This is a genomic window from Paenibacillus lycopersici (assembly GCF_010119935.1).
Classification (GTDB): domain Bacteria; phylum Bacillota; class Bacilli; order Paenibacillales; family Paenibacillaceae; genus Paenibacillus_Z; species Paenibacillus_Z lycopersici.
Genome location: NZ_CP048209.1, coordinates 5,800,344 through 5,858,014, shown reverse-complemented (window position 1 = coordinate 5,858,014; position 57,671 = coordinate 5,800,344). Strand labels below are relative to the sequence as shown.

The 57,671-nt window shown below is 58.3% G+C and carries 45 protein-coding genes (2 of these 45 cut by a window edge); 41 read left to right on the top strand and 4 right to left on the bottom strand.

Annotated elements, in window-relative coordinates; genetic code table 11:
* The 11 genes from tsaE to GXP70_RS25690 all read left to right on the top strand — a co-directional run.
* On the top strand, positions 1–264 hold the 3' portion of the coding sequence (gene tsaE, locus GXP70_RS25740; RefSeq protein ID WP_192043394.1) for a tRNA (adenosine(37)-N6)-threonylcarbamoyltransferase complex ATPase subunit type 1 TsaE. It extends 219 nt beyond the left edge of the window; the window shows 264 of its 483 coding nt (coding positions 220–483); its start codon lies beyond the left edge, outside the window; its stop codon occupies positions 262–264.
* A gap of 3 nt (positions 265–267) precedes the next feature.
* Entirely contained in the window at positions 268–1,185 is a 918-nt protein-coding gene (gene tsaB / locus GXP70_RS25735) for a tRNA (adenosine(37)-N6)-threonylcarbamoyltransferase complex dimerization subunit type 1 TsaB (RefSeq protein ID WP_162359452.1), read from the top strand.
* Positions 1,172–1,669: a ribosomal protein S18-alanine N-acetyltransferase gene (rimI, locus tag GXP70_RS25730; protein ID WP_162359451.1), complete on the top strand. Its 498-nt coding sequence runs from the start codon at positions 1,172–1,174 to the stop codon at positions 1,667–1,669. The genes tsaB and rimI overlap by 14 nt, the downstream gene beginning before the upstream one ends.
* Positions 1,659–2,690 (top strand): tRNA (adenosine(37)-N6)-threonylcarbamoyltransferase complex transferase subunit TsaD, encoded by a 1,032-nt coding sequence (gene tsaD / locus GXP70_RS25725; RefSeq protein ID WP_162359450.1) that lies wholly within the window; start codon positions 1,659–1,661, stop codon positions 2,688–2,690. Before rimI ends, tsaD begins: the two co-directional genes overlap by 11 nt.
* A 360-nt stretch (positions 2,691–3,050) precedes the next feature.
* Positions 3,051–4,169, top strand: coding sequence for a galactonate dehydratase (gene dgoD / locus GXP70_RS25720; RefSeq protein ID WP_162359449.1), 1,119 nt, complete (start codon positions 3,051–3,053; stop codon positions 4,167–4,169).
* A gap of 26 nt (positions 4,170–4,195) precedes the next feature.
* Positions 4,196–4,978, top strand: coding sequence for an SDR family NAD(P)-dependent oxidoreductase (locus tag GXP70_RS25715; RefSeq protein WP_162359448.1), 783 nt, complete (start codon positions 4,196–4,198; stop codon positions 4,976–4,978).
* A gap of 29 nt (positions 4,979–5,007) precedes the next feature.
* Positions 5,008–5,787, top strand: a complete 780-nt coding sequence (locus GXP70_RS25710) for an MBL fold metallo-hydrolase (protein ID WP_162359447.1) — start codon at positions 5,008–5,010, stop codon at positions 5,785–5,787.
* A 1,364-nt stretch (positions 5,788–7,151) separates the two neighbouring features.
* On the top strand, positions 7,152–7,994 hold the full coding sequence (locus GXP70_RS25705) for a serine/threonine-protein kinase (RefSeq protein ID WP_225442551.1): 843 nt from the start codon (positions 7,152–7,154) through the stop codon (positions 7,992–7,994).
* Between the two features lie 942 nt (positions 7,995–8,936).
* Positions 8,937–10,541, top strand: a complete 1,605-nt coding sequence (locus GXP70_RS25700; protein ID WP_404822293.1) for a 2-isopropylmalate synthase — start codon at positions 8,937–8,939, stop codon at positions 10,539–10,541.
* Positions 10,542–10,593: 52 nt separating this feature from the next.
* Positions 10,594–11,142 (top strand): HIT family protein, encoded by a 549-nt coding sequence (locus GXP70_RS25695; protein ID WP_162359446.1) that lies wholly within the window; start codon positions 10,594–10,596, stop codon positions 11,140–11,142.
* 537 nt (positions 11,143–11,679) lie between these two features.
* Positions 11,680–12,129, top strand: a complete 450-nt coding sequence (locus GXP70_RS25690) for a MarR family winged helix-turn-helix transcriptional regulator (RefSeq protein WP_162359445.1) — start codon at positions 11,680–11,682, stop codon at positions 12,127–12,129.
* Between the two features lie 465 nt (positions 12,130–12,594).
* On the opposite strand, the gene GXP70_RS29945 is transcribed toward GXP70_RS25690, so the two are convergent.
* From GXP70_RS29945 to GXP70_RS25675, 3 genes are all read right to left on the bottom strand, one after another.
* Positions 12,595–13,092, bottom strand: coding sequence for a GyrI-like domain-containing protein (locus tag GXP70_RS29945; protein WP_225442550.1), 498 nt, complete (start codon positions 13,090–13,092; stop codon positions 12,595–12,597).
* Positions 13,093–13,516: 424 nt separating this feature from the next.
* Positions 13,517–14,428 carry an AraC family transcriptional regulator gene (locus GXP70_RS25680; RefSeq protein ID WP_162359444.1) on the bottom strand — a complete coding sequence of 304 codons (912 nt, stop codon included), beginning with the start codon at positions 14,426–14,428 and terminating at the stop codon, positions 13,517–13,519.
* Between the two features lie 215 nt (positions 14,429–14,643).
* A complete protein-coding gene (locus tag GXP70_RS25675) occupies positions 14,644–16,584 on the bottom strand; it encodes an ABC-F family ATP-binding cassette domain-containing protein (protein WP_162359443.1) in 1,941 nt (646 codons plus the stop codon).
* Positions 16,585–16,789: 205 nt separating this feature from the next.
* On the opposite strand from GXP70_RS25675, the gene GXP70_RS25670 reads away from it, so the two are divergent.
* The 6 genes from GXP70_RS25670 (at position 16,790) to tatC (ending at position 20,706) form a co-directional block, all read left to right on the top strand.
* Complete coding sequence (locus tag GXP70_RS25670; RefSeq protein ID WP_162359442.1) at positions 16,790–17,434, top strand: 5-formyltetrahydrofolate cyclo-ligase; 645 nt, start codon at positions 16,790–16,792, stop codon at positions 17,432–17,434.
* A complete protein-coding gene (moaC, locus tag GXP70_RS25665) occupies positions 17,415–17,891 on the top strand; it encodes a cyclic pyranopterin monophosphate synthase MoaC (protein ID WP_162359441.1) in 477 nt (158 codons plus the stop codon). Before GXP70_RS25670 ends, moaC begins: the two co-directional genes overlap by 20 nt.
* A gap of 62 nt (positions 17,892–17,953) precedes the next feature.
* Positions 17,954–18,448, top strand: coding sequence for a MogA/MoaB family molybdenum cofactor biosynthesis protein (locus GXP70_RS25660; RefSeq protein ID WP_162359440.1), 495 nt, complete (start codon positions 17,954–17,956; stop codon positions 18,446–18,448).
* Positions 18,445–19,476: a molybdopterin-binding protein gene (locus tag GXP70_RS25655; RefSeq protein ID WP_162359439.1), complete on the top strand. Its 1,032-nt coding sequence runs from the start codon at positions 18,445–18,447 to the stop codon at positions 19,474–19,476. Before GXP70_RS25660 ends, GXP70_RS25655 begins: the two co-directional genes overlap by 4 nt.
* A 94-nt stretch (positions 19,477–19,570) precedes the next feature.
* A complete protein-coding gene (locus GXP70_RS25650) occupies positions 19,571–19,801 on the top strand; it encodes a twin-arginine translocase TatA/TatE family subunit (protein ID WP_162359438.1) in 231 nt (76 codons plus the stop codon).
* A 167-nt stretch (positions 19,802–19,968) separates the two neighbouring features.
* Positions 19,969–20,706 carry a twin-arginine translocase subunit TatC gene (gene tatC, locus GXP70_RS25645; RefSeq protein ID WP_162360677.1) on the top strand — a complete coding sequence of 246 codons (738 nt, stop codon included), beginning with the start codon at positions 19,969–19,971 and terminating at the stop codon, positions 20,704–20,706.
* Positions 20,707–21,267: 561 nt separating this feature from the next.
* Here the strand turns inward: tatC and GXP70_RS25640 are convergent.
* Entirely contained in the window at positions 21,268–22,302 is a 1,035-nt protein-coding gene (locus GXP70_RS25640) for an ABC transporter substrate-binding protein (RefSeq protein WP_162359437.1), read from the bottom strand.
* 206 nt (positions 22,303–22,508) lie between these two features.
* On the opposite strand from GXP70_RS25640, the gene GXP70_RS25635 reads away from it, so the two are divergent.
* From GXP70_RS25635 to GXP70_RS25520, 24 genes are all read left to right on the top strand, one after another.
* Positions 22,509–23,516 (top strand): FecCD family ABC transporter permease, encoded by a 1,008-nt coding sequence (locus GXP70_RS25635; RefSeq protein ID WP_162359436.1) that lies wholly within the window; start codon positions 22,509–22,511, stop codon positions 23,514–23,516.
* 1 nt (position 23,517) lies between these two features.
* The gene (locus tag GXP70_RS25630) at positions 23,518–24,561 is read left to right on the top strand and encodes a FecCD family ABC transporter permease (RefSeq protein WP_162359435.1); all 1,044 of its coding nucleotides are present in this window, start codon (positions 23,518–23,520) and stop codon (positions 24,559–24,561) included.
* Between the two features lie 13 nt (positions 24,562–24,574).
* Entirely contained in the window at positions 24,575–25,369 is a 795-nt protein-coding gene (locus GXP70_RS25625) for an ABC transporter ATP-binding protein (RefSeq protein ID WP_162359434.1), read from the top strand.
* Positions 25,370–25,733: 364 nt separating this feature from the next.
* The gene (groES, locus tag GXP70_RS25620) at positions 25,734–26,015 is read left to right on the top strand and encodes a co-chaperone GroES (protein ID WP_162359433.1); all 282 of its coding nucleotides are present in this window, start codon (positions 25,734–25,736) and stop codon (positions 26,013–26,015) included.
* A gap of 76 nt (positions 26,016–26,091) precedes the next feature.
* The gene (gene groL / locus GXP70_RS25615) at positions 26,092–27,729 is read left to right on the top strand and encodes a chaperonin GroEL (protein WP_162359432.1); all 1,638 of its coding nucleotides are present in this window, start codon (positions 26,092–26,094) and stop codon (positions 27,727–27,729) included.
* Between the two features lie 543 nt (positions 27,730–28,272).
* Positions 28,273–28,869, top strand: a complete 597-nt coding sequence (locus GXP70_RS25610; RefSeq protein ID WP_162359431.1) for a TetR/AcrR family transcriptional regulator — start codon at positions 28,273–28,275, stop codon at positions 28,867–28,869.
* A gap of 236 nt (positions 28,870–29,105) precedes the next feature.
* Positions 29,106–34,814 carry a X2-like carbohydrate binding domain-containing protein gene (locus GXP70_RS25605; RefSeq protein ID WP_162359430.1) on the top strand — a complete coding sequence of 1,903 codons (5,709 nt, stop codon included), beginning with the start codon at positions 29,106–29,108 and terminating at the stop codon, positions 34,812–34,814.
* Between the two features lie 1,486 nt (positions 34,815–36,300).
* Entirely contained in the window at positions 36,301–36,591 is a 291-nt protein-coding gene (locus GXP70_RS25600) for a hypothetical protein (protein ID WP_162359429.1), read from the top strand.
* Positions 36,592–38,421 carry a transglycosylase domain-containing protein gene (locus tag GXP70_RS25595; protein WP_162359428.1) on the top strand — a complete coding sequence of 610 codons (1,830 nt, stop codon included), beginning with the start codon at positions 36,592–36,594 and terminating at the stop codon, positions 38,419–38,421.
* Between the two features lie 39 nt (positions 38,422–38,460).
* On the top strand, positions 38,461–39,159 hold the full coding sequence (locus tag GXP70_RS25590; protein WP_162359427.1) for a response regulator transcription factor: 699 nt from the start codon (positions 38,461–38,463) through the stop codon (positions 39,157–39,159).
* Between the two features lie 30 nt (positions 39,160–39,189).
* On the top strand, positions 39,190–40,296 hold the full coding sequence (locus GXP70_RS25585; RefSeq protein ID WP_162359426.1) for a sensor histidine kinase: 1,107 nt from the start codon (positions 39,190–39,192) through the stop codon (positions 40,294–40,296).
* A gap of 284 nt (positions 40,297–40,580) precedes the next feature.
* Positions 40,581–42,392: a cache domain-containing sensor histidine kinase gene (locus GXP70_RS25580; protein ID WP_162359425.1), complete on the top strand. Its 1,812-nt coding sequence runs from the start codon at positions 40,581–40,583 to the stop codon at positions 42,390–42,392.
* Positions 42,367–43,986: a response regulator gene (locus tag GXP70_RS25575; protein ID WP_162359424.1), complete on the top strand. Its 1,620-nt coding sequence runs from the start codon at positions 42,367–42,369 to the stop codon at positions 43,984–43,986. Before GXP70_RS25580 ends, GXP70_RS25575 begins: the two co-directional genes overlap by 26 nt.
* 525 nt (positions 43,987–44,511) lie before the next feature.
* Positions 44,512–45,420 carry an ABC transporter permease gene (locus tag GXP70_RS25570; RefSeq protein ID WP_162359423.1) on the top strand — a complete coding sequence of 303 codons (909 nt, stop codon included), beginning with the start codon at positions 44,512–44,514 and terminating at the stop codon, positions 45,418–45,420.
* A gap of 19 nt (positions 45,421–45,439) precedes the next feature.
* Positions 45,440–46,342 (top strand): carbohydrate ABC transporter permease, encoded by a 903-nt coding sequence (locus GXP70_RS25565; protein WP_162359422.1) that lies wholly within the window; start codon positions 45,440–45,442, stop codon positions 46,340–46,342.
* Between the two features lie 189 nt (positions 46,343–46,531).
* Positions 46,532–48,325: a type 2 periplasmic-binding domain-containing protein gene (locus tag GXP70_RS25560; RefSeq protein WP_162359421.1), complete on the top strand. Its 1,794-nt coding sequence runs from the start codon at positions 46,532–46,534 to the stop codon at positions 48,323–48,325.
* Positions 48,326–48,344: 19 nt separating this feature from the next.
* A complete protein-coding gene (locus GXP70_RS25555) occupies positions 48,345–49,940 on the top strand; it encodes a hypothetical protein (RefSeq protein WP_192043393.1) in 1,596 nt (531 codons plus the stop codon).
* A gap of 305 nt (positions 49,941–50,245) precedes the next feature.
* Complete coding sequence (locus GXP70_RS25550) at positions 50,246–51,175, top strand: ArsR/SmtB family transcription factor (protein WP_162359420.1); 930 nt, start codon at positions 50,246–50,248, stop codon at positions 51,173–51,175.
* A gap of 229 nt (positions 51,176–51,404) precedes the next feature.
* The gene (locus GXP70_RS25545) at positions 51,405–52,778 is read left to right on the top strand and encodes an ABC transporter substrate-binding protein (RefSeq protein ID WP_162359419.1); all 1,374 of its coding nucleotides are present in this window, start codon (positions 51,405–51,407) and stop codon (positions 52,776–52,778) included.
* A gap of 94 nt (positions 52,779–52,872) precedes the next feature.
* Positions 52,873–53,757 carry a carbohydrate ABC transporter permease gene (locus GXP70_RS25540; protein WP_318652392.1) on the top strand — a complete coding sequence of 295 codons (885 nt, stop codon included), beginning with the start codon at positions 52,873–52,875 and terminating at the stop codon, positions 53,755–53,757.
* Positions 53,757–54,563: a carbohydrate ABC transporter permease gene (locus GXP70_RS25535; protein ID WP_162359417.1), complete on the top strand. Its 807-nt coding sequence runs from the start codon at positions 53,757–53,759 to the stop codon at positions 54,561–54,563. The genes GXP70_RS25540 and GXP70_RS25535 overlap by 1 nt, the downstream gene beginning before the upstream one ends.
* Positions 54,560–55,573, top strand: a complete 1,014-nt coding sequence (locus tag GXP70_RS25530; protein WP_162359416.1) for an acyltransferase — start codon at positions 54,560–54,562, stop codon at positions 55,571–55,573. Before GXP70_RS25535 ends, GXP70_RS25530 begins: the two co-directional genes overlap by 4 nt.
* 64 nt (positions 55,574–55,637) lie before the next feature.
* The gene (locus GXP70_RS25525; protein WP_162359415.1) at positions 55,638–57,398 is read left to right on the top strand and encodes a glycoside hydrolase family 2 protein; all 1,761 of its coding nucleotides are present in this window, start codon (positions 55,638–55,640) and stop codon (positions 57,396–57,398) included.
* Between the two features lie 26 nt (positions 57,399–57,424).
* Positions 57,425–57,671 carry the 5' portion of a family 43 glycosylhydrolase gene (locus tag GXP70_RS25520; RefSeq protein WP_162359414.1) on the top strand. The gene runs 2,207 nt beyond the window's last position, so 247 of the gene's 2,454 nt are visible here — the first part of the coding sequence; its start codon is at positions 57,425–57,427; the stop codon falls past the right edge of the window.

The window sequence follows — 57,671 nt, the reverse complement described above, 5'->3', positions numbered from 1 at the left end:
GGCGCGCAATTGCCGCTCTATCATATGGACGTCTACCGGCTGTCGGAAGCGGAGGCGGACGAACTGGGACTCGACGATTATTTCTTCGGCGACGGCGTGACCATCGTGGAATGGGCAAGCTTGATCGAAGCGCTGCTGCCGCCGGACAGGCTGGACATGTACATCGCCCACTTGGGCGGCGAAGCGCGCCGGATCACGATTACCGGCATCGGCTCGCCCTATGCGGCATGGTGTCGGCAACTACAGGGAATGGGAGCTAGGTAGCACATGGAGGAACAGAGAACGCAGGGGAGCGGAGACGGGCTGCTCGTGCTCGCCGTCGATACGTCGACGGCCGCGCTGGCGGCCGCGCTCGCGCGCGGCGGCGAGGTGCTGAAGGACGTGCAATCGCTCGCGGAACGCAATCATTCCGTCCATACGGTATCGGCCGTACAGGCCATGCTCGAGGAATGCGGCATCAAGCCGGAGCAGCTGGACGGAATCGCCATCGGCCGCGGACCCGGCTCGTATACGGGCATGCGCATCGCCGTGTCGCTCGGCAAGACGCTGGCCTGGGCGTGGAACAAGCCGCTCGTCGGCGTCTCCAGCCTGGAGGCGCTGGCGTACGGCGCATGGCAGGATGCGGCTGGCGGCGCCGAAGGCGCAGCGGCCGCAGGCGCGGCCAGCGCGGAATGCGCCGCCAACGGCACCGAGCAATCCCCCATCTGGCTCGTCCCGATCATGGACGCCAGAAGGGGGCAAGTTTATACCGCTTCTTTCGAAGCGCGGGCGCAAGCGCGCCTTGGCGCGGAGCCGCCTGCCGAGGGGACGTGGCGCAGGCTGTCGAAGGACGGCATCCGCCTGATGCATGAATGGGTCGACGAGCTGGCTGCAGCCATCGCGGCGGCGGAACCGCCGCGGCGGCCGTCGGCCGTCTGGATCGCCGGCGAGCTGGCGCTTCATGAAGCGGAAGCCGACCGGCTGCAGTCGGTCTGCCCGGATATACAGGTGCGCAAGCTGCCGGTCTGGCTGGAAGGGCGGGCCGTCGCCGCGCTCGGGGCGGCGAGGCTTGCCGCGGGCGAGAGCGACGACGCGCACGCGTTTGCCCCGAATTACACGCAGCTGACGGAAGCGGAAGTAAAGCTGCAGGAACGAACGGCCAAGCAAGCCGCGGCGGAAGGAGCTGTACCCGATGAAGGTCATTGACCGGAACCGCCTCGTATTTCGCTCGATGACGCTGGACGACGTGGCGACGATCGTCGCCATCGAGCAGGAGAGCTTCGCGACGCCATGGACCGAGGAAGCGTTCGTGAACGAGCTGACGAACAATCATTTTGCCCGTTACATGGTCATGGACTACGAGAACGACGTGATCGGCTACGCCGGCATGTGGACGATCATGGACGAAGCGCATGTGACGAACGTGGCCGTGCGCGAGGGCTATCGCGGGCAGGGGCTCGGCGAACGTCTCATGACGGAGCTGCAGCGCACGGCGCTGCTGTTCGGCGCGCGCCGCATGACGCTGGAGGTCCGCGTGAGCAACGAGGTCGCGAAGCGGCTGTATGCCAAGCTGGGCTTCGAGCCGTCGGGCATCCGCCCCGGCTACTATTCGGACAATATGGAGGATGCCCTCATCATGTGGGCGGAGCTGCCGGAGTCCATGGAAGTGGAGCATAGGTATGACGAATAACGCAGCGAATGAACTTATCCTCGCCGTCGAAACGAGCTGCGACGAAACGTCGGCAGCGGTCGTCCGCGGCGGCAAAGAAATTTTATCCAATATCGTATCGAGCCAGATCGACACGCACCGGAGATTCGGGGGCGTCGTGCCGGAGATCGCCTCGCGCAAGCATGTGGAATCCATCACGCGCATCATGAAACAGGCCTTGGCGGAGGCGGGCGCGACGTTCCGCGACCTGTCCGCGATCGCCGTCACGCAGGGGCCGGGTCTCGTCGGCGCGCTGCTCGTCGGCATCGTCGCCGCGAAGAGCCTGGCGATGGCGCTGAACCTTCCGCTCATCGGCACCCACCACATTGCCGGCCATATCTATGCCAACGAACTCGTGCACGAGATGGTCTATCCGTGTCTGGCGCTCGTCGCCTCCGGCGGCCATACGGAGCTGGTGCTGCTGGAAAGCGAGGGCCGGTTCCGCATCATCGGGCGCACCCGCGACGACGCCGTCGGCGAAGCGTACGACAAAGTGGCGCGGACGCTGCAGTTCCCGTATCCCGGCGGCCCGCATATCGACCGGCTGGCGCATGAGGCGGATGAAGAAATCCAGCTGCCGCGCGCGTGGCTGGAGCCGGATTCGTACGATTTCAGCTTCAGCGGCTTGAAATCCGCCGTGCTCGCGAGCATCAACACGGCGGCGATGAAAGGCGAGGCGATCCGCCAGGCGGCGCTGGCCCGCGGATTCCAGGCTTCCGTCATCGACGTGCTGGTAACCAAGGCGCTGCGGGCGGTTCGCGAATTCGGGGCCAAGCAGCTGCTGCTCTGCGGCGGCGTCGCCGCCAACGGCGGTTTGCGCGCCGAGCTGACCGCGCGCTGCGCGGCCGAGGGCATCCCGCTGCTCATTCCGCCGCTGAAGCTGTGCACCGACAACGCCGCGATGATCGCGGCCGCCGCGCATCTGAAGTGGATCCGAGGCGAGTATACGCCGCTCGACATGAAGGCGGAACCGGGGCTGTCGCTGGAATCCTGGTCGGTTTGACGCTTGCGGCACGCCCACTCCGAATGCGAATAGGAAGCAATAGCGAAGCAGGGAGGCGCGATGGCGCCGTACCTGCTTTTTTGCAATGGTTATTTATTTCCTTGCATTCGACAGCATTTTTATTGCATTCGACAGCATTTATATTATGCAGGAGATCACCCCCTGTCGTCGAAAGCTCTAAAGATGCGGAACAGGACGATGACAAACTGCCGGACCTCGCAGCCGATTATGCGCACTGCGCGACCCGTTAACTCATTATTTGCAGCTATGGATCTTTTTGTTTCCGCTTTCATAAGCGAAGTACCTGACAACGGCGTTCCGTCTACGGGCGTCCAAGGTGAAAAAGGAGGCAAATTGTTCATGCGTATTACTAAAATCGAATTGTTTCATTTACGTCCCCGGTTCTCGTTTCTGAAAATGTCGACCGACGAGGGGCTCGTCGGCTGGGGCGAGGCGATCGTCGAAGGCCGCTCGCGCACGGTCGCAATGGCCATTAAGGAGCTTGAGCCGCATCTGATCGGCCAGGACCCGCGCCGCATCGAGCATCTGTGGCAAGCGATGTACCGGGGGACATTCTATCGCGGCGGCCCGATTCTGACGAGCGCCATCAGCGGCCTGGAGCAGGCGATGTGGGACATTCTCGGCAAATCGCTCGGCGTGCCGGTCTATCAATTGCTCGGCGGCGCGGTCCGCAGCCGCATTCGGATGTACCGCGGCATCGGCGGAAGCACGGTCGAGGAGACGGTCAGCAATGCCAAGAAGCTTCGCGAGCAAGGCTTCACGATGATGAAGACGGGCATCGAAGCGATGGCGCATATCGTCGAGACGCCGGCATGGGTCAACAGGCAGGTCGAACGGATCGAAGCGATCCGCGAGGCGATCGGGCCGGAATGCGATCTCGGCATCGATTTCCACGGTCGGATCAGCCCGGCGCTGGCGGTTCGTCTGGCGAAAGAGCTGGAGCCTTCCAAGCTCGCGTTCATCGAGGAGCCATGCCTGCCGGAGAACGTCGATACGATGGTGACGATTGCCCGCTCGACGTCGACGCCGATCGCCACGGGCGAGCGGCTGTTCACGAAATGGTCGTTCCGCGAAGTGCTGGAGAAGCAGGCGGCTTCGATCGTGCAGCCGGATCTCGCCCACTGCGGCGGCATCCTCGAGGGCAAGAAAATCGCCGCGATGGCCGAGGTGTATTTTGCCGGCTTCGCGCCGCATAACCCGCTCGGTCCGATCAACCTGGCATCGAGCATTCAATTGTCGGCGAACGTGCCGAACTTTATCTACCAGGAGCACGCGGACCTGGGCCAAGGCTACTTGAAGAAGCCTTTCGAAATCAAGGACGGCTACATCGACATTCCGACGGCGCCGGGTCTCGGCATCGAAGTGGACGAAGACGCCATCAAGGACAAGCTGTACGACGGCGACTGGGATACGCCGCGCTGGTTCCACGAGGATGACGGATCGGTCGCGGATTGGTAGAATTCAGAGCTTAAGGGGATTGAAGCATGAACGGTAAAGTAGCAATCGTGACGGGAGCGGCCAGCGGCATCGGCCGGGGCATCGCTGAAGTGCTGTTAAGGGAAGGCTGCCGCGTTTCGGTGCTGGATTGGAACGAAGAGGAAGGCAGCAGCGCCGTCACGGAGATGACGGACGACCGCGAACAGGTGCAGTTTATCCGGACGGATGTCTCGAAAGAGGCGGATATCGTCCGCGCCGTGGAACTGACGGTCGCGAAATGGGGGACCGTCGATATTTTGGTCAACAATGTAGGCACGCACTACTACCGGGCGGTCGAGCAAGTGACGACGGACGAGTGGGATCGGGTGATGACGACCGATCTTCGCGGGCATTTCCTCATGATGCAGAAGGTTCTTCCGATCATGACGGAGCAGGCGAAGGGCGCGATCGTCAATATCGCTTCCGTTCATGCGCTGCAGACGGTGCCGCATTTCTCCGTGTATGCGGCGGTCAAGGGCGGCGTCGTCGCGATGTCGCGGAGCATCGCGCTGGAGTACGCTTCGAAGGGCATTCGCGTGAACACGGTGCTCCCGGGGTATACGCGCAACAAGAACGTAGACCGCATTCTTAACGAGCTCGACGAGAACGAACGGAGCGAGCGGAAGCGGCGCATGGCATGGAACATCCCGCTCGGCCGCCTCGCGGATCCGGTAGAAATCGGAGAAGCGGTCGCCTTTCTGGCCAGCGACCGGGCATCGTTCATTACCGGAACGACGCTGGCCGTGGACGGCGGCGAATCGAGTCATCTGTCATGGGGACATTGGAAGTGACGGGCGCTATGGCCGAAGGAGGGCGTAAGATGGACAATTGTTTGCAACGACTGGAAGCGCTGCCGATGACTGAGCGGGACTTGTCATGGGTCTGGCTCGGCCAAGGGGGCTTCGCCTGGCGGTTCGGGAGCGGGGCCGCGATCGTCATCGATCCGTATTTATCCGACACGGTGGAGCAGCAGGACGGGCTGACCCGGCTTAGTCCGGCGCCGCTTCCGCCTGAAGAGCTGGACGGCGGGCTGCTGCTCATTACGCACGACCACCTCGATCATTTCGATGAACCGTCGGTTCAAGCCGCGCTGCGCGCCGGGATGAAGGTCGCGGGTCCGGGATCGGTGGAAAAGCATTACCGCAAGCTGGGCTTGCCGGAAGCGGCGTTTCTGCGTCTCGATAAGGGCGAGGAAACCACGTTCGAGGGCGTTCGCATCCGCGCGGTGTACGCGGAGCACAGCTCGGGAGACGGCGAGTTCGACGCGATCGGCTTCGTGTTCGACTATGCTGGCTGCCGGATCTACCACGTCGGCGATTCGGAGCTGACGGAAGAGCTGCTGCGGAATGCCGGCGATATGCAAGCGGACTGCATCGCGGTGCCGATCAACGGCCGCTGGGGCAACATGAACGCGGAAGAGGCCGCGAGGCTGACGATCCAATGCGGCGCCGGGCAGGCGATTCCGATGCATTTCGGCATGTTCGCCGAGAATACGGCCGATCCGCAGGCGTTCGTCGATGCGATGCGCGAAGCCGGGGCGGACGCGATCGCGATTCGGATTCCCGAGCTTGGACGTATCGAGCCGGTTATGCGAGGCTGAGGCGAATAGCGGCAATAAAGCTTGGAACGGGACGAGGCAGCCGGCAGCGGCAGCTTCGTCCCGTTTGGCGTTGCGGCGCGAATCCGCCTGCTGATGGCATCTCATGAAACGGCGACAGCAAAGCAATCGCACGAAGCACAGGAAAGCAGACGCACGACAGAAATGCGAATGCACGACAGAAACGCATAACAAGATCACACGAGAGAATCGCACGAGAGAATCGCACGACAGAATCGCACGACAGAATCGTAGGACAGAATCACACAACAAGACCGCACAACAAAACCGCGCAACAAAAGAACCCCGCCGCCGTCAAATAACGACGCTGAAGTTCATTTCGCCACAGAAGTAAGGCATTTGGAGCGAAATAGCGCTGCCTCGATTCATTAGCGCCGATATCGCAGGCGTAGAATCGAGGACCTAGGCATCGCCGCTCGGCAGCCCCCGGATCCCGGAACGCGGGGCATCGCCCAGAAGTAAGGCATTGGGTGCAAAATAGCGCTGCCTCGATTCATTAGCGGCGATATCGTAAGCATGGAATCGAGGGCCGAGGCTTCGCCGCTCGGCAGCCCCCGGTTCCCGATCACGGGGCATCGCCTATTGCGTATGCGCCGTATACGCCATATACGCCGTATGCGCCGCCTTGGGAGTGCCGCTCCGCTCGTTCTTACGAATCGTACGTGCCTTAAACGGGGCATTTGAACACCTGCAGCTCGCTTACGAATCGGAGACGCCTTATCTCGGTGAAAATAGCTTGTAGGCAGCTCGAAACGGCCAAATAACGACACTGAAGTTCGTTTCACAACAGAAGTATGGCATTGGGTGCAAAATAGCGCTGCCTCGATTCATTAGCGTCGATATCGCAAGCGTGGAATCGAGGACCTAGGCATCGCCGCTCGGCAGCCCCCGCTCCCGGTCGGGGCCACTGAAGAACTAACTCAACCTATGAATTCACTCTGTTAGCTTCAAGATTCGTTTCAGATTAACGGCGAATATCGCCATAGCATCTTGGGGCTGGAACATGATCTTCATCCTTCCGACGCAATGCTATAACTGTACAAGAAAAAAGGTACAGCCCCTTCATAACAATGAAGGTCTGTACCTTTCGTGTTAACGGACTTTTCAGTGGCAACCCGTCAAAGCGTCGGGGGTTCTATTATTCCAAGGCACCGGGCGGTGCTGTTCATTGCTGCGTGTCTGGCCGATTGGGTGCTAACGAATAGAGAGGCCTATCTCAGGCACCTCATAATAGTAGTATACCCATCCCGTTATTATAAGTCTAGGCGAACAGTAAATTTTTGGCTAAAGTAGTAATGCCGGCCGGCACGGAGAACATCTATTCCAAGCGTAAAGGAGCATCCCGTATGAATCCAACCGATTGTCCGCTCGCAGCGGTTCAGCATGTGAACGAAGAGATCGCCGTGTATTTGTCACGAGTCGGGAACGTCTTCAAATTGTTCGACCAGCAGGATTCCGGCTGCGTCTCCTACGGGGTTCATGCCTCGGGACGCAATTGGTTCGTCAAATTCGCGGAACGTCCGGAGGCCGTTGCTTTCCTGCGCAATGCCGCCGCCTTTCACCGGGACGTACAGCATCCCCGCATCCCTCGCCTGCTGAATACGTTCACGCTGTCCGCAGGCTTCGCGCTTGTGTACGAGTGGGTGGACGGCGAAGTGCTGGGCACGCCCGATTTCCCCGGCTATGAGGGCCGCAATCACCCCGACTCGCCGCATTATCGATTCCGGCAGCTTCCTGTGGATACCATCCTCGCCGCGCTTGCCTCGCTGTACGAGACGCATGCGTACTTGGAGCAGAAGGGCTATGTCGCGGTCGATTTGTACGACGGCTGCATGATTTACGATTTCGATCGCGAGGAGCTGCATCTCTGCGATTTCGACCATTATACGAAAGGTGCATTCGTCCTGGAGATGGACAGATTGTACGGTTCGAGCCGCTTCATGGCGCCCGAGGAGTTCGTCAGAGGCAGCCTGATCGACCGCGTGACGAATGTCTTCGCGATGGGGGCAGCCGCGTTCGTGTTTCTTGCCGACGGAAGCCGCGATCCGGACCGGTGGCGCGCGTCCGAAGGACTGCGCCGTGTCGCGCTGAAGGCGGCGTCGCCTGACAGGGAACAACGTTACGGCAGCGTCGGCGAGTTCCATGACGCCTGGCTCGAAGCGCTGCTCAGTACCGGGCCGCGGCAGTAAAGGGAGCGCAAGCGGCATTCGCGTTCGGCGATTTCGCCGCGCGCGGATGGATTTGGAACTTTTCGCGATTTGGAATTGACAGACAATTCCGCCCGGCCTATAATAGGCAACAACACTTCAATCCACACAAACGCGACGAACAGGAGCAGTAAAGCGAACGCCGGGAACAGAGAGCTGCGGGATGGTGCAACGCAGTCGAAGGCAGCTTGAACCTCGCCTGGGAGCGGAACGGCGGAACGGGTTTCAGAGACGGCCGAAGGCCAAGGCTGAAGGAAGCTCGCGTACGTCGTTACGGTTGACCGCCGTGATCGGGTGCATGGCCTGCGATTTCTAGAGTCGCCGGCGATGCATAAGGTGGACGGCCGCTCCCGAAGCGATCGTCAACAAGGGTGGTACCGCGCCGGACTTTACAGTCTGTCGTCTCTTGATTTCAAGAGGCGGCAGGCTTTTTTTGATTCGTAAGACCGCGCTCGGCGCGGAGCGGCATGCGATGAAGTGGACAGCGGCGAACAGTAACGATCATTGACGAACGAACGTATAGCCATAGCGAGAACAACGCGTTGAACAGGAGTAGTAGGGCAAGGTCCGGGAAGCAGAGAGCTGCGGGGAGGTGCGACGCAGACGAAGGACATCCGAACTCGCCTGGGAGCGGAACGAAGGAATGCGGCGGCGGCGTCCACAAGCGGACGGCAGGCGGCCATGCGCTACTTCGTTACGGTTAACCCCCGTCATCGGGTGCAGCGAACGCCCGCGCCCAAGCCGGCCGCCAGCTGCTTAAGCGGGTCCGGGCGGCAGCGTCCGGGCAACGAGAGTGGTACCGCGGCAAGCCTAAGAAGCCTGTCGTCTCTTGAATCAGAAGAGACGGCGGGCTTTTTCCGTTGTTATGCAAACTTGCCGTTGTGCCGATTAGACCATTCAAACCGAATCCAGGAGGAATCCGATATGACAACGACTCACACGAATACGAATGCCGGTATGCAAGAACCGTCCGCCAACCAAATCATCCGCATCTTCGATACGACGCTGCGCGACGGCGAGCAGTCGCCCGGCGCGACGCTGCGCCCCGAGCAGAAGATCGTCATCGCCCGCCAGCTGGCCAAACTGGGCATCGACGTGATCGAGCCGGGCTTCGCGATCTCGAGCCCGGGGGAATTCGCGGCCGTGCAGCAAATTTCCCGCGAGCTGCAAGGCGTGGAAATCGCCGGCTTCGCCCGCGCGATCCGCGGCGACATCGACGCTGCGGTCAAGGCGACGATGGATGCGCCGCGCAGACGGCTGCATCTGTTCATCTCGTCCTCGGACATCCATCTGGACTTCCAGCTGAAGAAGTCCCGCGAGCAGGTCGTGAGCATCGCCCGCGAAATGGTCGCGTACGGCAAGCAATTCGTTGACGAAATCGAGTTCTCCCCGATGGATTCCAGCCGCGCGGGCAGAGAGTTCGTCATCGAAATGGTGGAAGCCGTCATCGCGGAAGGCGCCACGATCATCAATCTGCCGGATACGCTCGGCTTCGCGCTCCCCGAAGAATACGGCGCCATGTTCCGGGACGTACGGGCAGGCGCACGCGGCGCCGAGCGCGTCCAGTTCAGCGCGCACTGCCATAACGATCTCGGCCTGGCGGTCGCGAACAGCTTGGCGGCGATCTCGGCCGGCGCGACGCAGATCGAAGTGACGGTCAACGGCATCGGCGAACGCGCCGGCAACTGCTCGCTGGAAGAGCTCGTCATGGCGATCGAGACCCGCAAATCCGCCATCGGCGCGGAGACCGGCATCGTCGCGAGCGAAATTTACGAGACGTCCCGGATGGTGAGCCGGGCGATGAATTTTCCGATCGCGTACAACAAGCCGATCGTCGGCCGGAACGCGTTCCAGCACGAGTCGGGCATTCATCAGGACGGGCTGCTCAAGAACCGCAATACGTACGAAATCATGGATCCCGAGGCGATGGGCATCCCGCGCAGCATGATCGTGCTCGGCAAGCATTCCGGCCGCCATGCGATCAAGCACCGCCTGGCGGCATTCGGCATCGAGCTGAACGAGGAGCAGATGAAGGACGTGTACGACCGCTTCAAGGCGAAGGCCGACGAGCTCAAGATCGTTCCGGACGACGTGCTCGTCCGCCTTGCCAGCGAAACGACGGAGCAGCAGCATGATCCGTACGTGCTGGTCGATTTGCAGGTGCTCGCCGGTACGCAGCGCGCCCGCATTGCATCCGTGACGATCCGCGAGCGGGAATCGCAGGAGGAACGGACCTTCGCCGGAACGGGGACGGGACCGCTCGAAGCGGTCATCCACTGCCTGCAGCAGGCGATTCCGGTCGGAGCGGCCTTCGAGGATCTGGAGCTGCACTCCTTGTCCACAGGCGAGGACGCGCGCGGCGAAGCGTCCGTCAGCATCGTGCACCGGCAGCAGCGCTACAGCGGCACGGCTGTGCATAAGGACATTATTCTGGCTTCGGCGCAGGCTTACGTGGCGGCTTGCAACCAGCTGATCTTGAGCACGGGCGGCAATAACGGGGAAACGGACATCGCCGCGAAGTCCAGCTAGTCAGGGCCGGAGCGGTTCGTCCTCGGCTGCCAACGAAAAGGGAGGAATGCCAATGGAAGATGCGCGGAGCGACAATCGGAAGGACGCGCCGGATGCACGGATGGCAATTCCGAAGGATGCGAGGGCTTGCTTTATTTGCAGCAAGCATCATAGTCCCGAGGCGAGAGGGATGGCGGTGTACGAGGATGCGTACGTCGTCGCTTCGCTGATGATCGCCGGAGCCGAAGAGCGGCGGGCCTACCTGGGTTACGCGATCGTGGAGACGAAGCGGCATGCGCCAGCGCTTGGCGACTTGCATGCGCAGGAAGCCGGGGCGGTCGGCGAGGCGATGAACCGGGTAAGCGCCGCCCTCAGGAAGGCCTTGAACGCGGAGCATGTGTATGCCTTCGTTCAAGGCGACGGCGTGCCGCATTTCCATATGCATCTTGTACCGCGGTATACGGGAACGCCGGATAGGTACCGGCATCCCGTGAATATCTTGCAGTGGCCGGATGCGCCCAGGGGCGGCGCCGCCGAGCTCGAAGCCATCCGGGATAGCGTTCGGGCTGCGTTGGCGAATGTAGACGAAGCATCGTGCGGCCGAGGAGAGCCGGCCAGTTAAATGAGCAGGGGATTTGCCGAACGAGCGGGCGATCCCCTGCTTTTTTTTCCACAGCGCCATCCACAGCCTGCTGGCAGAATGTGCATAACCCCGGAAATTCAGTGGAAAACATCTGCCTCGGATGTGCATAAAAGTCGGATAAGTTTTTCACAGCCGTTCTGTGGATAATGTGGATAATGGGCATAATAGGGACAGCGTTGGCAGCCGTTTACAGCCATAAATAAAGAAACGGTAAATTTATTCACGTTTTTTCGACATAACAGGTGCCAGAATTGCCACACAATTCATCCACGGCTGTGGATAGACCTGTGGATAAGGGGGATAGATTGCATATTGCCGACAAAACCGGGCGGCAACGCGAGGTCGGCCTTCGGACAGGCTGACCTATATTGCATTGCGCGAGCATGTTGAAGAGCCGTAAGCTCGTGATGCCGACATACCGTTCGCTTGACATGCGAAGTCGCTGAAAGGTTGTGCTACAATGAAGGGAGACGTTATTACGAATGCGCAGCCATTAACGTTACGGAGTGATGCTTCTTGAATCCTACGCCCGCTGAACGCCAGAACGATCTGTCGCTTGTGGACAGTCTGGTCCAGTTCTCGTTCCTTATCCAATCCATCCTGTCGAAGGTCGGCGCTCCCCATGACCTCTCGATCATCCAGATCCGGCTGCTCGGCATCGTGCGGGACCGCGAGCCGAGCATGCTGCAGCTGGCGCAGTACCTTGGCCTCGACAAATCCAGCATTACCGGCCTGATCGACCGCGCCGAACGGCGCGGGCTCGTCCAACGGGTACCTTCGCCGACCGACAGGCGCGGATTCCATGTCCGAATTACCGAAGCCGGTCTTCGGCTTACGCAGACGGGAGCCATGGAGATCGAACGCCGCATCAACGAAGCCGTCGCGGGATTGACGGAAGCGGAACGCGCCCAGCTGTCCGCGCTCGCGGCCAAAACGTTAGCGGGTTTATCGCCATCCATGGCGTAAGGCCGGATAACGGGACGGCCGAAGCACGGAGTAAGCCGGGCACCGGCCGGTGGTTTCGGTATACCGCCGCGGGACTCGGTATGCACGTCTTGCCGCCGATATCAGGGCCAAGATAGTTACCTTTAATCAAGATACCCGCCTTCCATATAGAGACCGGACGGCATGCTGCCGTCCGGTCAGGCTGTCGAGAAAATAGACGAAACTTCAAGTCGCATCGCCTGTAGGAGATAGCCCCCGTAGGCAGCGGACACAGGATCCGCTATTTGTATTGAAATCGGTGTTTCGGGCTGGGAATCGGACACAGGATTCGTTATTGCCTCCGGAAAGCACCGAATGTCGCCATGTTGGGCGAAATAGCGCATCTCCTGTCCGCGAACACACGGAACAACAAGGAAAACCGGCCAATAACGCATCTCTTGTCCGCGTCCTTGCTTCGACGGCAGTTTTGCGAGCGCATGCTCGCCGCTATCGGACTTTGGCGACAGGCAGCCACAGCTCGACGTCATGCTCGATGCCGGAATCGACTTGCCGCTCCAGGCCGATTTCGATCTCCGGTCCGACCTGGAACGTCGGCCCCGCGATTTGTTCGTATCCCGAAGAAGGGAACCACTCGCCGTAGATACGATGCCATCTCTCTTTCTCCCACGGCACCGTCATTTCGAAGACGGCCCAGGTCATAGCGGATACTGTATACGACTTGAACCGATCCGGACACGGCCGAGTTGACGCCACCGCCAAATAATAGTCGTAATCATCCTTCGCGCGCACGCCTTCCCCGACATTCACATGCAAGATCCTCCGCGGTCCCGCATCGTTCAGCGAGTTCAGCTTGGCATACGTGTCCTGATCGAGCGAGCGCCAAACCTGTTCCACGCCCGGATGCTCGCCGGATTCGATCGGCGTCACCCGATTGTACAAGCCGATCACTTGAAAAGCTTCCTTGTTCTCGATTCTGAATTTCATCGGTTCGCTGCCTCCAATCGTTAATCGAAAGGTCATCGGAGGATAGGCGGTGAGCGAACGCTTGGCGGCTCTCGCATCCCTCGGCGTAAGGCCATGCAGGTTTTGAAATGCGCGCGTAAACGCATCCGGCGAGGCATAGCCGTATTTCACGGCGACGTCGATCACTTTCGCGGCGCTGTTCTACAGCTCCATTGCGGCGCGGGTGAGACGCCGGCGGCGAATGTATTCCTGCAGGGGGCGTCCTTCACCCTTATTCGCCCCGGCTGGCGCGGCTCCTATTCCTCGCACGCCCAAATATCCGCCTTCCATACATAGAAACCGGACGGCATGCAGCCGTCCGGTTTCTTAATGAGCTCTATTAATGGAATGAAACGTCGCGCAAAAGCTGTCGCTTCCGACGCGCTTGCTTCGCGCCTTCGCCGCCTTACGGTAAGCGAAGGATCGGGGCATAGATTTCGATCGTCGACGACTCGTCCACGAAGTGCCGATCGTACGCCTCGAATACCGGATAACGGGCGGAATACGTGTTCCCGTGTTTGGTCGTGATCGCCTCCGGCTGGCTGAGATTGCGCTCCTTCAAGAAAGTTTTGAAGAAGTACTGGAAGAATCGCCCGCTGGTCTCGTCCTCCAGCGTGCATTGGAACACGGCGTACTCGCACGCCTCGAACTTCCGCGCGATGAACCCCGCCGGCAGGCGCTCAAGCGTCGATACTTCAACGGCGACGCAGTACTTCGCCGTGTCGTCTTCCGATGTCTCGTACGTCATGCCGTAGGTCAGCGTATCGTTGACTTGATCGGGGATGCGATCGATCAGCTTCTCCTCGTTCCAGCGTTTATACAAGCCGCCGATGCTGTGCGTGCCGTCGCTGCTGTTATAATGAATGTCCGTCTCGATGCCGACGACATAGAAAGCCTCTTTCTTCACGAAGCGCACGTTCTCGAATACGCGATGCAGATCCATGGCCGTACCTCTTTCCTGCAACAGATTTTCGGGAGGGAAAGGCGCAAGGTCGGGATTCATCCGACGGAACCGTGCCGGCGCGATTCCGTATACCTGCGTGAAGCTCTTGGTCAACGCCTGCTGCGACGAGAAGCCGTTCTCGAAGGCGATGGCAAGGATAGGCTTGCCGGTATGCTTCAACGCCAGCGCCGTCCGGTACAGCCGATAACGAAGAATATAGTCCTTGATCGTATAACCGGTCAGCGTCCTGAACACGGTTGAGAAGTACGACGGCGACAGATAGACCTGTCCGGACAGGTCGGCAACCGTAATGCTCTCGTCATACTCGCGATGGATGAACGAGATGGCCGTATGCACGGCTTCGGTATAATCCATGGTTCCCCTCCTTCCATCGTAAATGATAGCATCCGAGGCAGGGATAAGTTTTGTCAAAATCTACTGTAATCGAGCATCGATCCGTGTCCGGCCGAATGTCGGAACGCCAAAATCCGGACGGCATGCTGCCGTCCGGATTCGTTAACGGGATCTATTAAGGGAATGAAAGAGTTTAAAAATGCTGTCGGAAGCCGTTCGCCCGTTCATGTCCATCCTCAGGCGAGCAGTTCCTCCCACGCCTCGTAGACTGCCTGCAGCTGTGCCTTGCGCGAGTCGATATCGCTCTGGATCGTGCCGACCCGCACGTAATCGTTATAGATTTCGGGATCGGTCAACTGCTGCTCGAGCGCAGAAATTTCGTCCTCCAGCCGCGCGATGTCGTTTTCGAGCTGTTCCTGTTTGCGCTGGCGGTTCCGTTCGTCACGCTTCGCTTGTTTGTCGGCTTCATAGGAAGAAGAGGGAGCGGTTTCCGCAGCCGGCGCGGATTTGCTCTGTTTTCCCTGCTGAGCTGACAGCGTTTCCAGCCGGAGCTCTTCGATTTCCCGTTTTTTCTGGATCATTTCGTCATAATTTCCCAGGAAATGCTCCGTGCCCGCCGGGTTCAGTTCGACAATGCGCTCCGCCATTTTGTTCAAGAAATAACGGTCGTGGGAGATGAACAGCAGCGTGCCGTCGTAATCCATCAGGGCGCCTTCGAGCACTTCCTTGCTGTACAGATCCAGATGGTTCGTCGGTTCGTCCAATATGAGCATGTTCGCATGCGCCAGCATCAGCTTCGACAGCGAGACGCGCGCGCGTTCGCCGCCGCTCAGCGTGCCGATCTTCTTCTTCACGTCGTCGCCGCTGAACAGGAAGTTGCCGAGCACGGTACGGATTCGCGCTTCCTCGATATGCGGATAGGCGCTCCACAGCTCTTCCAGCACCGTATTGTGACGATTCAGCCCCGTATGCTCCTGGTCGTAGTAGCCGATCTTCACGTTCGTGCCCCAACGGATCGTGCCCGTCTCATGCGGCTGCTGGCCGACAAGCGCCTTGAGCAGCGTCGATTTGCCGATCCCGTTCGGACCGATGAGCGCCACGTTCTCTCCCCGTTCGAGCCGGAACGTCACGTCGCGGAAGAGCGGCTCCGATTTCTCGGGAAATTGGATCGACAGCTCGCGGACGTCGAGCACGTCGTTGCCGCTTTGCCGCTCGATTTCGAACGAGAAGTACGCCTTCTTAAGATCACCGAGCGGCTTGTCGAGGCGATCCATCTTCTCGAGCGCCTTGCGGCGGCTCTGCGCGCGCTTGGTGGTGGAGGCGCGGACGATATTGCGCTGCACGAAATCCTCCATCTTCGAGATTTCGTCCTGCTGTTTCTCGTACTGCTTCATCTGCGCCTCGTATTCGGCGGCTTTGATCTCGATGAAGCGGCTGTAATTGCCCGTATAGCGCTTGGCGTTGTGGCGTTCGATTTCGACGATCGTGCCGACGACGGCATCCAGGAAGTAGCGGTCATGGGAGACGACGAGAATGCCGCCCTCGTAGCCGCGAAGATAATCCTCCAGCCAGGTCAGCGTCTCAATGTCGAGGTAGTTCGTCGGCTCGTCGAGCATGAGCAGATCCGGCGCCTGCAGCAGAATGCGCGCCAGCGCGAGCCGCGTCTTCTGCCCGCCGCTCAACGTGGAAATGATCGTCTCCGGTGGGAAGTGACCGAAGCCCATACCGTGCAGGACGCTCCGAATACGGTTGTCCATCTCGAAGCCGCCCTTGGCGCGGTACCATTCCGACAGCTTGGCGTACCGTTCGAGCACCGCTTCGTACTGTTTCTCGTCGCCGTGCAGCGCCGGGTCGGCGATCTGCTGCTCCAGCGTACGAAGCTCGCGCTCCGCGCCGGTCAGATGGGCGAACACCGCCCGCATTTCGGCCTCGATCGTGTTGTCCGACTGAAGCCCGCTGGACTGCGCCAGGTAGCCGATCGTCGTTTCTTTCGATTTATATACGGTCCCGGAATCCGCCGACAGCTCGCCTGCGATAATCCGGAGCAGCGTCGACTTGCCCGCGCCGTTGACGCCGACCAGCCCGACCCGTTCGCGGGGCAGCACCTGGAAGGTCACGGACGAGAGCACGCTGCTGACGCCGTAGCTTTTGGATACATCGGAAACTTGAAGAAGCATTGTACGCGAAACCTCCAACTTTGACAAAATGCCTTTGTACCAGTTTACATGAAAACCGCGCGTCGCGCGACCATGTTCCGCCGCGTTCGTCCATTCCCGCTTCGCGTTCGCGCTTGTTGGCGAAATATGGGCAACAGTGGTAAACTTAATACTACTATAATCAGACCTATGCGATGGCAAACGAAGAAGCGAAGCGGGGAATGGGATGGATCGGGCAGAGGAAAAACAAGCGGCGCGAACGGCGGCGGCGCTAAAGCGCGACGGGCTGTCCGAGGCATGCCGCATGGCTTGGTCGGATACGGTTTGCCAGCTGACGGTGGAATGGCTGCGCCGGCGGATCGGGGAAGGCGCGGCGGTGCGGAGCATCATGGCTTACGTGCCCTTCCGTTCCGAGCTCGATACGACGCTCCTGATCGAATGGTGCTGGCGGAAGGGACTGACGGTCGTCGTCTCGCGCTGTATCCGCGGCGACCGGTCGATGGAGCTGTACGCGATCGAGGCGTGGGACGAGCTGATGCCCGGCGCGTACGGCATCCGGGAGCCGGATCCGGCCGCGGCCAGGCGCTGCGGCGCCGGCTTCGTGCCGGACATCGTATTCGTCCCGGGCTTGGCGTTCGATGGCGATGGCGGAAGACTGGGCTACGGGGGCGGATATTACGATCGCTTCCATGAACGGATGGCTGCGGCGGCGCGGCTGGCCGGAGTCGAGGCGCCGCTCTGGATCGGCCTCGGCTACGAGGCGCAGCAGGCGGACGCCGTGCCGATGGACAGCCACGACATGGTTGTCGACGGCGTCATAACGGAACTTGGATACCGGGGAGGGACAACGAATGGAACTGACCCATTTTAACGATCAGGGCCGGGCGCGCATGGTGGACGTGTCGGACAAGGACGTGACGGCGCGGATTGCCGTCGCCCGGACGAGCGTGACGATGGCGGAGGAGACGCTGCGGCGCATCAAGGACGGAACGGTCGGCAAAGGCGACGTCCTCGCCGTGGCGCAGGTCGCCGGCATCATGGCGGCGAAGAATACGTCGAACTGGATTCCGATGTGCCATCCGCTGCCGCTGACCGGCGTGAATCTGGTTTTCGGCGATAACGGGAAGAATGAGCTTTATATAGAAGGAAGCGTGAAGACGACCGGCAAAACGGGCGTCGAGATGGAAGCATTGACCGCGGTCTCCGCGGCGGCGCTGACCGTGTACGATATGTGCAAGGCGCTGCAGAAGGACATGGTCATCGGACCGACCTACCTGGTCTCCAAGAGCGGAGGCAAGAACGGCGACTATTCCGTTAACGGCGTTTAACGTTCATGCCGTTGCCGTACAGGCAGAAGGACGAATCAAATTGCGATTGGGGGAGAAGGCACATGCAATGGAAAGTGGCACTGCTTACAGCCAGCGATAAAGGCTCGCGCGGCGAGCGCGAGGACACGAGCGCGCAAGTCATCCGCGAGCTGGTCGAGGAAGAGCTCAGCGGCGAGATCGTCGACTACCGGATCGTGCCCGACGAGCAGGACGAAATCATGGCGGCGTTGATCGAAATGACGGACTACTACCAGGCCGATCTCGTCATTACGACAGGCGGCACCGGGCTTGCCCCCAGGGATTTGACGCCGGAAGCGACGCTCAAGGTGATCGACCGCCTCGTGCCGGGGCTGGCGGAAGCGATGCGCCTCGGCGCCATGCAGCGTACGCGCAAGGCGATGCTCTCCCGCGGCATCTGCGGCATTCGCGGGCGCTCGCTTATCATTAACCTGCCGGGCAGCCCGAAGGGCGTGCACGAGAATTTGATGGCGATCATGGATCAGCTGCCGCACGCGCTCAGCATTCTCTCGGGACGCACGGGAGATCACGCGGAATGAGCGGACGCAAACAGGGTACGCTGCTGAAGGAAGTGCCGGTTCAAGAGGCGGTCGGCCTCGTGCTCGCGCATGATTTGACCCAGATCATCCCGGGACAGTTCAAAGGCCGTCTGTTCAAGAAAGGCCATGTCATTGCCGAAACCGATATTCCGAAGCTCCTTGATATCGGCAAGGAGCATATTTATATCCTGGAGCTTGGCGAGGGCGAGCTTCACGAAGACGACGCGGCGCGGCGGATGGCGCTTGCGCTGCAGGACGACGGGCTGCTGCTGACGGAACCGCACGAAGGCAAGGTCGCGGTCAAGTCGGCGCTCGACGTGCCGGCGCTGGCCGTCGTCGAGCCGTCCGTCGTTCATGCCGTTAACGAGCTTGGCGAGATCGCCCTCGCGACGCTGCGGACGGACGCCGTCGTCATGCCCGGCGGACAGCTTGCGGCGACGCGCGTCATTCCGCTCGTCGTGCCCGAGGCGAAGGTGGAGGCCGTGGAGAAGCTCGCCCTCGATTACCGCGCGCGGCATGGCGGACGCGGACCGCTCGGGCTGAAGCCGCTGCGGAAGTTTCGGATCGGCCTCTTGACGACCGGCGGCGAAGTGTACTCCGGACGGATCGAGGACCAATTCGGACCGGCCGTGCGCCGGATCGTCGAAGCGCTCGGCTCGGAAGTGGCGGAGCAGCGGTTCTCGCCGGACGACCGACAAACAATTGTCAAGGAAATACACTATTTGCAGCGGCAGTCCTATGATATGATAGTCATAACTGGCGGAATGTCCGTCGATCCCGACGATCGCACCCCTGCGGCGATAGCCGGCGCGGGCGCGGAGATCGTCAGCTACGGAACGCCGATGCTGCCAGGGTCCATGCTGCTCATGGGCTATCTGGACGGAACGCCGATCCTGGGGCTTCCGGGCTGCGTCATGCACGACCCGTACACGTCGTTCAACGTGCTTCTGCCGCGTATTCTGGCCGGAGATACGATTACGAGAGCGGACATCGTAAGCATGGGATACGGCGGCCTGCACGTTCGATAGCCAGACGGCCATGACGTTGACGAAACTCGATTAACCTCTGCTTTCAAAGCGGATTTGTTCTTAAGGCCAGCACAACGAGAAGGAGGATGGAACGATGGGTGGAATAGGCGTTACGGGCTTTTTACTGATCGCACTGGTCGCGCTGCTGTTGTTCGGACCGAACAAACTGCCGGAATTGGGCCGCGCATTCGGCCGCACGCTGAAGGAATTCAAAGCCGGCGCGCGAGACATTATGGACGACGAACCACAAGATCGCAAGGAAACGAGACGGACGGAAGTGAACCGTTCGGAGGATCAGGGCGATTCGAAGCGGCTCCCAGAGTAAGTGGGGCCCGCTTTTTTTATGACAAGGCAATTCGCAATCGCGTGTTCGCACCTGACGCCTCCAAGGACGGCGCGAGTCGTTCATTCGCAGGAAAGAGGTGACTGATTACGGTGGCTGATTCAACGAAGGGCGCCGAAGCCAAGGAATCGCTTCGCGGCGACAGGCCGATGTCGATCTTCGACCATATCGGCGAGCTGCGGCGCAGGGTGATCATTACGATCGTGATGCTGGTCGCGGGGATGATCATCGGTCTGTTCTGTGCAGATCCGGTATACAATTACATGGTAAGCCAGGAGCCTGTGAAAGGCATGAAGCTGAATGCCTTTTCCCTATGGGACGGCATCGGTTTATATATGAAGTTTGCGTTCGTGATCGCGCTGATCCTCGCGCTGCCGACGGCGGCCTATCAGTTATGGGCGTTCGTCAAGCCGGCGCTGGGCGTGAAGGAGCAGCGAGCGACGCTGAAGTTCGTGCCGTTCGTCCTGCTCATGTTCCTGATCGGATTGGCCTTCTCGTACTATGTCGTGTTCCCGATGGCGTTCAATTTCACGACCGATGTCGCGAAGCATCTGAATTTGCAGGAAACGTACGGGGTTATTCAATACTTCTCCTTCCTGTTCAATATTCTCATTCCGATCTCGCTGCTGTTCGAGCTGCCGATCGTCATCATGTTCCTGACGAAGCTGCGGATTCTGAATCCGATGCGGCTGAAGAAAATGCGGAAGCTCGCGTATTTCGTCCTCATCGTGATCGGGGTCGTCGTGACGCCGCCGGATTTCATCTCCGATTCCCTGGTGGCCGCGCCGCTTATCCTGCTCTATGAGATCAGCGTGCTGCTGTCGAGCGTGGTGTACAAGAAACAGCTGCTGGCCGACGAGGCATGGGAAGAAGAGTTCGGATCGTAGAGGCGAGGCTTCATGTCATGCCGGGGTTAGAACATCAAGAGCGCCGATCGGTGGATCGGCGCTCTTGATGTAGAGAAACCCATGTTTGATGACACGGAATGGCTCGTAAAACCTGAACGGCTGACCTCGGGGAGTTCCGGTGGCCGCATTCCCGTTATCCGGCTTAGACAGCTCTAGCTGTGTGGTTCGCATCGCTTCAGGAGAGAGAGGCAGCAGCTTTGTCTGCGAAAAGCATTGCATCCGGACAGGAGATCCGTTATTCGCCTGTTTGCATGGCTTTTTAAAGGCTCGCGGACATAGGATCCTTTATTCCGTTAAAAAGGCAGACTTCCGATGCTCTTCGAAGGCAATAACGAATCCTGTGTCCATTCGCCAACCTAAACCTACCGATTTCCGCCCAATAACGGATTCTATGTCCGTTGCCCATGAAGGCGATCTAACCGGCATGGGCAATGTCGAAGAACCGAGTGCTTTCTCGACAGCAAGAGCGCCGATCAGGGGGATCGGCGCTCTTTGACATGGCGAACCGTACAGGGCGTTAAGCTTGTATATCGTCAATTGCTAAGCTTGAATATCGTAGATTTTGTAGAGCTCGTCGAGCATCAGGTTAGCTGCGATAACGCCGCCCGCCGTATTCCAGATGGCGTCGTTGACCTTGTACGCCTTGTTGTTCTTGACGGCTTTCAGGCTCTTCCAGAGCGGATCGTTCAGCATTTCCTTCTCCATCTGGTTGCCCTTGCCGTCCCCGGTGTCGTACGTGAAGTAGAAGATCATGTCGCCGTCCGCTTCAGGCAGGCGCTCCTTCGTGATTTCCTCGACGAACGTGTCCTTGTAACCGTTCTGGCTGTCCGGGCGCGTGATGCCCATCTTGGCGAACGCGATGCCCGTGAACGTATCCGACAGGTAGATCCGCGTTTTGCCGGCCATGAAGCGGACGACGGATACTTTCTCGTTCAGCTTGTCGCCTGCTTTGGCTTTGAAATCCGCCGTGCGGGCATCGTAATCGGCGATGATTTTCTCGCCTTCGGCTTTCTTGCCGATCGCTTCCGCATAGAGCATGAAGTTCGACTGCCATTCGCCGCGGAGCGTCTCGGAGAACACGGTCGGCGCGATCGCCTTCAGCTGCTCGTATACTTTCTCCTGGCGGAGCTTGTTGCCGATGATCAGATCCGGCTTCAGACTTGCGATCAGCTCGAGGTTCGGCTGGCTTTCATCGCCGACGACTTCCACGCCGTCCATGTCTTGCTTGATATGGTCGTACCAAGGGTCGCCTGTCCACGACTTCACGGCGCCGACGGGCTTCACGCCAAGCGCGAGCAGGGCTTCCGTGCCTTCGTTGGTCAGGACGACGATCCGCTGCGGCGTGCCTTTGATCACCGCTTGTCCCATGGCATCGGTAATCGTGCGTTCAGCGGCATCGGACGAGGCGGCCGCCGTATCGGCGTTCGATTTATTGGCATTCCCAGTGCTGGCGCTGTTCGCGCTGCCGGCGTTATTGGCGGAGTTCGATTGGCCGCAGCCCGAGACGACGACGGACAAGACGATTAAGATGGATAAGACGGACCACGACAGTTTCTTGCTGGCATAAGACAACATGTACACATTTACCTCCGATTTGATAATGATTCTCATTATTACTCTTGTGAACTATAACAGCCGGTAGAGAGGATGTCAACATCACTGACATGATTATTTGATAATGATTCTCAAAATCATTGACACCTCTGCGAACATCGCCTAGAATAACGAAATGTTCTACATAACCAAGTTAAGGCTGGCATCGGGAGAGGAAAGAGGTTGGCATGAATTCCTTACTTCATACGCGTACCCATAAAATCACAGGCTTGTTGATCGGCCTGTTCGTATTCGCGGCCGGTATCGTGTGCAGCGTCGTGTTCGGCGTGGCGGACATCGGCTGGCATACGATCGTTCGATCGTATACGCATTTCGACGGCTCCCAGGATCAGCTGATCATTCGGACGACGCGAATGCCGAGGGCGCTGATCGCCGCCATGGCGGGAGCGAGCCTTGCCGTCGCCGGCGCGCTGATGCAGGGCATTACGCGCAACCCGCTCGCGTCGCCGAGCTTGTTCGGCATTAACGCCGGCGCCGCGTTCTTCATCGTCGCGGCTACGGCCTTCTTCAACGCCGGAAGCATGTCCGCGTATGCGTCGTTAGCGTTCGCCGGCGCCGCCTTTACGGCGCTGCTCGTCTATTTGCTCGGCTCGGTCGGCAGCGACGGCTTGACGCCGCTCAAAGTCACGCTCGCCGGCGCGGCGATGACGGCTTTCTTCTCGTCGATCACGCTCGGCGTGCTGCTAACGGGCGGACAAACCTTCGATCAGGTGCTCTACTGGTTCGTCGGCTCCGTCGCCGGCCGGGGCATGGGCATTTTCGCATCCGCCGCTCCCTATATGGGCGCGGCGCTCATCGGCGCCTGGGTGCTGGCCAGGCATATGAATCTGCTCGGCCTGGGCGAGGACGTCGCGACGGGCCTCGGGCAGAAGACGCTCGCGATCAAGCTCGCGGCGGGCGTCGCCGTCGTCCTCCTTGCGGGCGGCTCCGTCTCCATCGCCGGGCCGATCGCGTTCGTCGGCATTATCGTGCCGCATGTCACGCGCTATCTCGTGGGCATCGATTTTCGCTGGACGATTCCGTACTGCGCCGTCCTCGGCGGCATTCTGCTGCTCGGCGCGGACATCGGCTCGCGGTTCATCGCGTTCCCGAAGGAAGTGCCGGTCGGCGTCATGACGGCGATTCTCGGCGTGCCGTTCTTCGTCTACATCGCCAGGAAAGGGGGCCGCGGCTAACATGTCCAATTGGCTGCTCATCCGGGGCCGCAGGCACTCGTTCCAAATCAGCAGCAGGACGCTGCTCGTCGTCCTGCTGCTCCTGGCCGCGAACGCAGCGGCCATGGTGCTGTGCACGGGGCTCGGAAGCTTGCGCATCAGTCCCGTCGAGGTCATTCGTTCGCTGCTCGGCATAGGCGACGATTCGAGTCATATGATCATCTTCTCGCTGCGGCTGCCCCGCGTCGTGATCGCGGTCATGGTCGGCGCCGCGCTTGCCGTGTCCGGCGCGCTGCTGCAAGGCATCGTCCGCAATCCGCTGACCTCTCCGGACGTCATCGGCATTACGGGCGGCGCGCAGCTGGGCACGATCGTCTTCATCTTGTACTTCTCGGGCGTCAGCATCCGGTACATGCCGATCTGGTCCATCGGCGGCGCCTTCGCCGCCGCGGCGCTGGTATACTTGTTCGCTTACCGGCGCGGCATTACGCCGCTGCGCCTGGTGCTGATCGGCATCGGCATGGCGACGGCGCTTACGGCGTTTACGTACATGCTGATCCTGACGGCGCCGTTCACGCCGTCCGCGGTGGCGGTCAAGGCGTTCACGTTCATGACGGGCAGCATCTACGGCGTCTCGTGGCAGCGGGACGTGGTGACGCTGCTGCCATGGATCGTCATCCTGCTCCCGCTGTCGCTCATCTATGCGCGGCACTTGAACGTGCAGGAGCTTGGCGACGAAGTCGCGGCAAGCGTCGGCAGCTCGCTGCAGGCGAAGCGGACGATGCTGCTGTTCGTCAGCGTGGCGCTCTCGGGCGCCGCGATTTCGATCGGCGGCTCGATCAATTTCATCGGCCTCATGGCGCCGCATATCGCCCGCAAGCTGGTCGGCCCCGCCTACGGCGGCGTCATCCCGGTATCCGCGCTCATCGGCTCGCTCATTCTGCTGCTGTCCGACCTGATCGCGAGAACCGCGTTCCTGCCGCTCGACATTCCCGCCGGCGTCTTCACTGCCGCCGTCGGAGCGCCGTTCTTTATCTATCTGCTGTACCGCCATCGCAAAGCATAGAGGAGTGATACCCATGTCCGTCATACAGGCGAATAAGCTGACGCTGTCCTATGGCAAGAACGAGATTTTCTCCAATCTGGACCTGCTGATTCCGAAGGGCGAAATTACGGTGTTCATCGGCAGCAACGGCTGCGGCAAATCGACGATTCTGCGCTCGATCGCCCGGCTGCTGAAGCCACAGGAGGGCACGATCCTGCTCGAGGGCACCGATATCGCGAGGCTGTCCAGCAAGGAAATCGCCAAGCGCCTGGCGATCCTGCCGCAAGGTCCGATCGCGCCGGAAGGGCTGACCGTGCACCAGCTCGTGAAGCAGGGCAGGTATCCGTACCAGAGCTTCCTGCAGCAATGGTCGGTCGAGGACGAGAAGGCGGTCAAGCGGGCGCTCGAAGTGACCCATCTGACCGAGCTGTCGAGCCGTTCGGTCGATTCGCTGTCCGGCGGACAGCGGCAGCGGGCGTGGATCGCGATGACGCTGGCGCAGAACACGCCGACGCTGCTATTGGACGAGCCGACGACGTTTCTGGACATGACGCATCAGATCGACATCCTGGATCTGCTCTTCGAGCTGAACGAAAAGGAGAACCGCACGATCGCGATGGTGCTGCACGATATTAACCTCGCCTGCCGCTACGCGCATCATATCGTGGCCGTCAAGGACGGGCGGGTGCACGCGAAGGGACGCCCCGAAGCGATCGTGAACGAGCAGCTTATCCGGGACGTGTTCGATATGGAATGCCAGATCGCCGCAGACCCGATCTTCGGCACGCCGCTCTGCATTCCGCACGGGAAAGGTCGCAAAATCCGTTAAGCCGGCAGCCGCCGGCTTTTGTGCGTTGCCGGGGCGTTGTCGCGAGATGGCGCTGCCGCAGAATTGCCGGGGCGCTGCCGTGAACCGCGCCTCATTGCAGGCAATTGCGCGTCATTGTACGGCAATTGCACTGTATTGCCGCAAGCCCGTACGTGCCCCGGCTGCCCCGATGGCTTAACGGCTTTACCGCCTCTCTCGGAACCCGGAGGCCGCGTTCGGAGCGGGCCATATAAAATTCCTATGAAATCCCCCTTGGAAGACTTGAAATCCAACATGGAAATCGGTATTATTAGAAATGGTTATTAGCACTTAACGAGTGTGAGTGCTAACAAAGTTTCACAACTATTTAAAGGAGGCTATTTTCATGATCAGACCTTTGGGTGAACGCGTATTGATCGAACCAATCGCGAAGGAAGAAACGACTGCAAGCGGCATTCTGCTGCCCGACACGGCGAAAGAAAAACCGCAAGAAGGCAAAGTAATCGCTGTGGGCAGCGGCGCGATTAAAGACGGCGCGCGCATCGCGCTTGAAGTTAAGGAAGGCGACCGCGTGTTGTTCTCCAAATATGCCGGTACCGAAGTGAAGTACGAAGGCAAAGAGCTTTTGATTATGAAAGAAAGCGACATCCACGCGATTCTGGGCTAAGCCTGCGCGCTTCGGCTCCACATACATGGTATCTCAAGCAATTACTTAAATCCCACAATCCAGGAGGTTATCAACGATGGCGAAAGAGATTAAATTCGGCGAAGACGCTCGCCGCGCGATGCTTCGCGGCGTAGACGCGCTGGCGAACGCAGTTAAAGTTACCCTCGGTCCTAAAGGCCGCAACGTGGTGCTCGAGAAGAAATTCGGCAGCCCGCTGATCACGAACGACGGCGTGTCCATCGCGAAAGAAATCGAGCTGGAAGACGCATTCGAAAACATGGGCGCGCAGCTCGTTAAAGAAGTTGCGACGAAGACGAACGACGTAGCCGGCGACGGCACGACGACTGCAACGGTTCTGGCGCAAGCGATGATCCGCGAAGGTCTGAAGAACGTAACGGCGGGCGCAAACCCGATGGTTATCCGCAAAGGCATCGAGAAAGCCGTTCGCGCGGCTGTCGAAGAGCTGAAAGTAATCGCGAAGCCGATCGAAGGCAAGCAATCGATCGCGCAAGTCGCTTCGATCTCCTCCGCTGACGATGAAGTCGGCCAACTGATCGCGGAAGCGATGGAGAAAGTCGGCAACGACGGCGTTATCACCGTCGAAGAGTCCAAAGGCTTCGTAACGGAGCTTGAAGTGGTTGAAGGCATGCAGTTCGACCGCGGTTACCTGTCCCCGTACATGATCACGGACACGGACAAAATGGAAGCCGTTCTCGACAACCCGTACATCCTGATCACGGACAAGAAGATCTCCAACATCCAAGAGATCCTTCCGGTTCTGGAGAAAGTCGTGCAATCCGGCAAACAGCTGCTGATCATCGCGGAAGACGTGGAAGGCGAAGCGCTCGCTACGCTGCTCGTTAACCGTCTGCGCGGCACGTTCACTTGCGTTGCGGTTAAAGCTCCTGGCTTCGGCGACCGCCGCAAAGCGATGCTGGGCGATATCGCTGCCCTGACCGGCGGCCAAGTGATCACGGAAGAGCTGGGCCTCGAGCTCAAAGCGACGACGGTGGATCAACTCGGTTCCGCGCGTCAAATCCGCGTGACGAAAGAAAACACGATCGTCGTGGACGGCGCAGGCGACAAGAAAGACATCGAAGTGCGCGTCAGCCAAATCAAAGCGCAATTGGAAGAAACGACTTCCGATTTCGACCGCGAGAAGCTGCAAGAGCGTCTGGCTAAACTTGCTGGCGGCGTAGCCGTTATCAAAGTCGGCGCAGCGACGGAAACCGAACTGAAAGAGCGCAAGCTCCGCATTGAAGACGCCCTGAACTCGACTCGCGCGGCAGTCGAAGAAGGCATCGTGTCCGGCGGCGGCACTGCACTCGTGAACGTATATGCGGCCGTAGCGGCTGTTAACGCTGCTGGCGACGAGAAAACAGGCGTCAACATCGTGCTTCGCGCACTGGAAGAGCCTGTTCGCACGATCGCGGCTAACGCGGGTCAAGAAGGCTCCGTTATCGTTGAGCGTCTGAAGAAAGAAGACATCGGCATCGGCTACAACGCCGCTACCGGCGAGTGGGTGAACATGTTCCAAGCAGGTATCGTTGACCCTGCGAAAGTAACGCGTTCCGCACTGCAAAACGCGGCATCCGTCGCGGCGATGTTCCTGACGACCGAGGCTGTCGTAGCCGACAAGCCTGAGGCTAATAAGCCAAGCATGCCTGACATGGGCGGCATGGGCGGAATGGGCGGCATGGGCGGCATGATGTAAACAAGGGCTTGAGCCCTTGTGGGGCAAGGGTTTCTCCTCGGGGAACACTGATTGCCCACATCGTGTAAAATGAAGACACCGTAGAGTGATGAAAATTGCTCTACGGTGTTTTCTGTTTTTAAAGATGAGAGGAGGACTTGCTTTGGAGAGTAAGCATCTTGAGCGATTTTTTGAATACATAGCTACTCAAAATATTGAGGTGTATAATGAGTTTAGCCTTCAGCACGAGAACGACATTCCCACAACATAAAGTACAATTCGAACGGAATGTTTCATATTTTGGGATTAGTCATACACCCTTTTGCTCCTGCGCCGTGTCGATGAACACGTACGATGGAGGCATCAAGCATGACGCTTTCTTCATCGGGTTGTCGATCGCCGGGCGCCCGCCTTGCGGTTTCCGTCCCGGTGGTAAGATGTCTTTGATTCGTTCCCACTGGTCATCTCGTATCTCGTATCGTCTTTTCATAGGTGAAGTTTACCAGTTCTTTAGCTGTTTTTAATAGTTTGCATACACGCCCTGGGGCGAGAGGAGTGTCCGGCTTGGAAAAAAATAAATTTCAGTTAAAAAGAGAAGCTACCTATCAGCAGATGTTAAACGCAGCCTTGTTGTGTTTCTCCGAAAAAGGATATTCATCAACGACGTTAGGAGATATCGTTGCGCGCACCGGGCATACGAAAGGAGCTTTCTACGGTCATTTTAAGAGCAAGGAAGAGTTGTTTTTCCACGTGCTGGATTACCAGAATCAACAGACGCAGGGGTGGACAGACGTGCCTAAACACTACAGCCCGGCGGATACGACATTGGAAGAGGTCATTAGGCTTACCGTTGTGAATCTTGCAGAGAAGCTGCAAGGGGTCGATAACTGGATCGTTGTCCTGGTCGACTTCTATCTGCAGACAAAACATCACCCCGAATATCATGAGAGGTTAAAGGCGAAATACGGACTATGGATTTCCGAGATTTCCACTCTTGTAAGGGTATTGCAGGAGCAAGGCTGGGTCTCTCGGGACAAAGATGTCCAACTACTCGCGATGCAGGTGATAGCGCTAAATGAAGGTTATACGATATTCTCGGTGCTGTTCGGAGGCGTGAACGATCAGGCATTGATCCAAGGGTTGGTTCGACTGCTGTCGTAACGCGATGACTTTATTGACCGTGGCAGCATCCTGCTTTAATATATACCTATTGTTTAGTATATAAATATCCAAGCAAGCCCTTTCTCGAATTGGCTGCACCCAAGGTGTCGGCTGATGGACGATGCGCGCTAATTGGCGGTTCTCTGATTCTTTTAAGAATCCTTTAAGAGTGTATGCGGGTACTGCAAAGTTATACTATTTTTGATAGGGGAAGACTAAGTTTGGGGGGAATACATATGAATCGATATAAGTGGACTCGGAAATTTCTGGCGGCGTTCTTGTCCATTGCCATGGTGCTGGGATTTATGCCGGCTATGGAGAGGGCAAGCGCGGCAACGCCTACGGTCAAGGTGGTTCAGATCGCAGCGGCTAAGGATAATTCCATCGCCTTGAAGTCGGACGGCACTGTCATCGCCTGGGGAAAACAGGTCACCACTTGGGCGAAACCGCCTGAGGGGCTAACTGACGTGGTCGAGATTTATGCCAAAGACACTGTCTTTTTGGCTCGCAAATCGAACGGCACGATTGTTGCATGGGGAAGCAACGAGGCAACGGAGTTGAATATACCTGCCGGTCTGGGGAAGGTCGTCTCCATGGCATCAGCAGGTAATCACACTTTGGTAGTATCGGAATTGGGCGCTATCAGTGGTGTCGGTAGGGCGATCGGATGGGGTCTTAACGGGAATGGACAATCGACTGTGCCGGTTGATGCGCAGTCTTCGGCCACCAAGGTGGCCGCAGGTACTTATTATTCGATGGCCTTGAAATTTAACGGCACGGTCGTCGCTTGGGGATCCAACGGAGCCGGAGCGATGCCCATGCCCTCTGATTTGTCTAATGTGATTGCGATTGATGCCGGATATCGGTATGCATTGGCATTAAAGTCGGACGGTACGGTTGTTGCCTGGGGGCAGGAGTATAGCGGGAACGGGATACTGGATGTGGCAGGTCTGACGGGTATCAAAGCCATATCGGCAAATCAAGAGCATGCAGTGGCGTTGAAGAATGATGGGACGGTTGTCGGGTGGGGGAATAATAGCGATGGCAAAGCAACCCCTCCTGCGGGACTATCGGATGTTGTCGCTGTATCAGCAGGCGTCAATCACTCTCTGGCATTGAAGAGCGATGGCACTGTCGTTAGCTGGGGCTCGCAAACATCGGTGCCAGACAACAATGAATTAAGCAGTTTGACGATTGCCGAAGGGACTCCGAACCCTGTATTCTCTTCCGCTGTCACTTCGTATCAGTATGACATCGACCCGAATGAAACAAGTGTCCATATCAATGCAGTCTTGAAAGACACGGCGTATTCCGCATTGTATATCAATGATCAACTGCAAAAGAGCGGTACGACTGTCGCCGTTGCGGTTCCGGCTATCGGAGCCGTGATCAAGGTTAAAGTGGTGCCTTACTTGAAGCCGCAGCAAGCCCAGACCTATACGTTAAAGGTAACGCGGGATCGTGTGGCACCTGCGGTCGCCTTCACTCCCAATGGGAATACGGCAGCATTAAAGTCAGTTGAGACCACCGTTCGGGTCACGGATGCGACGAGCGGCATCGATACGTCTACGCTGAAGTATGCCTGGACGCAATCGGCTTCCGCTCCAGCCAGTGGCGACTGGACCAGCTTTGCTCTCCAGACAGCAGATAGCAAACAATTTGCGTATACCGGTTCAGACGGGGAATGGTACTTGCACATCCGGGCGGAGGACCATGCAGGGAATACCATGGAAGCGACATCAGCATCGTTCTTAATTGATGGCACGCCTCCGGAGTTAAGCGTGACGATGAAGAATGAGGACGATAATAGCTATCCGGAGTCCACGACGGACGGTTGGTCCAATCAGAGTGTTACCCTGACCGCCGCAGCGACAGATGAGATAAGCGCAAGCGTACCTATACAATATACGCTTGACGGAGGGAAGACATGGGGGAATTATTCAGGGGAAATCACGTTAGAAGTCGATGGGATTTACACGGTTGGCTTCCAGGCCCAAGATACGGCAGGCAATACAACGATCGTTAACCGCACGGTGAAAATCGCCAAAAGATCCTTGAAGATGACGTTAACCCTGACGAATAATGCTACTGGAACTGCTTATACGAGCGGGGAATGGGTGGACACCGGCGTCAGCGTAAAAGCAATAGCGGAAACAACGACGGGATCTGCGCTGACCTATACGTATTCCCTGAAGATTGGAAATGTTGAGGTGATGACAGATGAACCGTACTATCCAGATAGTACAAATGTAGGTTTTATCGAAGATGGTATGAATTCAGGCGACTTCACCGTGTCCGATGGTGCTAACACGTTGAACGTCCCCTATGCCATTAATATTGACAAGAAATCACCGACGGTCTCCTTCAGCCCTAATGGGAACGCAACTGCAGCCAAGGCAGTTTCCGTAACGGTAAACGTTGAGGACGTTGGCGGAAGCGGAGTAGCAGATTCCACGCTGAAGTATGTATGGACACAAAGTACAGAAGAACCGGCAGGCGGTTGGTTGCCGTTGAATAATGGCAGTACATTGACGAAGGAAGGCGTAGATGGGACTTGGTATCTGCATATTCAAGGGCAGGACTTGCTGGGCCATACGGCGTGCAGGGATGATGATGACCGATGTATAAATAGAAGCACATCCGTAACTCATGTCGCATCCGACGCCTTTGAGCTGATGAATGAGGCGCTGGATAGTACACTCAGCATGACGGCGGCCAACTTCGACAAGAAGGAGTCTGCGCAGGCGGATATCATGACGGAGATGATGCTGAACGGCAACACGTTGACTGGCATCAGCAACGGAGGAACTACACTTGCGGAGGAAACCGACTACACGGTCGGGGGCAACTCGGTAACGATCTTGAAGAGCTATCTGGCCTCGCAGCCGGAAGGAATCACAAGCTTGACGTTCACGTTCAGCGGCGGAGCGGCTCCGACGCTGGAGATTACGATCAGCGACACAACACCGTCGAACAGCGCGATCAGCCCGGATATAGCCAGCTTCGATCAGAATCCTTCCGCGCAGACGGATGTCGTGACGATGCTGGCGCTGAACGGGAACACGTTGGCTGGCATCAGCAACGGGGACACTGAGCTTGTGTCCGGCACCGATTATATTGTGGAAGACGATAGAGTGACGATTTTGAAAAGTTATCTGGCTGTGCAGCCGCCAGGAATAACAAGCCTGACATTCACGTTCAGTGCGGGGGAGATTCAGACACTGATCCTTATGGTCAGCGACACGACATCGTCAAACAGCACGATCAGTCCGAACTCAGGCAGCTTCGATAAGACGGCTTCCGCGCAGGCGGATGTCGTGACGACGCTGTCTCTGAATGGCAACACGTTGGAGAAGATTAGCAACGGGGGTACTCCGCTTGTGTCCGGCACCGACTACACGGTATCGGACGATGGCGATACGGTGACGATACTGAAGGATTACCTTGCTACTCAGCCGGAAGGCGCGACTAGCCTGACATTCACGTTCAGCGCCGGTGCGGATCAGACGCTTACAATCACGGTTACCGATACGAGAGTGAGAGAAGGCACGCCGACGATCGCGATCGACTACGCGAAGGAGGAGCTTACCGGCTTCGAAGCCGGAGGCAGCTATACGATCGATGGCACACTGGTATTTCCTATCGATGGCAAGCTGGATGTTGCGGACTATCTGGGAGACGCGCTTGCCATTGTGAAGAAGGGCAATGGAACGACGACAGACAGCGTGGCCCAGAATCTGGTCGTTCCGTCGAGACCGGCCGCTCCGACCGCGGCAGGTGTGGATCCGACGATGGTTGGCGGTACAGGGAAAATAACCGGCGTCACAACTGCGATGGAGTACAAGTCATCGATCGGCGCTTGGACGGGCGTAACGGGTACCGAAATCAATGGCCTTGGGATAGGCACTTATGAAGTTCGCATCAAAGCAACGGCGACCAGCTTCAAAAGCGTGGAGCAGACGGTTACGATTACGGCACTGACGCCGGAAGCGGAAGCCACGCCGACGATCGCGATCGACTACGCGAACGAGGAGCTTACCGGCTTCGAAGCCGGAGGCAGCTATACGATCGATGGCACACTGGTATTTCCTATCGATGGCAAGCTGGATGTTGCGGGCTATCTGGGGGACGCGCTTGCCATTGTGAAGAAGGGCAATGGAACGACGACAGACAGCGTGGCCCAGAATCTGGTCGTTCCGTCGAGACCGGCCGCTCCGACCGCGGCAGGTGTGAATCCGACGATGGTTGGCGGTACAGGGAAAATAACCGGCGTCACAACTGCGATGGAGTACAAGTCATCGATCGGCGCTTGGACGGGTGTAACGGGTACCGAAATCAATGGCCTTGGGATAGGCACCTATGAAGTTCGCATCAAAGCAACGGCGACCAGCTTCAAAAGCGTGGAGCAGACGGTTACGATTACCGATCCTTTACCGGCAACTACCTACACCATGACCGTAAACAATGGCGGCGACGGCGCCAGCGGTAGCCGAAAGTATGCAAGCGGCGATACGGTCTCGATACAAGCTGGAACGCGAAGCGGCTACAGCTTCAATGGCTGGACTTCATCGGATGGCGCGATCTTCGCGAATGCCAGCGATGCGGATACTACTTTCGTCATGCCTGCTCATAATGTGACCGTCACAGCCAATTGGAGAGCAAACGGGGGAAGTGGAGGATGGTCATTCCCAACCGCTCCCACTGGCCCTGTGGTCACGATCGACAAAAAAATCGATCAGCCGACGACCGTGTCCACGAGCCTGACTGCAAGTGTGAATCCGAATAGCCACGCTTCGGTCAACATTACGGAATCGCAGATAAGGACATTGATCGAGGCGGCGAAAAGGGATGCTCAGAACAAAGGAAACACAGCTGACGGCATTGGCATTGCATTCCACATTCTGTTTAGTGAAGACGTGACAAGCTTCAGCGTGAAGCTGGGGGAATCCGCTCTTGCCTTGTTGGAGAAGGAGAATGTGAAACGCTTTGATCTAAACAGTTCGCTTGTTGATTTCTCCTTTGATCAAGCAGCAATTCGAGAGATGGAATTTCAGGCGCTAAGGGACTTAGTAATAGAAGCAGCTCCTGTGTCCGAGTTGTCTGATGAGGCCAGGCAACTGATCGGCGGCCGTCCGGTATTCGATCTCACCGTCAGCTATGAGAACGACGGCAAGACCGAATATGTAACGAACTTCGAGAAGGGCACGGTTACGTTGGGGATTGCCTACAAGGCGGACTCGGGCGAGAAGACTGCTAATCTGTATACGGTGCATGTGGACAAAGAAGGCAAGCCGAAGTTTTTGAGCCGTTCCAGCTATGACAATGGCAAGCTGACGTTCAGCAGGAACAGCTTGTCCGTTTACGGAGTGGGCTATCTGCCTCCAGCGCCAGCGTTTAGCGATACGGTCAAGCATTGGGCGAAGGACGGGATTGATTTTGTTGTCAGCTTCGGGCTTATTGCCGGAACAAGCGAAACAACCTTCTCGCCCAATACGGCGATCACTCGCGGGGACTTCCTGATGGCGCTAGGCAAGCTCTCCGGTGCGGACACGAGCGGCTACAAGCAAAGCAGCTTCAGCGATGTCTCCAGCACAAGCTCCGCCATGCCTTACATCGAATGGGCGGCGCAGAACAAGATCGTACAAGGTGTGGGCAATACCCGCTTCAACCCGGACCGCTCGATTACCCGCGAACAGATAGCGGTAATAACGGCAGGCTTCGCCCAAGCGATGGGGTATACCTTGCCTGCCAATAAGCAGGCCGTCACCTTCGCAGATGAAACGGAGATTAGCATATGGGCCAAGGACGCGGTAAAGGCCATTCAGCAAGCGGGTGTTGTGGAAGGCAAAGATAACAATCGATATGATCCTGCCGGAAACGCAACTCGTGCAGAGGCCGCGATCATTCTGCGACGGTTCATGGAGTTAGTGATGGTTGGCGCGTAGTGGGCGGCATGATGGAAGATAGGCTCGTAGAGCCTCGTGCATCATCGGTTCCTGCTTCCGGGAACACCGTTTGACCACATTTTGACCACATGAATAAGAAATAGGCTTCTCACGAGTTCACTCGAACTTTATGAGAAGCCTATTTTATAAGGCGTTGTGTAGTTCAGTACCATTGACATGGAGAATCATTCCTTTGTCGTTTTCCGCGATCTTCTTCGATCTTTACTTATAACAGTTATGCCCGATAATGTAACGAATGGATACGGCCGCGGAGCACAGAAATAGCCATTGTCGTGTGCCTTTCTTGTACGATTGAGACTGATGGTAGTGTTCACAACGTGCCCACATTTTGCCCACGAGCTCTACGCATGCATCGTATTCACACGGATATAAGGGATGTAAGGTGTCGGGGTATCCTGAGGGTAACGAAAGGGTACTTCGGCAGCAAACTAGAGGCTTCTCATGAGTTCACCGAACTTGTGGGACGCCTCTTTCTGTTTATGTCTCCTGCGGCATGTTAGATTGGGGCAATAGTGGCATATGGTTAGTCTGAATATGCAGTTGCTTTAAAGCTTTCCGGTCCGACTCGAGTTACAACGAAGACCGAAAAAAGAAACAGACTGTAAACAAGAAGACCGGATGGAGGCGCCGGCACATTATAATCGGAGCCCTCGGCGATTAAAATGAAGACATCGACGGGGAGGGGGCCAGAAGGTGCGATAATCGTTCTGTTACCGGAAAATACAAGGGGGTCAGTGCCTAGCGCCGTTCCTCTAACAACAATCAACGAGACATTATCGATCGTTCCGCCACTCGTATTCAAAGCCGCTTGACCGCTAAAATCCACACGAATATTCGCTACGGGATGTACGATATTAAGAGCAGCCTGTCCAATCAAGACAGAAATCGGATACTAGAGGAATTGAGATGGAATCAGCAAAGCTTGCATTCTGGGACGTTCTAAAATCCAACAATTTTGCCAATGGAGTTCACCGCCTTTACATATAACAGGATATGTAAAAATGACCATGTTGCATGGATACTTGGCCCTGACATGTTTTCATTGGCATTCCGCTGCGGTATAATGGGTACAATAAAAGAGACGGTCTGCCAACCGTCTCCTGCACAACCTTTCTTGAGTGGGTGCGTCCCTTCGAGATGAACGAAAGAATAGTCCCCGTCTCCGGCAGGTCAACCGAGTGGGGCTATTTCTTTTTTATGAACGTCAGCAGCGCCAGAACGAACATGGCAAACAGCATAATGTCCCCAAAAGAGAAGGTCGCCATACGCATCACCCCCTTTCGAAGGGATGCGCCACTCAGATTGCGTTGTACATGCCTATTATACCAATTTTTGCAGCCCCCGATAGTGAGGGCTTTTATTATGTTGAATGCCGCCGTTAAGAAAAGCTTAAGAATTGCGCGCCGAATTCGTTAAGAAGCCTCGACTAGAATGGCTCTAATCTTAATCGAAGGCGGTGCCGGGAATGTTGAGCTTCAATCACATTCGCTTCAAATTTCTCTATGTATGCTGCGCCAGCGCGCTCGTTAGCGCCTTATGCACGCTGTTTGCGTATAAATCCGCCGAGGTGGCATGCAAGCTCGTCCTGCAGCGCAGTCCGCACCAAATCCGGCCCGTCAGGTGGCTGATCGAACATATCGGCGGCACTCCGGTGGCGCTTGCGCTAGGCGGCATGATCTTCGTTGCGCTCTTCTACTGGCGGTCCGGCAAAATCAAGGATGACATCATGGCGAGCATAGAAGGAGAGCGCCGATAGATGCGGACGGGGGCAGACAAGTATAGACGATTCGACCGATTTGTGATATGCCTTGTGGTGGGGCTTATCTGCGCGCTGGTGCTTATCGGCGCAAGCGAAGTCACGATCCTGCGGAATAAGGACAAGCTGGAAGCGATCGCTTCGACGACCGTGACCGATTATGCCGGTCATCCGATCGCGAGCTTGTCATCGCCGGGCGCGGGCAACGGGCAGGAGGCGTCCCTGAAGGAGATGCCGCCGCTGCTGCTGCAGGCCTTCGTCCTGACGGAGGATAAGCGGTTCTACAGCCATGGCGGGATCGACCCCGTCGGGATCGCGAGAGCGCTGCTGACGGATCTCCGCGAGCGGAAGTTCAGCGAAGGCGGCAGCACGATTACGCAGCAGCTGGCCAGAACCGTGTTTTTGACCAATGACAAGAGCGTGCTGCGCAAGATCAGCGAAATGATCATAGCCAGCTCGTTGGAGCGTAAGTTTACGAAGAACGAGCTGCTTGCCTATTACTTGAACCATCTGTATTTCGGCCGTCAGCAGGTCGGCGTTCGCGCCGCGGCGGAACGGTATTTCGGCATCGCGGACCTGCGGCAGTTGGAGCTGTGGCAGATCGCCACGTTAGCCGGCATTCCGAAGGGCCCGTCCATCTATAATCCCGTCGACGATTACAAGCGCAGCAAGGAACGCAGGCAAGTCGTCCTTGCGCTCATGCATCAGCATGGCTACATAAGCAGCGAGCAAATGCAGGCTGCCATGGCTGTCGATTACACCCCGCCCGAACCGAAAGGCAACCTTGCCCGCTTCCCCTCTTACGCGGATTACGTCATGCAGGAAGCGATGGACCGAACGGGCTTGTCCAGGGAAGAGCTGCAGCAAGGCGGCTATACGATTGCGACCGGCTTGAACGCCGCCTATCAGCAGGCGGCCGAGACCGCCTTCGCGAACCGCGCCAATTTCCCGCCCGACGGCAAGCGGCAGGAAGCGCAAGGCGCCGTCGTCATCCTGGACCAGGCGACCTCGGAGATCCGGGCGATGCTGGGCGGACGGCATAACAAGCCGGGCGAACTGAACCGTGCCGTGCAGCGCAGGCAGCCGGGCTCGGTGTTCAAGCCGATCATCGTGTACGGACCGGCGCTCCAGACGGGCGATTATTCGCCGCAGTCTCTGCTCGCGGACAAGAAGCAGGCCTACGGCAGCTACGCGCCGTCGAATTTAAGCGGTTCGTATGCCGGGCAAGTGACCATGACGCAGGCGGTGCAGCGCTCCATCAATGCGCCGGCGGTGTGGCTGCTCAGCCGGATCGGGCTTGATTACGCGATGCGATTCTCCGCGCGGCTTGGGATCGAACTGTCGCCGCAGGACGCCAATCTGGCCATCGGGCTTGGCGGGCTCCGCGACGGCGTGACCCCGCTGCAGATCGCGCAGGCGTACAATGTATTCGCGAACGACGGCCGGTATAACGATGCGCATGCCATTCGGTACATTCAAGACAGGTCCGGCCGGGTCGTCTACGCGTACAAGCCGGCGAACCGGGAAGCGATGTCCGCGCATGCCGCCGGCGAAATGACCGCGCTGTTAACCGGGGTCGTCGAGAACGGCACGGGTCGGAACGCCCGGCTCGGGAAGCCTGTCGCCGGCAAGACGGGGACGACGCAGACCGGCTTCGCTGGCGCGCCCGCGCAGGCGAGCCGCGACATCTGGTTCGCGGGCTACACGGATCGAGTGACCGCGGCGATTTGGATCGGGTTCGATCGCACGTCGAAGAACGACTATATGATCGGCAACAGCAGCATAGCCGCGGGCATGTTTGCCGCCATCATGAAACAAATGGATAAATAATAGGATTAATAACGCGATTAAAAAGGGGGCGGCGACCCGATGACGGCGCATGGCAAGACGATTCTGCTCGTCGACGACGAGCCGGAAATTTTGGAGCTGCTGCGCATTTATTTGAGGAATGAAGGCTTTGCGCTGCTCGTGGCCCATAACGGCAAGGAAGCGCTGGCGCTGCTAGCCCGGGAACGCATCGATCTGATCGTCATGGACGTGATGATGCCGGAGATGGATGGCATGGAGAGCTGTCTGAGAATCAGGGAAACCAGCGACATCCCGATTATTTTCCTGTCCGCGCGGGGACAGGAGCTGGATAAGATTCACGGACTGACGATCGGCGCCGACGATTACGTCACGAAGCCTTTCAGTCCGCTCGAGCTGGTGGCCCGCATCAAGTCGCATCTGAGACGTTACGGGAGACATAACGCCGGACCGATGAATCAGGACGAGATCGTCGTGGATAACCTGGTCATCAACGGTTCGACCCACGTCGTCACGGTGGACGAGCGGCAAGTGAAGCTTACGCCGCGGGAATTCGCGATTCTCGAGCTGCTGGCGCGGAATCGGGGGATCGTGTTCAGCATGGAGCATATTTACGAGCGGATATGGAAAGCGAGCGCGATCGATTCCAACAATACGGTGATGGTCCATGTCCGCAAAATCCGCGAGAAAACCGAGCAAAACCCGCGTCAGCCGAAATACATCCAGACGGTCTGGGGCGTCGGGTACAAAATCGAAAACTAAAGCGAACCGATGCGGAAGGAGATTGGCGGTTTGAGAAGAGGCTTCGTGAATTCGCTGTTCTGGAAATTCATCTTTACGTTCATCGCCAGCATTCTGTCTCTCGCTGCCGTGCTGTGGATCGGGTACTATTTTGCGGAGCTGCTGCTCTCGTTCAATCCGTCCTCCTCCTCGCTCATGACGATGCTGCTGCGCTGGTTCATCAACCATATCGGCTCTCTGCCGCTCATGACGGTCGCCGGCGTCATCTTGTTTCTCCTGTTCTTCTTCCTGTACTCGCGAAGCATCATCAAGTATATCGAGGAAATTACCCGCGGTCTGAACGAAATCGCCCACGGCAATCTGGCGCTGAACATTCCCGTCAAATCCATGGACGAGCTCGGCGTCATGGCGGAACATATCAATGTGATGGCCTCGCGGCTCAAGACTTCGATCGACGAGGAGCGGGACGCCGTCAAAGCGAAGAACGACCTGATTACGGGCGTATCGCATGACTTAAGAACGCCGCTCACCTCGATCATCGGCTTCCTTGAATATATCGAGACGGACCGGTACAGGGACGAGCCGGAAGTGCGGTATTACGTTAACATCGCGTACGAGAAGTCGTTAAAGCTCAAGAAGCTGATCGACGATTTGTTCGATTACACGCGGCTGACCAGCGGCGAGCTCCCGCCCGTCCTGGAGAAGCTGGACGTCGCCAGCTTCCTCCGCCAAATGATGGAGGAATACGTGCCCTTGTTCGAACAGGCCGGGATGGACTGCCGCATCGAGACGCCGGCCGAGACGCTATACATCGAAGCGGACGCCGGCGAGCTGGTCCGCGCGTTCGAGAACCTGGTTACGAACGCGATCCGGTATGCCAAAGCGGGCAAATACCTCGATGTCATCCTTTCGCGGTCGGAGGAGCAGGTGGAAGTCGGCTTCCGTAATTATGGCGAGCCGATTCCGTCCCCGGATCTGCCTTATCTGTTCGAGCGCTTCTACCGCGTGGATAAGTCCAGAACGAACGCCGCGGGCGGAAGCGGCCTCGGGCTCGCGATTACCAAGAGCATCATCGAGCGTCAGCACGGCACGATCCGGGTGACCAGCACAAGCAAGTCCACGACGTTCGTGGCGGCATTTCCTCAAGCGGGCTATTGAAACCCGAGTCCCGAAGCTCGAGTCCCGAGTCCGGCGGCTTAACTGTAGAAGCTTCCCGCTAGTTCGACGAGCTTGCGGGAAGCTTCTTCGATCGGCAGGCGGGAGCGGGCGTAACGATGTCATCGCGGCCGAAACCGCTCGCCGAAACTACATGCCGAAACCGCGTCTTCCGCTCCCGGACGATATCTGGTACACTAGCCTAATATTCCGGGCGATGCGGATGCGCAGCCGGGAGATTGCCGTTTCCAGCTGCGGTTTGGAAGCGCTTTAGGAGGATAGCAAGGATGTTGTTCGGCTATTGGCATCGCGTGCGATTGCTGCAGAAGCTCATATTGATCGTGATCGTCTTCTTGATCCTCCCCGTCCTGATCGTGGGCTACTATCTGTTCTCTACCAGCCTGCCGCTCGCGCAGAAGGAGAGCCGCGAAATGCTGGAGAAGGTGGCCTACCAGCTGAACGAGAACATTGAATACCGCATTATCGGCTATCAGAACATTCTCATGCAAATGTCGCTCGATCCGGGCATCACGACCGCGCTGACCCAGCATTATCAATCGCTCCAGGAAGAAGTGACGGCGCTGCAGCAGATCAATGCCGCGGTCAATCGGATCCGATCTTACTTCCCGATGAAGAAGATTCAATTCTATAAGACCAACGCCAGCTTGCACGAGGACGGGGGCGTGGTCCTGAACATGGAGCAGGCGGATTCGCAGCCTTGGCATGCGGCCATGGGCGGCAGCAACAAGCAGTTCTACTGGTATTTCGAACGGAAGGGCGACGATGCCCAGCCTTCGCTGCACCTCAGCAAGTGGCTGGTCGACTACTTGACGAACGAGAAGTTCGGCATCGTTCACGTTGAGATAACGAACCGCGCGCTGTTCGACCAGCTCTCCAACCCGCTGGAGTTCAAGAAAGGGTGGATCGTCGTGGCGGATGCGCAGGGGAGAGTGCTGACGAACGTGATGGACAAGCAAGCGTCGGACAATATTAAGGCGCTCCCTTATCTGCAGCCCGTGTATGCGTCCGATCAAGGCTGGTATTCGACGACGATAGACGGCAAGCAGAGCATGGTCGTGTATGAAACGAACAGGCTGGGCTGGAAGATCGTCACGGTCGTGAGCCAGGAGGAGCTGTGGCAGAAGCTGCAGCTGGTCAAAAACGCGGCGGTCGCGGTCAGCGTGCTGTTCGTCGTGTTGACGATCGCGGTGCTCGCCAGCTACGGCTTGCGCATCAAGCACCGGCTCAATTCGCTTGTCAGAAGCATGAGGCGGGTACGCGACGGCGATATCGGGCTTACCGTCAAAGTGTACGGCAAGGACGAACTGGCCGACGTCGAGGGGGAATTCAACACGATGTCGCTCCGGCTGAAGCAGTCGCTCGGCGATATCGCCGAAGCGCGGAGCGCGGCCGAAACCGAGAAGCTGAAGCTGCTGCAGGCGCAGATCAATCCGCACTTCTTGTACAATACGCTGGCCCTGGTCAAGAGCATGGCGATGGACGTCGGTTCAGCCGAAATCAGCAGGACGGTAGACGCCCTGGCCAAGTTCTTCAGGCTGGCGCTGAACCGGGGAGGCGATATCCTGCCGTTCCGCGAGGAGCTGGAGCATGTGCGGGCGTACTTGAACATTCACGAATCGCGGTTCCCCGGCCGGCTCGCCGTCGAAATCGACGTGGATGAAGAGGCGCTGTCCTGCGAAATCATCAAGATTACGCTGCAGCCGATCATCGAGAACGCGCTGCTGCATGCGTTCGTTCACACGGGCGGCCGAGGCCGTCTGCGCATCCGGGGCTGCTTGCAGGACGGCATGCTATGCATTACGATCGCGGACAACGGCTCCGGCATGACCCCGGAGCAGGCCAAGGACTTGCTGGAGAACGCGAACGGCGCCAAGGAGCGCGCGGGCTTCGGCATCTATAACGTGAACGAACGGTTGAAACGGCATTATCGCCATTCGTACAGCTTGACGATAGAGAGCAAACCGGGCGCGGGCACGACGATTCGGCTGCTCATCCCGCAGCAAGCCGGTCCGACGGCGCCAGCCCATGAATACGGACGGGAGGAACTTCCGCATGGACATCAAAGTATTCGTCGTTGACGACGAGGAACGTCAGCGTAATTCGATCATTAAGCATGTCGATTGGGCGCGGTATCAGATGCGCGTCACCGGCGATTTCGAGGATGCGGAGCAGGCGATCGGCCGGGCCGGCCAGGAACCGCCCGACCTGCTCATCACGGATATCCGGATGTTAGGGATGGACGGCCTGGAGCTGGCGGCCCGCATGCGGACGATCAATCCGCGCATGCGCGTTATCATGGTGACCGGCTACGAAGAATTCGAATACGCCAAGACGGCGCTCGATCTCGGCGTGGACGCCTTCCTCGTCAAGCCGATCCTGTTCGAGGAATTGACGGCGATTCTGGAGCGCGTCTTCGAAGCCGAACGGCTGGAGCTGTCGAAGAGCCGGGAGGAGCTGCGCATCAAGGCGCAATTGGACACGTTCAAGCCGATTGCGCGGGAACAATTCCTGCAGGAGCTGCTGCACGGTCTCATTCTGGGAGACGAGGCAATCCGGGCGCATGCGGACGCGCTCGGCATGTTCGTCCCGGAAGGCCTGCGCCGCGTGTTGGTCATCGTCATGGACGCCGATCCCGACTCGCCGCTTGCCAAGGAAGAGCAGGTACGGCTTGCGCAGCGTATGTTGAATGATGCCGCGTGCGCGATATGCGGCTCGCTGCTCGAGGAGAAGACGATGACGCAGCGAGGGAATATCGTGCTGATCCTGCGGGAGACGGAGGCAGACGGCGGGTTCGAGCGGGAGACGGAGCGCATCCTGCAGCGTCTCGGCCGGGAAGCGGGGAGCATTCACAGTTGTACCGTCTCCATCGGCGCCGGTCCTGCCGTTCGGTCGCCCGGTCAATTGAGCGAGAGCTTTCGGCTGGCGCAGCGGGCGGTGAATCAGCGGCTTCTCGGCAGCAGCGAGCGCACGTTCAGCTGGCAGATGCTCCAGGAACAATCGGATCATCTTCACAAGAGCCCGGATGAGCTGATGGGCGACTTCCTGGAGGTGCTCGGCGCGGGCGACAGCCAGAACAGCCTGAGCTTGCTGGGGGAACTGATTCGCAGCATCGCCGGCAATCCGCATATTCAGGGCGCCAACCTGCGGGGCCTGTGCCTGCGGCTGATCAGCGGCGCGAACCGCATCGGAGCCGAGATTGGCGACGTGAACCGGCACCTGGGATCGGAACAGCAGCTGTGGGAACGCGTGCTGGACTGCCGCGAGGAGCCGGAGCTGCTGCAGGAGACGGTGCGGATCGTCACCGGGCTGTGCGGGTTTATCGCGGAGCGGAAGAAGAGCCCGACGCAGGTCGTCGTGCAGCGGGCGCTGGAATGGATGAACGCGCATTACAAGGACAACCTGTCCTTGCGATCCGTCGCGGATTCGGTCTACTTGAGCCCGAATTACCTGGGGGCGCTGTTCCGGACGGAGCTGGGCGTATCGTTCACCGAGCAATTGATCCACATTCGGATCGGCAAGGCGAAGGAGCTGCTGCAGGATCCGCGGCTGAAGCTGTACGAGGTCGCGGAAAGCGTCGGCTATCAGAACATCGGCTATTTCACGAGCGTGTTCAAACGGATTACGGGCTTCAGCCCGAAGGAGTACAGGGCGTTCCATGGCGTCGCCGGCTAGTGGCGCCGCCGGATCCCGCCGGATGCCGTCGGATGAGCGCGCCGGAACAAGTCAGCAGCGCTGCCTTCGAAGCAATGAAGCGGACAGGAGAGGCGTTATGGACCGGTTTTCTTTATTTTAGGAACGCACGCGGACAGGAGATGCGTTATTTCGCCTAACATGCAGACATTCGGTACTTTCCGGAGGCAATAACGGATCCTGTGTCCGATCGTCAACCCCAAACACCGATTTCATTACAAATAACGGATCCTGTGTCCGTTGCCTATGGAGGCTATGAGGTTCAGGCTAAGCGATTTGCAGTTTCGTATATGTTCTCTGCAATCTGGGGCGATTCGTGCGGATCGCTCTTTTTTTGTGCAAATCGCCATGAAAACAAGATAGTGCCAGAGCGCAACTAATCGTGCATTCCGATTATTGTTAGCGCTTCCCCGCTTTTCTATAATCAGTAGCAAGTGCCGTAACAACCGTGCGCGCGGCACAATAACTAGGCGCAGCGCCTATGACAAAGAAAGGAGATCGCCGCAAATGAATCGTCTCTCTGTCGTTAAACGGAAAGGCCTTCTCCCGCTATATGCATTCATCGTGCCGGGGCTGGCGCTTATAATCGTGTTTAACTATATTCCGATGCTGGGCTTGCAGATTGCATTCCGGGATTATGGCTTTCAAGGCGGAATCTGGGGGAGCGACTGGGTCGGCTTGCAAAATTTCAAGGAGTTCGCGGCGAGCGCCGACTTCTGGCGGGCGACCGGCAATACGTTTCTGCTGACGCTGCTCAGGCTGCTGTTCATCTTCCCGACGACGATCGTCTTCGCCCTGCTGATCAACGAGGTGCGTTCGTTCCGGTTCAAGCGGTTCGTGCAATCGTTCAGCTACCTGCCGCACTTCATTTCGTGGATCGTCGTCGTCGGCTTCCTGGATGCGTTCCTGTCGATCGACGGGGGCGGCGCGAACTCGCTGCTGCACAGCCTCGGCATTCAGCCGATTCCGTTCATGGGCTCGGAGGCTTGGTTCCGTCCGATCTTCGTCCTGAGCAGCGTGTGGAAGGAAGTGGGCTGGGGCACGATCCTGTACCTGGCCGCGATCTCGAGCATCAACCCGGTGCTCTATGAAGCCGCCGTCATCGACGGGGCCGGCCGGTTCGCGCAGATGCGCTACATTACGCTGCCGAGCATCGTGCCGATTATCTCGGTCGTGCTCATCCTCACCGTACCGAGTCTGCTCAGCGTCGGTATCGACCAGATTTACGCGATGATCAACCCGGCGAACATCGGCGTGGCCGAGGTCATCGACACGTACGTGCTGCGGCTCGGCATCGGGCAGGCCCAGTATTCGCAGACGACCGCGATCGGCCTTGTGATGAGCGTCATCTCCACGATTTTGCTCGTGTTCAGCAACTGGCTCTCCAAGCGAATCGGAGGCGACGGAATATGGTAGGGAAGCAGGTGAGCGCGAAGTGCGCCTAACGCGAGGGGAAAAAACGTTCTCGGCCGTCAACGGCACGATATTGGCACTGTTTGCTTTTGTATGCGCGTACCCGCTGTGGTACATCGTCATTCTCGCCTTCAACGAAGGGCGGGACGCGAGCCTCGGCGGCATCTATTGGTGGCCCAGGATGTTCACGCTGGACAACTTCCGGGTCATCCTGAACGATCATACGATCGTGAACGCGTTCTGGATCACGGTGGCGCGCACGGCCATCGGCACCGCGGGCTCGCTGCTGGTCACGTCCATGGTGGCGTACGGCCTCTCGCGCAAGGAACTGCCCGGCCGCAAGCAGCTGATGTTCGCCTTCCTGTTCATCATGCTGTTCAACGGCGGTCTCATTCCGTTCTACTTGCAATTGGTTCACCTGAAGCTGATCAACAATTTCTGGGTGTACGTGCTGCCGGGACTGTTCAGCGTCTGGAATATGTTCGTCATGAAGACCTCCTTCCAGAACACCATTCCGGAAGGCGTGGTGGAATCGATGAAGCTGGACGGCGCGGGCTACGTGCGCATCTACTTCAGCATCGTATTGCCGTTCTCGGTGCCGTTGTTCGCGGCGCTCGGGCTGTTCACGGCCGTCGGCCAATGGAACGACTGGTTCACCGGCGCGTTCTTCGTCAACGACATGAACCTGCAGCCGCTGCCGACGTACCTGCAGCGAATCATGAGCACGATCGAAGCGAACCAGATGATCAGCGCCAGCCAGATGGCGAGCGCCAAGTCCGTCAGCCTGTACAACGCGGACGCGATCACCTCGAAGTCGGTCCGGATGGCGACGATCGTCATTACGATTCTGCCGATCCTGTTCGTCTACCCGTTCGTGCAGCGCTTCTTCGTCAAAGGCGTGCTCATCGGCTCCGTCAAAGAATAGGCGCGCCTGTTCGCTTCGTTACGCGTTATCGACAAAGGAACGCCGGCCCGCGAGCGCGCGGCCGCGGCAAGGATCCTGCCGCTCCGCCGCCGCCCGCGCCGCGCCTGCCGTTCTTTTGATGATATACATGCAAGCTTGATTGCAATTCCGGCATGATAACTATGAAGAGCAACGAGGGGGAAATCGGGTATGGGATACAGATGGAAGAAAAGCATGCTGTCGGTACTGGCATTGACGATGGTCGCGGGTCTGACGGCAGGCTGCGGCGGCAAGGACAACGACTCCGGCACGGCCGGGAATAAGGCCGGGCAGGAGGATTCGGCCGGCGCGGCGGCGAAGCAGACGCATTACACGCTGTACGCGCCGACGATGACGACGCCGGTCAATCTGGACGGACCGATCACGCAAGAGGTGATGGCGAAGTCGGGCGTTCACTGGGATAAGGTCGAGGTCGGCAACGGCGGCGACGTGACCCAGCAAATCAACCTGAAGCTCGTCGGCGGCGAATTCCCGGATGCGATCATCCTGCCTTCCGACAGCCTGATCTGGTCGCGCCTCATCAACGAGAAGAAGCTGATGCCGCTCGACGACTATTTCGAGGACGCGGCGAATTACCCGAATCTGGCGAAGATCGACAAGCGCATCATCGACAACTGGCGCGCCGCCGACGGGCATATCTACTTCGTGCCGTCGACGTACGAGCCGGTCGTCGACGAGCCGTCCGCATGGCAGGGCAATGCCCAGGGGCTGTGGGTGCAGGATTCCATCCTGAAGAAGGCGGGCATGACGAAGGACGATCTGCGGACGATCGACGGCTTCGAGAAGTATTTGAACGCGATCAAAGGGTACAAGGACGCCCAGGGACGCAGCCTGATCCCGCTGTCGCTCGGCGGCGAGAACTTCTCCGGCCTCGAAGTCGTCATGTCGATGTTCGGCGTGCGGAGTAACGGTTACGGCTGGAACGAGCAGGCGGACGGCTCGGTCGTGCCGGATTACAAGCTGCCCGGCTTCAAGCAGGCGTTCCAATGGCTGAACCGCCTCCAATCGAGCGGCCTGCTCGATCCGGAGACGAGCTTCCAGAAGAAGGACCTGTTCATGGAGAAGGTCAACAACCTGCGTTTCGGCGCCATGCTGTTCGACGGCTGGGATAATCCGGACCTGTCGCTGATGAAGGCGAACAACCTGCCGGACTCGACCTCGCTCAAGGCGCTCGAGCAGAAGGGCTACCCGGACGGCTGGTTCTCGCCGACGTATCTCCCGACCAATCCGGGCGTGAAGCTGGCGCAGTACGCATCGTTCAATCCGTTCGGCAGCTCCGGCACGGGCGTCAGCGCGACGATCAAGGATCCGGACGCGCTCATGAAGGGGCTGGACTGGATGCAGACGCAGGAAGCGTTCATCCTGATGGAATACGGTCCGGAAAGCATGGGCGCGTACAAGATGGAGAACGGCGCGGTCGTGGTGAACGACGAGGTGTTCCGCGGTCCGAAGTTCTGGGGCGGCGACAACGGCGGCATGACGAGCGTGACGGAGAACGGCTTCTGGTGGTGGAAGAGCCTGGCCAGCGTCGGAAGCACCCACATCAAGACGATGGAGACGCCATGGCCGGCCAATAACGCGATGCTGTACAAGGCAGAAGAGATCAACCACGAGCAGGGCACGTTCGGCCTGATTCCGAACTCGAGCCGGATCAAGCCGATCATCGGCGGGGCCGTGGAGAAATACAATCCGGTGCAGAGCGATATCCGCCTGCAATATTACGCCAAGCTGCTGCTGGCCAAGAACGACAAAGACTTCGAGAAAGTATACGGCCAATTCCTGAACGAAATGAAGGTTCGCGGCCACGACGAAGAGACGATCGCCGAGTTCAACAAACAGTACAAAGCTTACAGCGAGACGCCGGCGGGCAAAATCGAAATTACGGTCAAGCGCACGCTGCCGCGCAACGTGTACAGCGACGCGCCGACCATCATTGGGGAATAACTATTGGAGCGTGGATGCATTGAATAAGCCAGTTTATCCGAATCATGTCAATATCATTAACTTCATCCGGGGCGTCGAGCCCCGGGAGCCGATGGACCTCATCGAGCCGGTAAGGGAGCAGCTGGCGCTCGTGCAGAAGCACGGCCTGCGGGCGACGTGGCTGCTGCAATACGACGCGCTGATTAATCCGGCGTTTACGGACTTGCTGCGCGAGGCGGACGCGGGGCAGGAGATCGGCGTCTGGTTCGAAGTCGTGCAGCCGCTTGCGGAGAAAGCCGGCATTGCCTGGCGCGGCCGTTTCCCCTGGGACTGGCACGCGCATATCGCCTTCTCCGTCGGCTATACGCCGGAGGAGCGGGAACGGCTGGCGGACGTGCTCATGGAAGATTTTCGCGCGAAGTTCGGCCATTACCCGCAATCCGTCGGTTCCTGGTTCATGGATGCGCATTTGCTGGGGTATCTGTCGGATAAGTATCAGATCGCGGCCTCCTGCAATTGCAAGGATCAATGGGGAACGGACGGCTATACGCTATGGGGCGGCTATTACAATCAGGCCTACTACCCGAGCCGCTTGAACGGCTTCATGCCCGCGCAGACCGCAGAAGCCCAGATCCCGGTTCCCGTGTTCCGCATGCTCGGAAGCGATCCGGTCTACCAATATGACGCCAAGCTCGGCGGCAACGGCCAAGCCGTCATTACGCTGGAGCCGGTCTATTCGGGCAAGGAAGGAGGCGGCGGCATCCCGGATTGGGTGAGATGGTTCTATGACGTCAATTTCCGTCCGGAGCAAGTATCGTTCGGCTATACGCAGGTCGGCCAGGAGAACTCCTTCGGCTGGGCGGCGATGAAGGACGGCTTGATCGACCAGGTCGAGCTCCTGGCCGAGCGGCAAGCCAATGGCGAGCTGAAGGTCGAGACGCTTGCGGAATCGGGCCGCTGGTTCAGGCGTCAATATCCGGTTACGCCGGCTTCCTCCATCTGCGCCATGAAGGATTGGCGGAACGAAGGCCGCCAGTCGGTCTGGTACTACAACCGGCATTACCGGATCAACCTGCTGAATAACGACGGCGAGCTCTCGATTCGCGATATCCAGCGTTTCGACGAACGCTATGTCGAACGCTACCTGAACGCGGTCTGCCCGGACAAGAACAGCCATTACGATACGCTGCCCGTCGTGGACGGCGCCCGGTGGAGCGACGAGCGTACGCCGGCCGGTATTCGTCCCGTCCTCTATGACGCCGAAGGCGGAGCCGTGCCGGTCAAGGCGCTGTCGCTCGAAACCGATGAATCGGCGCCAGAGGAATTGACGGTCACGGTCCGGCTGGAAGGCGGGCGGACGCTGCGTATCCGCTGCACGGAGCAAGCTATCGTCTTCTCTGCCGACGGCGGCCCGGGCAGCTGGGGACTCCTGATGGAATGGCCCGACACGGACGGACTGCCGGAGATCCGCCTGGAGCCAGAAGCGATCGATTATGCGTTCCACGGCCATCCGTACAAGGTTCGGCTGAGCGGCGCAGGGCAATTCGGCCGAAGCCGCAATGACATCGGCGCGAATCGGATCGAGCTCCGCGCGGCGGACAGCGAGCTGGAGCTGGGATTCGAGGCTAACGGTTAACTTTAGTTGAATAAGCACAGTTTAAAACCTCTTACCAGTTTAAAACCCCTTATATTAGAAGCAAAGCGGAATTATTTGCTCTAATAGGGGGTTTTATTTTGCCTCCGAGCGAACGATGGCGCCGGCTGCGAATCGGATCAACGAAGCGACGGCCGGAACCGCCGCCTGTCGAAGTCCGGCATGCGCCATCCTGCCGAACCGACAATACTAATCGTTATTTTTGTTTTAATACAAAATGTTTGATTGAAAGCGTTCTTTTATGTACAATACATGTAATGGGATCATAACTGAGAAGAGGTGGCGACATGTTAGAGCTGAGCTTTGAAGATCCGGACGAGCTGGTGAGCGTTGCGCACGCGTTGTCGACGCGGTCGCGGGTCGATGTTCTGCAGCTGTTGAACACGAAGAAGCTGAACGTGGTGGAGATCGCCGAGGCCCTTAAACTTCCGGTATCGACCGTTGCCAACAACGTGAAGGTGCTGGAAGCGGCGGGGCTGATCAACACCGAGCTGCTGCCGGCCACGCGGGGGGCGATGAAGGTATGCAGCCGGAATTACGACGACATCCATATCGGCTTCAATATGCCGAAGGCGCTTCCGAAAGGCGAGACCACGGAATACCGCGTGGAGATGCCGATCGGCCATTACAGCGACTGCGAAGTTTATCCGACCTGCGGCATTGCCGGCACGAACGGCTTCTTGTTGGACGAGGACGAGCCGGTCCAGTTCTACCATCCGAAGCATATCGACGCGCAGTTGATCTGGTTTCGCAAAGGCTATGTCGAATACCAGCTGCCGCTCGACCTTCCGTCGGGTGCGCAGGTCAAGTCGCTCGAAGTGTCCATGGAACTGTGCTCGGAAGCGCCGAACTACGACAACAATTGGCCTTCCGATATCACGCTGTGGGTGAACGGGCGGGAAATCGGTTCTTGGACGAGCCCCGGCGACTTCGGCGGCCGCAGAGGCAAGCGAAATCCGGCTTGGTGGTCGGACGGAGCGACGCAATACGGCTTGCTCAAAACCTGGATCATCGACGGGGAGCGCACGACGCTCGACATGAAAGAGATCTCCGCGATCAACATCGGCGACTTGAACCTGAAGCAGCGTCCGAGCGTGAAGATCCGCATCGGCGTCAAGGACGACGCGGTCCATAAGGGCGGCGTGAACCTGTTCGGCCAGCAATTCGGCGATTACGAGCAGGGCATCGTGATGAAAGTCAATTATGGCATGGAGTAAGGGAGAACGCAGCATATTTCAAGCGAAATGGAATAAAAAGCCTTAGTTACAGGAATCCTGTCACTAAAGGCTTTTTTAATTGGATTAAAACCAAAAGATTGAAATGAAACCGTTGACATTTGTCGAATCAACAGGTAATATACGTATATGGAAACGAGAATTATGTAATAAAACAAAATAACCACTTCGTTTCCGGATTTCGAAGAAAGAAAAAATAGGGAGGCCCACCATGAAAAAAAGATTATCCCTTGCAGCAACGTCTTTGCTCTCGATTTCCCTGCTTCTCAGCGCATGCGGCGGCAACAACGCCGGAAACGCCAATAATGGAAGCGCCAACAGCGGCAACGACGGCAAAGCCGCTAACGCCGGAACGGCGGCGACGGACAATGCCAATGGCGGCAACGCGGCTGCGGATAGCGGCGAGACGATCAACCTGAACTTCTGGACGTTGTTCGACGGCGGCGACGGCGCCAACATGCAGACGCTGGTCGACGAGTTCAATAAATCGCATCCGAACATCCAGGTCAAGAACACGAAGCTCGTCTGGGGCGAATATTACACGAAACTCATTACCGCGGTCGGCAACGGCAACGGTCCCGATATCGGCATTTCCCATACCTCCCGCCTCCCTGATTTGATCGACCAAGGCGTCGTAACCGACATGGACGGCGCGGCGCAGGAAGCGGGCGTCGACTGGTCTACCTACAACCAGAACCTGCTGAACGCCACGATCGTCGACGGCAAGCATTACGCGGCTCCGATCGATACGCATCCGTTCATCATGTACTACAACAAGAAGCTGCTGAAGGACGCCGGTCTGCTCGGAGAAGACGGCAAGCCGGTTCTGGAACAGTCCGCGGACGGATTCATGAAATTCCTGCAGACGCTGAAAGAGAAGCTGCCGGCGAAAGTGACGCCGTTCGCGCTGTCGAGCGCCAATGACGATCCTTACCGTCTGTGGTGGGCATTGTACTCCCAGCAAGGCGGCAACGATATCGTATCCGACGATCTGAAGTCCGCTGCCGTCGACAAGGACAAGGGCGCGAAAGCGGCCGATTACATCCAGAAGCTGTACACGGGCGGCTTCATCAAGAAGAACGATCCGGACTTCTACAAGAACTTCCAGAGCGGCACGGCCGCGATCATGATGACGGGCGTTTGGGCGACCGGCACATGGGAATCGACGAAAGGCCTCGAGTTCGGCGCGATGCCGATTCCGAAAATTTTCGATCAGGAAGCGACGTGGGGCGATTCGCACACGATCATCCTGCCGGTGACCAAATCCGAAGATCCGGCGAAGCGCAAAGCGGCGATGATCTTCGCGGACTGGGTCGCTTCCAACGGCCAAATCTGGGCGAAAGCGGGACATATCCCGTCCAAGCCTTCCGTCCTCGAGAACGCGGACTACAAAGCAATGCCTTACCGCAGCGACTATGCATCGGTGGCCTCGACGGTTAAATTCAGCAAGCCGTCCACGAAGAACTGGCAGATCCGCGACAACGCGTCGTTCAAAATTCTGAACGAAGTGTGGGCGAACAAGCTGGCTCCGGCGGCGGCCATGGACAAACTGCAAGACGGCGTTCAGAAAGTGCTGAACGAATAGTCCGATTCATATCGCATCGTTTCCCGCGAGCTTGGGGCCAATTCCGGTTCCAAGCTCGCTCTCGGAAACGGAGAGGGGGAGGCAAAATATGAGAATGGGCAAGCTTAGAGCGGATCTTGTGGCGCTTTTGTTCCTGCTGCCGTTCCTGGTTATTTATATCCTGTTCACGATCTGGCCGATCATCAAAGGCGTGAACATGTCGTTCTACAAATGGACGCTGATCAAAAAAATGAAATACGTCGGCTGGGACAACTATTCGAAAATGATTCACGACAAGGACATGTGGGCGGCGCTCGGCCATTCCTTGATTTTCGTCGTGCTGACGACGCCGACGATGATTATCCTTGCCATCGCGCTTGCCATGATCGCCAATCGCAAATCCAGGCTGCAGCGCTTTTACCGCAGCGTCTTTTTCCTGCCCAGCGTCTTGTCCGTCGCAGTCGCTTCGTTCCTGGGCCTCTTCGTGTTTCAACCGTATACCGGGCTCGTGAACTCGGCGCTTCATTGGATTCATCTGCTGCCCCAGAACACCGAAATCTTCTGGCTGAACGAAACGAATCTTTCCTGGATCGCCATCGCGCTGCTTACGCTCTGGTGGACGGTCGGCTTCAACTTCATTTTGTATTTGTCGGCCATGCAGGAAATTCCCGATGAAATCTACGAGGCCGCCCGGCTGGACGGCGCGAACGATACACAGATCTTCTTCCGGATCACGTTCCCGTACCTGAGCCCGATCACGAAGACGATTACGATGCTGCAGATTATCGCGTCCTTCAAAGTATTCATGCAAATCTACATTATTACGGGGGGCGGCCCGCTCGACCAAACCCGTCCGATCATTCAATTGATCTACGAGACGGGCTTCAAGAAGAACGACCTCGGCTACGCGGCCACGATGTCCTACATGCTGTTCGCGATTCTGCTCGTGCTCTCGGTCTTCCAATACTGGCTGAACAACCGGAAAGGAGCGCAAGCCTGATGAAAAATGTGTATCGGATCATTTCGCTGCTGTTCGCTCTCGTTTTCCTGGCCCCGGTCGTATGGATGCTGATCGTGTCCATCAAGGAAGAAGGCATGAAGATCGTCAGCGTCGTCGATTGGTTCACGCCGCCGTATTCGTTCGCCGTCTACGACCAGGTGCTGAACGGAACGAAGCTGTCCAACTGGGTGCTGAACAGCTTCTTCGTCGCCGCGTGCGTCACGGTGCTGACGGTCATCATCGCGGCGCTGGCGGCCTTCGTGCTGTCGAAGGTGCCGTTCCACTTCCGTTCGGTCTTCTTCTTCTTCATTCTCGCGGGCCTGCTCGTGCCGGGCGAAGCGATCATCATCCCGCTGTACCAGGTGGCCAAGGGCATGAACCTGCTCAACTCGTACCAAGGCCTGATCATTCCGGCGCTGGCTTCCCCGTTCGCGGTCATCGTGCTCAAGAGCTTCTTCGACGGCGTGCCGAACGACCTGCTCGAGAGCATGCAGATGGACGGCGGCGGCACGTGGCGCATCTTCGGCAGCATCATGCTGCCGCTGACCCGTCCGGCGCTGGCCTCGATGGCGATCCTGACGTTCATCGGCTCGTGGAACAACTTCCTCTGGCCGTTCCTCTCGATCACGGACGATAATCTGTTCACCTTGCCGATGGGCATTCCGACGCTGATGAGCCAGTATTCGGAAGACTACGTGAAGCCGATGGTCGTCAATACGATCGCTTCCCTGCCGATCATGCTGCTCTTCATCATCTTCGAGCGCCAGATCGTCAAAGGAATCAGCCTGTCCGGCATTAAAGGATGATAGGCGCACCGGCCGCGCGCAAGCGGGAGAGGGCGATCGATCTATTCAAAGGCTTGCTCGTGCTGGGCATGGTCTATTGCCATACGCTGCAGTTTTTTAGCGACCAACAGGTATATCCCGGCGGGCAGCGAATCATCGACGTCATTAATCTGATCACGTTCACGGGATTCGTCTTCAGCTTCGGGTACGTCTCGCAGCTGGCTTACTATACGAAGACGTTCCGGCAGGCGGCGCCGCGCATGCTGCTCGCGGCGGTCAAGACGCTGGGGGCCTTCTATCTATCCGGGCTGGCTTACAGGCTGTTCATCGACGGCAGGGCGCTGTCCCGGGCGACGGTCGGACCGATCCTCCTGCTGAACGACATGCCGGGCTGGTCCGAGTTTCTCTGGTCGTTCACGTATTTGATGATCGCCGGTCTTCTTCTATTCGTACCGCTTAGAGCGCTTGCCGGGCGCAGATGGCTCGGCTTCGCCGCGGCGGGCTTGCTCTTGCTGACGACGTGGCTGCCTTACGGTTCGGTTCACGCGATGAAGCTCGGGCCGCTCGTCGGCACGCGGGACTTCGCTTCGTTCCCGGTGCTGCAATATTTTCCGTACTATCTGATCGGCATCTTATTCGCGCGTTACCGCATCGGCTGGGATTGGCGCGTGCTTGCCGGCGCCCTCGCCGCGTCCGGGGCGTTCCTGTGGCGCCTGATCGCGGATGACGCGGCCTTGCCGGAACGGTTCCCGCCGTCGGTATGGTGGATTATCGGTCCGGCCCTGATTCTCTACGGCTATTACCTGCTCGGCAAGCTGATGGAGCGGTATCCGGCGCCGTTCGCCGTCTTCGAGACGATGGGACGGAACGTGCTGTGGTATTTGGTGATGAGCAACATGATGATTTTCGCCTTGAAAGGCAATCAACAGAACCGCGTGCCGGTCGGCGCGCCGGGCGGTCTCGGACTGGCTCTGGCCGTGCTCGGCGTCGTGACGTTCTCCGTGTGGATTATTACGAAGAAAAGCAAATAGGCCGGTTGATTATCGAAACAGGAAAACAATTAGAAATAGATAAGCTTCGAAGGAGTGGGAGAACATGGTGCAACCAACACAACTTAGAGACGAATACCCGCGCCCGCAGTTCGTTCGCGAGAAATGGCTGAATTTAAACGGCGAGTGGGAATTCGCGTTCGATGATTCCGAATCGGGGGAACGCGAAGGCTGGCACGAAGGCAGCCGGGAATTCCCGGCGCGCATCGCGGTGCCGTTCTGTTATCAAAGCGAGCTTAGCGGCATCGCGGATACGGCGTTCCACGATACCGTATGGTACCGCCGTTCGTTCGCGCTGCCTGCCGATTACGAAGGCATGCGCATCGTGCTTCATTTTGGCGCGGTCGATTACGACTGCCGCGTCTGGGTGAACGGCAAGTTCGTCCTGGCGCACGAAGGCGGCCATACGCCGTTCAAGGCGGACGTCACGGAGGCGCTGCGGGACGGCGAGAACGTCGTCGTCGTCAAGGCGGTCGACTACAGCAAAGACGTGACCTTGCCGCGCGGCAAGCAGTTCTGGGAAGAGAAGTCCGCCGGCATTTTCTATACGCGCACGACGGGCATCTGGCAGTCGGTATGGCTGGAACCGGTCGCGCCGACGCATATCGGACGCGTTCGCCTGACGCCGGACATCGACCATAACCAGCTCAAGCTTCAAGCGTTCGTCGCCGGCCTGAAGCCGGGAGCGGACGTCGTCCTGCGCGCAACGGTCGCGTTCGAAGGCGAAATCGTCTCGGAAGACCAGTTCCGCGTGACGCGTGACGCCGAGACGCGCATTATCGGCATTCACGACTTCAATGACCACGGACTTGGCCGCTGGTGGACGCCGGAGAAGCCGAACCTGTACGACCTGCGCTTGACGCTGCTCGTCGACGGGGTGGAAGCCGACCGCATCGACAGCTATTTCGGCATGCGCAAAATCTCCATCGAGGACGGCGTGGTGCTGCTGAATAACCGGCCGTACGAGATGCGGCTCGTGCTCGATCAGGGCTATTTTCCGACGGGCCTCCTGACCGCTCCGAGCGACGAAGCGCTCAAGCGCGACGTCGAGCTGACGAAGGAAATGGGCTTCAACGGCGCCCGCAAGCATCAGAAAATCGAAGATCCGCGCTATCTGTATTGGGCGGACCGGCTCGGTCTGCTCGTCTGGGGGGAGATGGCGAACGCGTACCATTTCTCCGAGCCGTACGTCGGCCGCGTGACGCGCGAATGGATCGAAGCGGTCGAACGCGACTACAACCACCCTTGCCTCGTCGCTTGGGTGCCGATCAACGAAAGCTGGGGCGTCGTCAACATCCTCGTCGACGAACAGCAGCGGCAGCATGCGCTGGCGATGTACCATATGACCAAATCGCTCGATCCGACCCGTCCGGTCATCTCCAACGACGGCTGGGAACTCGTGACAACCGACCTCGTTACGATTCATGATTACGAATGGCGCCGCGAGGTGCTGGACGACCGGTATTCGTCGATCGACAAGGCGCTCGCCGCCCGCCCGGGCAACCGTTGGATTCTCGTGCCGGGCTACCCGTACGAAGGCCAGCCGCTGCTCGTGACCGAGTTCGGCGGCATCTCCTTCCAGAAGGGCGACTGGGAAGGCTGGGGCTATTCCGGCGCCAAGGACGAGGCCGACTTCGAAGAACGGCTGCGCAACGTCGTGGAGCCGCTTCGCGAAGCGCCGCTCGTGCAAGGCTTCTGCTATACGCAGTTGACCGACGTGGAGCAGGAGATCAACGGGCTGCTCACGTACGACCGGCAGCCGAAGCTGCCGCTGGAGCAGATTCGCCGCATCGTGGCAGGCCGGTAAAATCCGGCGAACGGAGGGATGACCGCATGGGACGCATGAAATGGGCGGGGCCGCTGCTGGTCCTGCTGTGCCTCGGCGCGGCAGGCTGCGCGGGGAACGACGACGGCAAGCCGGAGGCTTCGGTAACGACAGCCGTCCGCACGTATACGAATCCGATCAGCCTGCCCGACGAATGGGGCGAATACGGCCTGGGCGACCCGTTCGTCTTCGCCTACAACGGTACGTACTATCTGTACGTCAGCACGCGCGATACCGACGCGGGCGTGAAAGTCT

Coding starts and splice junctions, on each gene's coding strand:
- tsaB (WP_162359452.1), top strand. CDS start 268: ATGGAGGAACAGAGAACGCAGGGGAGCGGAGACGGGCTGCTCGTGCTC.
- rimI (WP_162359451.1), top strand. CDS start 1,172: ATGAAGGTCATTGACCGGAACCGCCTCGTATTTCGCTCGATGACGCTG.
- tsaD (WP_162359450.1), top strand. CDS start 1,659: ATGACGAATAACGCAGCGAATGAACTTATCCTCGCCGTCGAAACGAGC.
- dgoD (WP_162359449.1), top strand. CDS start 3,051: ATGCGTATTACTAAAATCGAATTGTTTCATTTACGTCCCCGGTTCTCG.
- GXP70_RS25715 (WP_162359448.1), top strand. CDS start 4,196: ATGAACGGTAAAGTAGCAATCGTGACGGGAGCGGCCAGCGGCATCGGC.
- GXP70_RS25710 (WP_162359447.1), top strand. CDS start 5,008: ATGGACAATTGTTTGCAACGACTGGAAGCGCTGCCGATGACTGAGCGG.
- GXP70_RS25705 (WP_225442551.1), top strand. CDS start 7,152: ATGAATCCAACCGATTGTCCGCTCGCAGCGGTTCAGCATGTGAACGAA.
- GXP70_RS25700 (WP_404822293.1), top strand. CDS start 8,937: ATGACAACGACTCACACGAATACGAATGCCGGTATGCAAGAACCGTCC.
- GXP70_RS25695 (WP_162359446.1), top strand. CDS start 10,594: ATGGAAGATGCGCGGAGCGACAATCGGAAGGACGCGCCGGATGCACGG.
- GXP70_RS29945 (WP_225442550.1), bottom strand. CDS start 13,092: ATGAAATTCAGAATCGAGAACAAGGAAGCTTTTCAAGTGATCGGCTTG.
- GXP70_RS25680 (WP_162359444.1), bottom strand. CDS start 14,428: ATGGATTATACCGAAGCCGTGCATACGGCCATCTCGTTCATCCATCGC.
- GXP70_RS25675 (WP_162359443.1), bottom strand. CDS start 16,584: ATGCTTCTTCAAGTTTCCGATGTATCCAAAAGCTACGGCGTCAGCAGC.
- GXP70_RS25670 (WP_162359442.1), top strand. CDS start 16,790: ATGGATCGGGCAGAGGAAAAACAAGCGGCGCGAACGGCGGCGGCGCTA.
- moaC (WP_162359441.1), top strand. CDS start 17,415: ATGGAACTGACCCATTTTAACGATCAGGGCCGGGCGCGCATGGTGGAC.
- GXP70_RS25660 (WP_162359440.1), top strand. CDS start 17,954: ATGCAATGGAAAGTGGCACTGCTTACAGCCAGCGATAAAGGCTCGCGC.
- GXP70_RS25655 (WP_162359439.1), top strand. CDS start 18,445: ATGAGCGGACGCAAACAGGGTACGCTGCTGAAGGAAGTGCCGGTTCAA.
- GXP70_RS25650 (WP_162359438.1), top strand. CDS start 19,571: ATGGGTGGAATAGGCGTTACGGGCTTTTTACTGATCGCACTGGTCGCG.
- tatC (WP_162360677.1), top strand. CDS start 19,969: ATGTCGATCTTCGACCATATCGGCGAGCTGCGGCGCAGGGTGATCATT.
- GXP70_RS25640 (WP_162359437.1), bottom strand. CDS start 22,302: ATGTTGTCTTATGCCAGCAAGAAACTGTCGTGGTCCGTCTTATCCATC.
- GXP70_RS25635 (WP_162359436.1), top strand. CDS start 22,509: ATGAATTCCTTACTTCATACGCGTACCCATAAAATCACAGGCTTGTTG.
- GXP70_RS25630 (WP_162359435.1), top strand. CDS start 23,518: ATGTCCAATTGGCTGCTCATCCGGGGCCGCAGGCACTCGTTCCAAATC.
- GXP70_RS25625 (WP_162359434.1), top strand. CDS start 24,575: ATGTCCGTCATACAGGCGAATAAGCTGACGCTGTCCTATGGCAAGAAC.
- groES (WP_162359433.1), top strand. CDS start 25,734: ATGATCAGACCTTTGGGTGAACGCGTATTGATCGAACCAATCGCGAAG.
- groL (WP_162359432.1), top strand. CDS start 26,092: ATGGCGAAAGAGATTAAATTCGGCGAAGACGCTCGCCGCGCGATGCTT.
- GXP70_RS25605 (WP_162359430.1), top strand. CDS start 29,106: ATGAATCGATATAAGTGGACTCGGAAATTTCTGGCGGCGTTCTTGTCC.
- GXP70_RS25600 (WP_162359429.1), top strand. CDS start 36,301: ATGTTGAGCTTCAATCACATTCGCTTCAAATTTCTCTATGTATGCTGC.
- GXP70_RS25595 (WP_162359428.1), top strand. CDS start 36,592: ATGCGGACGGGGGCAGACAAGTATAGACGATTCGACCGATTTGTGATA.
- GXP70_RS25590 (WP_162359427.1), top strand. CDS start 38,461: ATGACGGCGCATGGCAAGACGATTCTGCTCGTCGACGACGAGCCGGAA.
- GXP70_RS25580 (WP_162359425.1), top strand. CDS start 40,581: ATGTTGTTCGGCTATTGGCATCGCGTGCGATTGCTGCAGAAGCTCATA.
- GXP70_RS25575 (WP_162359424.1), top strand. CDS start 42,367: ATGGACATCAAAGTATTCGTCGTTGACGACGAGGAACGTCAGCGTAAT.
- GXP70_RS25570 (WP_162359423.1), top strand. CDS start 44,512: ATGAATCGTCTCTCTGTCGTTAAACGGAAAGGCCTTCTCCCGCTATAT.
- GXP70_RS25560 (WP_162359421.1), top strand. CDS start 46,532: ATGGGATACAGATGGAAGAAAAGCATGCTGTCGGTACTGGCATTGACG.
- GXP70_RS25550 (WP_162359420.1), top strand. CDS start 50,246: ATGTTAGAGCTGAGCTTTGAAGATCCGGACGAGCTGGTGAGCGTTGCG.
- GXP70_RS25545 (WP_162359419.1), top strand. CDS start 51,405: ATGAAAAAAAGATTATCCCTTGCAGCAACGTCTTTGCTCTCGATTTCC.
- GXP70_RS25540 (WP_318652392.1), top strand. CDS start 52,873: ATGGGCAAGCTTAGAGCGGATCTTGTGGCGCTTTTGTTCCTGCTGCCG.
- GXP70_RS25535 (WP_162359417.1), top strand. CDS start 53,757: ATGAAAAATGTGTATCGGATCATTTCGCTGCTGTTCGCTCTCGTTTTC.
- GXP70_RS25530 (WP_162359416.1), top strand. CDS start 54,560: ATGATAGGCGCACCGGCCGCGCGCAAGCGGGAGAGGGCGATCGATCTA.
- GXP70_RS25525 (WP_162359415.1), top strand. CDS start 55,638: ATGGTGCAACCAACACAACTTAGAGACGAATACCCGCGCCCGCAGTTC.